This is a genomic window from Flavobacteriales bacterium (assembly GCA_030584065.1).
Lineage (GTDB): Bacteria > Bacteroidota > Bacteroidia > Flavobacteriales_F > PHOS-HE28 > PHOS-HE28.
Map to the genome: position 1 here is coordinate 1,488,054 of CP129489.1, position 57,671 is coordinate 1,545,724.

50 protein-coding genes (2 of these 50 cut by a window edge) are annotated in these 57,671 nt (G+C 66.0%); 22 read left to right on the forward strand and 28 right to left on the reverse strand.

The window, feature by feature from the left end; all coding sequences use genetic code 11:
* The 4 genes from QY325_06640 to QY325_06655 all read left to right on the forward strand — a co-directional run.
* Positions 1-2,473, forward strand: partial view of a carboxypeptidase-like regulatory domain-containing protein gene (locus QY325_06640; GenBank protein WKZ67597.1) — the 3' portion only. Its footprint begins 428 nt before the window's first position; the window shows 2,473 of its 2,901 coding nt (coding positions 429-2,901); its start codon lies off the left edge, out of view; the stop codon is at positions 2,471-2,473.
* Between the two features lie 90 nt (positions 2,474-2,563).
* Positions 2,564-4,234 (forward strand): T9SS type A sorting domain-containing protein, encoded by a 1,671-nt coding sequence (locus tag QY325_06645; GenBank protein WKZ67598.1) that lies wholly within the window; start codon positions 2,564-2,566, stop codon positions 4,232-4,234.
* Between the two features lie 69 nt (positions 4,235-4,303).
* Positions 4,304-5,113 (forward strand): N-acetylmuramic acid 6-phosphate etherase, encoded by an 810-nt coding sequence (murQ, locus tag QY325_06650; GenBank protein WKZ67599.1) that lies wholly within the window; start codon positions 4,304-4,306, stop codon positions 5,111-5,113.
* 106 nt (positions 5,114-5,219) lie between these two features.
* Entirely contained in the window at positions 5,220-5,795 is a 576-nt protein-coding gene (locus QY325_06655) for a hypothetical protein (GenBank protein WKZ67600.1), read from the forward strand.
* Positions 5,796-5,811: 16 nt separating this feature from the next.
* Here QY325_06655 and QY325_06660 read toward each other — a convergent pair whose 3' ends face one another.
* Both QY325_06660 and QY325_06665 read right to left on the reverse strand, forming a co-directional pair.
* Positions 5,812-6,255, reverse strand: coding sequence for an NUDIX domain-containing protein (locus tag QY325_06660; GenBank protein ID WKZ67601.1), 444 nt, complete (start codon positions 6,253-6,255; stop codon positions 5,812-5,814).
* Between the two features lie 3 nt (positions 6,256-6,258).
* Entirely contained in the window at positions 6,259-7,056 is a 798-nt protein-coding gene (locus QY325_06665; GenBank protein ID WKZ67602.1) for a DsbA family oxidoreductase, read from the reverse strand.
* A 224-nt stretch (positions 7,057-7,280) separates the two neighbouring features.
* Here QY325_06665 and QY325_06670 point away from each other — a divergent pair, with 224 nt between their 5' ends.
* From QY325_06670 to QY325_06690, 5 genes are read left to right on the forward strand one after another with little or no spacing between them, the layout of a single operon-like run.
* Positions 7,281-8,459: a kelch repeat-containing protein gene (locus tag QY325_06670; GenBank protein WKZ67603.1), complete on the forward strand. Its 1,179-nt coding sequence runs from the start codon at positions 7,281-7,283 to the stop codon at positions 8,457-8,459.
* Positions 8,460-8,506: 47 nt separating this feature from the next.
* Entirely contained in the window at positions 8,507-8,893 is a 387-nt protein-coding gene (locus QY325_06675; GenBank protein WKZ67604.1) for a hypothetical protein, read from the forward strand.
* A 39-nt stretch (positions 8,894-8,932) separates the two neighbouring features.
* A complete protein-coding gene (locus tag QY325_06680; GenBank protein ID WKZ67605.1) occupies positions 8,933-9,961 on the forward strand; it encodes a GntG family PLP-dependent aldolase in 1,029 nt (342 codons plus the stop codon).
* A 3-nt stretch (positions 9,962-9,964) separates the two neighbouring features.
* Positions 9,965-10,369 carry a hypothetical protein gene (locus QY325_06685; GenBank protein ID WKZ67606.1) on the forward strand — a complete coding sequence of 135 codons (405 nt, stop codon included), beginning with the start codon at positions 9,965-9,967 and terminating at the stop codon, positions 10,367-10,369.
* Positions 10,370-10,385: 16 nt separating this feature from the next.
* Complete coding sequence (locus QY325_06690; GenBank protein ID WKZ67607.1) at positions 10,386-12,107, forward strand: sensor histidine kinase; 1,722 nt, start codon at positions 10,386-10,388, stop codon at positions 12,105-12,107.
* Here the strand turns inward: QY325_06690 and QY325_06695 are convergent.
* Genes QY325_06695 through QY325_06715 form a run of 5 tightly spaced genes read right to left on the reverse strand, consistent with a single transcriptional unit; the run spans position 12,072 to position 19,665 of the window.
* Entirely contained in the window at positions 12,072-13,406 is a 1,335-nt protein-coding gene (locus QY325_06695) for a TolC family protein (protein WKZ67608.1), read from the reverse strand. The two genes, QY325_06690 and QY325_06695, sit on opposite strands and share 36 nt — an antisense overlap.
* Entirely contained in the window at positions 13,378-16,530 is a 3,153-nt protein-coding gene (locus QY325_06700; GenBank protein ID WKZ67609.1) for an efflux RND transporter permease subunit, read from the reverse strand. Before QY325_06700 ends, QY325_06695 begins: the two co-directional genes overlap by 29 nt.
* A complete protein-coding gene (locus tag QY325_06705) occupies positions 16,527-17,651 on the reverse strand; it encodes an HlyD family efflux transporter periplasmic adaptor subunit (GenBank protein ID WKZ67610.1) in 1,125 nt (374 codons plus the stop codon). The genes QY325_06700 and QY325_06705 overlap by 4 nt, the downstream gene beginning before the upstream one ends.
* Entirely contained in the window at positions 17,648-18,313 is a 666-nt protein-coding gene (locus tag QY325_06710) for a helix-turn-helix domain-containing protein (protein ID WKZ67611.1), read from the reverse strand. Before QY325_06710 ends, QY325_06705 begins: the two co-directional genes overlap by 4 nt.
* Positions 18,314-18,339: 26 nt before the next feature.
* Positions 18,340-19,665 (reverse strand): OmpA family protein, encoded by a 1,326-nt coding sequence (locus QY325_06715; protein WKZ67612.1) that lies wholly within the window; start codon positions 19,663-19,665, stop codon positions 18,340-18,342.
* Between the two features lie 566 nt (positions 19,666-20,231).
* On the opposite strand from QY325_06715, the gene QY325_06720 reads away from it, so the two are divergent.
* Positions 20,232-20,765 carry a DinB family protein gene (locus tag QY325_06720; GenBank protein WKZ67613.1) on the forward strand — a complete coding sequence of 178 codons (534 nt, stop codon included), beginning with the start codon at positions 20,232-20,234 and terminating at the stop codon, positions 20,763-20,765.
* Entirely contained in the window at positions 20,752-21,225 is a 474-nt protein-coding gene (locus QY325_06725; protein WKZ67614.1) for a DUF962 domain-containing protein, read from the forward strand. The genes QY325_06720 and QY325_06725 overlap by 14 nt, the downstream gene beginning before the upstream one ends.
* Here the strand turns inward: QY325_06725 and QY325_06730 are convergent.
* The 8 genes from QY325_06730 to QY325_06765 all read right to left on the reverse strand — a co-directional run bounded on the left by QY325_06730 (position 21,219) and on the right by QY325_06765 (position 30,502).
* Positions 21,219-22,307, reverse strand: a complete 1,089-nt coding sequence (locus QY325_06730) for an ABC transporter substrate-binding protein (protein WKZ67615.1) — start codon at positions 22,305-22,307, stop codon at positions 21,219-21,221. The genes QY325_06725 and QY325_06730 overlap by 7 nt on opposite strands.
* Positions 22,304-23,749, reverse strand: a complete 1,446-nt coding sequence (locus QY325_06735) for a S41 family peptidase (GenBank protein ID WKZ67616.1) — start codon at positions 23,747-23,749, stop codon at positions 22,304-22,306. Before QY325_06735 ends, QY325_06730 begins: the two co-directional genes overlap by 4 nt.
* Before the next feature lie 107 nt (positions 23,750-23,856).
* A complete protein-coding gene (pckA, locus tag QY325_06740; protein WKZ67617.1) occupies positions 23,857-25,470 on the reverse strand; it encodes a phosphoenolpyruvate carboxykinase (ATP) in 1,614 nt (537 codons plus the stop codon).
* Positions 25,471-25,524: 54 nt separating this feature from the next.
* Positions 25,525-25,926, reverse strand: coding sequence for a DUF423 domain-containing protein (locus QY325_06745; protein WKZ67618.1), 402 nt, complete (start codon positions 25,924-25,926; stop codon positions 25,525-25,527).
* Between the two features lie 73 nt (positions 25,927-25,999).
* Entirely contained in the window at positions 26,000-26,608 is a 609-nt protein-coding gene (locus tag QY325_06750; protein ID WKZ67619.1) for a hypothetical protein, read from the reverse strand.
* A 93-nt stretch (positions 26,609-26,701) separates the two neighbouring features.
* Complete coding sequence (locus tag QY325_06755; GenBank protein ID WKZ67620.1) at positions 26,702-28,093, reverse strand: LPP20 family lipoprotein; 1,392 nt, start codon at positions 28,091-28,093, stop codon at positions 26,702-26,704.
* Complete coding sequence (locus tag QY325_06760; GenBank protein WKZ67621.1) at positions 28,090-29,466, reverse strand: CsgG/HfaB family protein; 1,377 nt, start codon at positions 29,464-29,466, stop codon at positions 28,090-28,092. The genes QY325_06755 and QY325_06760 overlap by 4 nt, the downstream gene beginning before the upstream one ends.
* A gap of 25 nt (positions 29,467-29,491) precedes the next feature.
* The gene (locus QY325_06765; GenBank protein ID WKZ67622.1) at positions 29,492-30,502 is read right to left on the reverse strand and encodes a DUF4476 domain-containing protein; all 1,011 of its coding nucleotides are present in this window, start codon (positions 30,500-30,502) and stop codon (positions 29,492-29,494) included.
* A gap of 161 nt (positions 30,503-30,663) precedes the next feature.
* Between QY325_06765 and QY325_06770 the strand changes: the two genes are divergently transcribed.
* On the forward strand, positions 30,664-32,004 hold the full coding sequence (locus QY325_06770; GenBank protein WKZ67623.1) for a saccharopine dehydrogenase C-terminal domain-containing protein: 1,341 nt from the start codon (positions 30,664-30,666) through the stop codon (positions 32,002-32,004).
* Here the strand turns inward: QY325_06770 and QY325_06775 are convergent, their stop codons facing one another.
* Genes QY325_06775 through prmC form a run of 8 tightly spaced genes read right to left on the reverse strand, consistent with a single transcriptional unit; the run spans position 32,005 to position 38,859 of the window.
* Entirely contained in the window at positions 32,005-32,712 is a 708-nt protein-coding gene (locus QY325_06775; GenBank protein ID WKZ67624.1) for a methyltransferase, read from the reverse strand.
* Between the two features lie 7 nt (positions 32,713-32,719).
* Positions 32,720-33,247: a ribosome maturation factor RimM gene (gene rimM / locus QY325_06780; protein ID WKZ67625.1), complete on the reverse strand. Its 528-nt coding sequence runs from the start codon at positions 33,245-33,247 to the stop codon at positions 32,720-32,722.
* A 23-nt stretch (positions 33,248-33,270) separates the two neighbouring features.
* Entirely contained in the window at positions 33,271-33,876 is a 606-nt protein-coding gene (locus QY325_06785) for a 3'-5' exonuclease (GenBank protein ID WKZ67626.1), read from the reverse strand.
* A 4-nt stretch (positions 33,877-33,880) separates the two neighbouring features.
* A complete protein-coding gene (gene dapA / locus QY325_06790) occupies positions 33,881-34,774 on the reverse strand; it encodes a 4-hydroxy-tetrahydrodipicolinate synthase (protein ID WKZ67627.1) in 894 nt (297 codons plus the stop codon).
* 21 nt (positions 34,775-34,795) lie between these two features.
* On the reverse strand, positions 34,796-35,365 hold the full coding sequence (locus QY325_06795) for a hypothetical protein (GenBank protein WKZ67628.1): 570 nt from the start codon (positions 35,363-35,365) through the stop codon (positions 34,796-34,798).
* Complete coding sequence (gene ligA / locus QY325_06800; GenBank protein ID WKZ67629.1) at positions 35,362-37,380, reverse strand: NAD-dependent DNA ligase LigA; 2,019 nt, start codon at positions 37,378-37,380, stop codon at positions 35,362-35,364. The genes QY325_06795 and ligA overlap by 4 nt, the downstream gene beginning before the upstream one ends.
* Entirely contained in the window at positions 37,361-37,999 is a 639-nt protein-coding gene (locus QY325_06805) for a hypothetical protein (GenBank protein ID WKZ67630.1), read from the reverse strand. Before QY325_06805 ends, ligA begins: the two co-directional genes overlap by 20 nt.
* A complete protein-coding gene (prmC, locus tag QY325_06810) occupies positions 37,996-38,859 on the reverse strand; it encodes a peptide chain release factor N(5)-glutamine methyltransferase (GenBank protein ID WKZ67631.1) in 864 nt (287 codons plus the stop codon). The genes QY325_06805 and prmC overlap by 4 nt, the downstream gene beginning before the upstream one ends.
* A gap of 70 nt (positions 38,860-38,929) precedes the next feature.
* Between prmC and ribD the strand changes: the two genes are divergently transcribed.
* Both ribD and QY325_06820 read left to right on the forward strand, forming a co-directional pair.
* Positions 38,930-40,000, forward strand: a complete 1,071-nt coding sequence (ribD, locus tag QY325_06815) for a bifunctional diaminohydroxyphosphoribosylaminopyrimidine deaminase/5-amino-6-(5-phosphoribosylamino)uracil reductase RibD (GenBank protein WKZ67632.1) — start codon at positions 38,930-38,932, stop codon at positions 39,998-40,000.
* Positions 39,988-40,836 carry a hypothetical protein gene (locus tag QY325_06820; GenBank protein WKZ67633.1) on the forward strand — a complete coding sequence of 283 codons (849 nt, stop codon included), beginning with the start codon at positions 39,988-39,990 and terminating at the stop codon, positions 40,834-40,836. Before ribD ends, QY325_06820 begins: the two co-directional genes overlap by 13 nt.
* Positions 40,837-40,852: 16 nt before the next feature.
* On the opposite strand, the gene QY325_06825 is transcribed toward QY325_06820, so the two are convergent.
* Positions 40,853-41,260, reverse strand: a complete 408-nt coding sequence (locus QY325_06825) for a thioesterase family protein (protein ID WKZ67634.1) — start codon at positions 41,258-41,260, stop codon at positions 40,853-40,855.
* Positions 41,261-41,648: 388 nt separating this feature from the next.
* On the opposite strand from QY325_06825, the gene dnaA reads away from it, so the two are divergent.
* The 5 genes from dnaA to QY325_06850 all read left to right on the forward strand — a co-directional run bounded on the left by dnaA (position 41,649) and on the right by QY325_06850 (position 48,385).
* Positions 41,649-43,079 carry a chromosomal replication initiator protein DnaA gene (dnaA, locus tag QY325_06830; GenBank protein ID WKZ67635.1) on the forward strand — a complete coding sequence of 477 codons (1,431 nt, stop codon included), beginning with the start codon at positions 41,649-41,651 and terminating at the stop codon, positions 43,077-43,079.
* 187 nt (positions 43,080-43,266) lie between these two features.
* Positions 43,267-46,293 (forward strand): glycoside hydrolase family 3 N-terminal domain-containing protein, encoded by a 3,027-nt coding sequence (locus tag QY325_06835; protein ID WKZ67636.1) that lies wholly within the window; start codon positions 43,267-43,269, stop codon positions 46,291-46,293.
* A gap of 11 nt (positions 46,294-46,304) precedes the next feature.
* Complete coding sequence (locus QY325_06840; protein ID WKZ67637.1) at positions 46,305-46,718, forward strand: thioesterase family protein; 414 nt, start codon at positions 46,305-46,307, stop codon at positions 46,716-46,718.
* A 17-nt stretch (positions 46,719-46,735) separates the two neighbouring features.
* Entirely contained in the window at positions 46,736-47,434 is a 699-nt protein-coding gene (locus QY325_06845; GenBank protein ID WKZ67638.1) for a DUF4197 domain-containing protein, read from the forward strand.
* 84 nt (positions 47,435-47,518) lie between these two features.
* Positions 47,519-48,385 carry a nucleoside phosphorylase gene (locus QY325_06850; protein ID WKZ67961.1) on the forward strand — a complete coding sequence of 289 codons (867 nt, stop codon included), beginning with the start codon at positions 47,519-47,521 and terminating at the stop codon, positions 48,383-48,385.
* Positions 48,386-48,390: 5 nt separating this feature from the next.
* Here the strand turns inward: QY325_06850 and QY325_06855 are convergent, their stop codons facing one another.
* Complete coding sequence (locus QY325_06855; GenBank protein ID WKZ67639.1) at positions 48,391-48,783, reverse strand: hypothetical protein; 393 nt, start codon at positions 48,781-48,783, stop codon at positions 48,391-48,393.
* Between the two features lie 66 nt (positions 48,784-48,849).
* On the opposite strand from QY325_06855, the gene QY325_06860 reads away from it, so the two are divergent.
* Positions 48,850-49,581 (forward strand): DUF3667 domain-containing protein, encoded by a 732-nt coding sequence (locus QY325_06860; protein ID WKZ67640.1) that lies wholly within the window; start codon positions 48,850-48,852, stop codon positions 49,579-49,581.
* Between the two features lie 316 nt (positions 49,582-49,897).
* On the forward strand, positions 49,898-50,788 hold the full coding sequence (locus QY325_06865) for a transglutaminase-like domain-containing protein (protein WKZ67641.1): 891 nt from the start codon (positions 49,898-49,900) through the stop codon (positions 50,786-50,788).
* 5 nt (positions 50,789-50,793) lie between these two features.
* Here the strand turns inward: QY325_06865 and QY325_06870 are convergent, their stop codons facing one another.
* From QY325_06870 to QY325_06880, 3 genes are all read right to left on the reverse strand, one after another.
* Positions 50,794-52,488 carry a T9SS type A sorting domain-containing protein gene (locus QY325_06870; GenBank protein WKZ67642.1) on the reverse strand — a complete coding sequence of 565 codons (1,695 nt, stop codon included), beginning with the start codon at positions 52,486-52,488 and terminating at the stop codon, positions 50,794-50,796.
* A gap of 96 nt (positions 52,489-52,584) precedes the next feature.
* On the reverse strand, positions 52,585-53,181 hold the full coding sequence (locus tag QY325_06875; protein ID WKZ67643.1) for a sugar transferase: 597 nt from the start codon (positions 53,179-53,181) through the stop codon (positions 52,585-52,587).
* A gap of 102 nt (positions 53,182-53,283) precedes the next feature.
* Complete coding sequence (locus tag QY325_06880) at positions 53,284-54,531, reverse strand: cystathionine gamma-synthase family protein (protein ID WKZ67644.1); 1,248 nt, start codon at positions 54,529-54,531, stop codon at positions 53,284-53,286.
* 150 nt (positions 54,532-54,681) lie between these two features.
* Between QY325_06880 and QY325_06885 the strand changes: the two genes are divergently transcribed.
* Positions 54,682-57,671, forward strand: the 5' portion of a protein-coding gene (locus QY325_06885) for a S41 family peptidase (protein ID WKZ67645.1). 274 nt of this gene lie beyond the right edge of the window; only the first 2,990 of its 3,264 coding nucleotides appear in the window; the start codon lies at positions 54,682-54,684; its stop codon lies off the right edge, out of view.

The following is a 57,671-nucleotide window of genomic DNA, read 5'->3' on the forward strand; positions in this document are numbered from 1 at the left end:
CAGCGGCGATTTCTACGAGAGCCTGGGCACGCTGAAAGGCGTGGACATGACCGCGGCCAGCATGGGCTTCAAGGTGATCAACACGCGCGGTTTCAACAGCACCAGCCCCGTTCGCTCCCTGCAGCTCATCGATGGGGTGGACAACCAGAGCCCCGGCCTCAACTTCTCGCTGGGCAACTTCCTCGGCGCGAGCGACCTCGACGTGATGAAGGTGGATGTGATCGCGGGAGCCAGCACGGCCTATTACGGCCCGGGTGCCTTCAACGGCGTGGTGGCGATGACCACCAAGAGCCCCTGGGCCTTCCCCGGGCTCAGCGTGAGCGCAAAGGCCGGCGAGCGCGACCTGCTGGAGGGCGCCGTCCGCTGGGCGCAGGTGTTCAAGGACAAGGATGGGAAACAACGCTTCGCCTATAAGCTGAATGTCTTCGGCATGCGGGCTGAGGACTGGTTCGCCGAGGACTACGGCCCAACCAGCGATTCGCCCACGGGCGTGGACAACCCGGGGCGCTACGATGGGGTGAACAGCTACGGCGATGAGAATGTGACCGTGAACAACGATTTCAGCAACAACTTCTTCGACCGGCGCACCTACCCCGGACTCGGCCACTTCCTGCGGCCGGGCTACCGTGAGGTCGACCTAGTGGATTACGGCACCGACAACCTGAAGGCCGGGGTTTCGTTGCACTACAAAGTCACCGACAGCGTGGAGGTGATTGCCGCCGCCAACTACAGCACCGGCAGCACGGTGTACCAGGGCGAGAACCGCTACCGCCTGGACGGCGTGCAGTTCTGGCAACAGCGTCTCGAGCTGCGACGCGAGGGAAAGTGGTTCATCCGGGGCTACTTCACCGGGGAGGACGCGGGCAGCACCTACGACATCTTCACCACGGGCGTGCGCCTGCAGGAGGCCGCAGGTACCACGCAGGAATGGAATATCAAGTACTTCACGCTTTGGGAGACGTGGATCCGACCGCTCCTGAACGCCACGCAGCCCGGTTACCTAACGCCAAGCGAAGCAGTGGCGCAGGGCATCACCTCGCAGCAGGCGTATGATGCCTACCTCACCCAGTTCGTGAACGACAACAGCACGCTCTTCACGCAGTACCACCAGGCGGTGGCCGACTCCATCGCGCGCATCGACAATAACGAGCTGAACCCTGCCTACATCGTGGGGACCCAGCGCTTCACGGATAAACTGAACGAGATCCGCGGCAAGCGCTTCACCGAGGGCGGCTCGCTCTTCTTCGACCGCAGCCAGCTGGCGCATGCCATGGGCGAGTACCGCTTCAAGCCGGCCTTCGGGGAAGTGGCTGTGGGCGGCAGCTTCCGCCAGTACATGCCCAACAGCGCGGGCACCATCTTCCGTGACACCGGCGATGTGGTGATCCGCAACAGCGAGTTCGGCGTGTACTCGGGCCTGGAGAAGAAGCTGATGGCCGACAAGCTCAAGCTCACGGCCACCCTCCGCCTCGACAAGAACCAGAACTTCAGGGCGCTGCTCTCGCCGGCCCTCTCCTTCGTGTACACCCCCCGGCAGGACCGCACCTTCCGCATCGGCTTCAGCAGTGCGGTGCGCAATCCCACGCTGGCCGACCAGTACCTCTACTACAACGTGGGCCGGGCCATCCTGCTGGGCAATGTGGACGGGCAGTTCGAGGCCGGCCGCGACAGCCTCATCACAGTGGAGAGCTTCAACGCCTACCGCTCCTCGCCCACCCTGCTCGAGGGCCTCTCGAAGCTCGACTACTTCAACGTGGACCGCCTGCGCCCCGAGCAGGTGCGCACCATCGAGGCCGGCTACCGCGGCACGCACGCCGAGAAGTTCTACATCGATGCCAGCGCCTACCACAGCTGGTACACCGATTTCATCGGCTACCTGATCGGCCTCAGCGCGCGCTTCGACCAGACCAATGGCTTCCCCTTGGGCGGGCTGCAGGCTTACCGCCTGGCCGCCAACGCAAGCACCCTGGTGCGCACGCAGGGCGCCAACGTGGGCATCAGCTACTTCCGCAAGCGGATGACCTACGGGGTGAACTACAGCTACAACGAGCTCGTCACCGGCAGCGACGACCCGATCATCCCCGCCTTCAACACCCCCCGAAACAAGTTCAACCTGAGCTTCACCGGGCACGACATGAAGGTGCCCTTCAGCGGCAAGCCCAACCTGGGCTTCGGCATCAACTGGAAGTACGTGGAGGGCTTCACCTTCACCGGCTCGCCGCAGTTCACCGGTCCCATCCCGAGCTACGATATGGTGGACGCTCAGGTGAACGTGAAGTTCCCCGGCCAGCACCTCACCGTGAAGCTCGGCGCCAGCAACCTTTTCGGCCTAACGCCCTTGTTCGATGCAGACATCCCTTCGGGCGAACGGCTGGACCGGGTTTGGGACAATCGGGTGAGGATGGTCTATGGCGGGCCCTTCGTGGGGCGGCTGGCCTACTTGCAGCTCATCTACGAGCTGGATCGGCGCTGATACCGCCCAAGCGGGGACAAGTCGACCGGGCATGACGCGGAACCGAGGCCGCGCGCCCCTACCTTCGGCTCTCCAATCCAACCTGAACCCATGAAACGACCCTTACACTACGCTTGGGCGGCCGCAGCCCTGGCCCTGGCCGCCCCGGCGAGCGCACAGCGCTACCTGTCCGAGGTGTTCAGCGATGCCAACCTCACCATCACCAACGATGTGATCTACGGCACGAACATCGACTTCCTCTCCAGCAATTTCGCATCGCCCGATGTGAACGCCAACGTCACGGAGCTGCAGACGGCGGTGACGCTGGGCAACCCCATCCCCGCGGCCTATTTCGACCCCAACGATGGCAGCACGGCGGTGAAGGTGACCAACCTGCGCCTGGATGTGTACGAACCCAGCCAAGGCGTGGACACGGAGACGGAGCGCCCCTTGGTGATCTACGTGCACACCGGCAACGCCCTGCCCCCGCCCATCAACGGCAGCCCCAACGGCACCCGCAAGGACAGCAGCGCCGTGGAAAGCTGCAAGCGCTTTGCGCGCCGGGGCTACGTGGCTGTGAGCATGAGCTACCGCCTGGGCTGGAACCCGCTGGCCGCCACCGAGCTGGAGCGCCGCGGCAGCCTGCTGAACGCCATCTACCGTGCCCTGCATGACGTGCGCCAATGCGTGCGGAGCATGAAGGCCAATGCCGCCACCTACCGCATCGATCCCGAGAAGATCATCGTGGTGGGCGAGGGCACCGGCGGCTACATCACGCTGGCCCACGCCACCCTTGATGACGTGCAGGAGCTCTACATCGAGAAGTTCCGGCCCGACCCGTTCGACCCCTCGGTGAGCTTCGTGAACCCTGCCCAAGTGGGTGACATCGAGGGCTTCAACGGGCAGCTCACCCTATACCGCCCCAATGGCCAGAGCAGCGCTACGCAGTTCTGCGTGAACATGGGCGGCGCCCTCGCCGACACCAGCTGGCTTGCCCCTGGCGACCAGCCGATGGTGGCCTTCCACACCGTGTTCGACCCCTTTGCGCCCTTCACCGAAGGCATCGTGATCGTGCCCACCACGGGCGGCCCCGTGGTACCCGTGCAAGGCAGCAACCTCTTCATGGAGCTGGTGAACGAGTACGGCAACAACGACGCCTTCATCAACCTGCCCAACAGCAACCCCTTCACCGCCCGTGCCCGCGCGCTGTACGGCACCACCCAGACCCATGGCAGCAACAGCGTGCAGATCCGCACCGACGTGGAGGGGCTGTTCCCGGTGGTGCGCCCGCAGTGGCCCGCCCCCGCCCAGGAGGAAGCCAGCCCTTGGCAGTGGTGGGACCCGAACAGCGCCATCGCGCAGACCGTGGTGAGCGCCGGCCCGCCGCCCATCACCGCCCACGTCGCCAGCCTGGCCAGCAACCCGGATATGAGCCCCACGAAGGGCCGTGCCTACCTCGACACCGTGATGGGTTACGTGAACCCGCGCATCGTGTGCGCGCTGCAGCTGGGCCCCTGCTCGCTGGTGGGCATCGATGAAGCCGAAGGCCACGACAGCGTGGAGATCTGGCCCAATCCCGCCACCGACCGGATCAATGTGGCCAGCGCTGAGGGCCTCATCCGCCGCTGGCGCCTGCTGGACATCAACGGCCGCCAGGTGAGCACCGGCAACACCGCCGCCCAGCGCTTCACCATCGCCCGGGATGGGCTGGTGGCCGGCACCTACTTCATGGAGCTCGAAGTGGACGGCGCCCGCATCGTGCGCAAGCTGATGCTCGACTGACCTTCGCCTCACCTGCAAAGAAGAGGGCCGCCCGCGGGCGGCCCTTTTCTTTGCAGGCACAGCCCCCCCATGGACCGCATCACGGAAAGCGAGAGCCGCCACCAGCACCTGGAGCGCATGACCACGGATGAACTGCTGCGCGGCATCAATGCCGAGGACCGCTTGGTGGCCGACGCCGTGGCGCAGGCCATCCCTTCCATCGCCCCGCTGGTCGATGGCATCGCCGAGCGGATGCTTCGGGGCGGCAGGTTGTTCTACCTGGGCGCAGGCACCAGCGGCCGACTGGGCATCGTGGACGCCAGTGAATGCCCGCCCACCTTCGGGGTGCCGCACGGGCTGGTGGTGGGGCTCATCGCCGGCGGCGATGGAGCCATCCGCCGCGCCGTGGAATTCGCCGAGGACGACCCGCATCAGGGCTGGAAGGACCTGCAGGAGCACAGCGCGGGCGGTGACGATGCGGTAATCGGCATCGCGGCCAGCGGAACCACGCCCTATGTGATCGGTGCACTGGAGGACTGCCGGGCGCATGGCATCCTCACCGGTGCCATCACCTGCAACCCTGGCAGCCCCGTCACCCTCGCCGCGGACCACCCCATCGTGGCCGTCGTGGGGCCGGAATTCGTCACCGGCAGCACGCGCATGAAGAGCGGCACCGCCCAGAAGCTCATCCTCAACATGATCAGCACCAGCGTGATGGTGAAGCTGGGCCGGGTGAAGGGGAACCGCATGGTGGACATGCAACTGAGCAACAACAAGCTCATCGACCGCGGCACCCGCATGGTGATGGAGAGCCTGAGCGTAGGGTACGCCCAGGCGAACGAACTGCTGCGCCACTACGGCAGCGTGCGCCGCGCCATCGAGGCGGGCCACCGCCTTTAGCCAGGGCCACAGTGGGGTGAACGAGCCCGCGATCTGCGCACCGGTGGGGCACCCGGCTGCACATGCGCTGCGGGCCGCATCGCTGCTGAGCGATCTTTGCAGGGCCATGCACGACATCGAACCCTTCTGGAACTGGCGGCACAAGTACATGGCCGAGGAGGATGAGCGCTCGCCGTTCTTCGGGGAAGAGCACAGCGAGTTCGAGTTCACGCATGCCGTTTACGACCACCTGATCCATCCCCAATGGGACAGCTTCGGCAGCGCCACGCTCTACCTGAAGGTGCTCTTCGCGGACTATGAGGAGGGCTTCGCAATCCTCGAATTCATCGGCGAGTGGAACGACCTGCTCCACAACGATGTGATGACCCTGAAGCGCAACATCATCGAGCACCAGATGGCACAGGGCATCCGCAAGTTCATCCTCATCGGGGAGAATGTGCTCAACTTCCACCACAGCGATGAGGAGTACTACGCCGAGTGGTTCGATGAGGTGAGCGAGGCCGACGGCTGGATTGCGCTGCTCAACTTCCGACCGCATGTGCTGGAGGACCTGCAGCACGCCAACATCGACCAGTACTTCCTGCTCGGCGGCCACCTGAATGCGCTGCGTTGGCGCAGCTGCGGACCCGAGGAGCTTTTCGAGAAGGTGGATGCGCTGGTGGTTAAGCGGCTGGGCATGTAGCCCGTCCCGGAACCGCTCATCCCCCCATCCGGTCCTGCATCAGCCGCCACACCACGCGGTCGATGGGCAGCGATACCGCCTCCTCGGCCAGCGCATGCAGGGGCTGCCACCGGAACACCTCCTGATCCGTGGAACCGGAGATGCCCTCGAACGGACGCTGCACCACCGCGATCGCTCCCGGGTCGGGTACCTTGAATGTGAAGTAGATGCTCACCACCTGCATGGGCTCCGCATGGAAGGCGCTCTGCTGGAAGAAATCAGTGGTGTAGAAATGGTCCAGGCCCTGGGCCTCAAGCCCCATCTCCTCACGGATCTCCCGCAGGAGGCAGTCCCTGAGTCCCTCGCCGTACTCTAACCCGCCGCCGGGGAACTTGGTGATGCGATGCCCCTTGATGAGTTCATCGGAGACGAGCGCCCTGCCCTGCTGCACCAGCAGCCCATAGACCCTTATGGTGAACATGGCTCAATCCGTGCGGCCCGGGAGGCAATCGGCATTCCCGGGCGCGCATGCGGCCCCCGATGAAGGCGCGGTGGCGGGGCGCCCCGCCCATGCCTGCTGCAGCGCCGCCAGGAAATGATCGGCGCTCTGCGCGCCGCTCACGGCGAGCTTCCGGTCGATCACGAAGAAGGGAACGCCCCGGATGCCGAGCTGCTCCGCCTCGCGCTCATCAGCCCTCACGGCCACTCCGTAGTCACCGCTTTCCAGCATCGCAGAGGCCTCCGCAGTATCCAGTCCGATCTCTCCTGCCAGGCGGACCAGTGTGGCGGCATCGCCGATGTGGGCACCTTCGGTGAAGTAGGCCTTGAAGAGGCGCTCCTCCGCCGCATCACCCAGGCCATGGGCCTTGGCCAGCTGGATGAGCCGGTGGGCATGGAAGGAATTCGCCAGTACCGCCCGGTCGAAATCATAGTGCAGCCCCAGCGATGCTGCACGGGCCGCTACATCAGCCACCCGGCTGCGGGCGGCATCGCGGCTCATGCCGTACTTCTGCGCCAGCATGGTGTAGGTATCCTCTGCGCTGCGTGCGGGCGCGGAGGGGTCGAGCTCGAAGCTCTTCCACTCCACCCGCACCCGGTCGCGTTGCGGGAAGCGCTCCAGCGCAGCCTCGAACTCGCGCTTGCCGATATAGCAGAATGGGCAAACGACATCGCTCCAGATCTCTATGACGAGCGGAGCGGGGTGCTGCATGTTGGTCATGGAGTCCTGAGCGAAAAGCGAATGCGCGACGAGCATCGCGGAGAAGTGAACGCTGATGCGCATGATCGATGCCCGTCCAAAGGTACCCCCGGTGAACGCTTGTCCTGGCGAACCGGTTCACGGCGCACCGGTGCGCACCTTGATGAATCGCGCAGCCAGGCGGCAACCGCAGGGAGCCCCGGCAGGAGGAGCCGCTGGTGTGCCCGATCGGCGCTCATCACCGCACGCTCGGGACCTTCGCCTGGGAATCCGACTCAGCTGCGATGCGGCATGATTACCTTCACGGAATGCGCCTCTTGCTTCTATTTCTCGCGGCCAGCGGACATTGCGTCTGGGGTCAGGCCTGGGAGCAGCTCCCGGATTTCCCTGGAACGGCGAGGGACGATGCCGCTTCCTTCACCATTGACGGCGCCATCTACGTGGGCACGGGCATGGAGTTGGGCTGGGGACTGACGAACGATTGGTACGTCTACGACACCCAGGCCGGCGCTTGGTGGCCGATTGCGCCGCTGCCCGCCACGCCGCGGCAATACTGCTCCTCCTTCGTCCTGGAGGGCAAAGGCTACCTCTTCGGCGGCATTGATGCCGATGGTCCGCTCAACGAGCTGTGGTGCTTTGACCCGGCAACCAATACGTGGAGCGCGAAGGCTCCGTTGCCAGGCGAGGGCCGTTATGCCTGCGTATCGGCCGGATTGGGCAGCACCGGCCATGTGGCCACCGGCATGCTGGCAAGCGGATCGCCCACCAATGAGCATTGGCTCTACAACGCCAATGTGGATCAGTGGTTCCCATCTCAGCCCGTGCCGGGTCCGGCCCGCCACCGGGCGGCCGCCTTCCTGACCACCGCATTCACGGTGATCGGTGGAGCCGACGCTGCAGGCGAAGCGCTCTCCGATGCGTGGTCCTATGAGGCCCTCTTCCCCACGGGCGAGTGGGAGACCGCGCCTCCCCTGCCCGATGCACGGTTCGGGGCGCGCGGCATCACCGGCTGGAACGCGGTGGTGGGCGGAGCCAGCGACTGGGGCACCTTCCACGCCGATGCATGGACCCTGCAGGAGGGTGCATGGCTGCCCATGCCGGCCTTCAGCGGCGGCGCGCGGCGGGGCGCGGCTACAGCCGGAATCCCGGGGCCATCCGGGGGGGCCTACATGGGCACAGGCCTCAGCAGCGAACTGGTGCGGCAGCGCGATTGGTGGATGCTGCGGCCCTTGGTCGGCATCGCGGAGAACATCGAAGGCACATTATCGGCCTGGCCGAATCCATCGGCGGAATGGGCGCAGGTGGATTGGTCGCCCGCCGACGGGCCCGCAGCCTTTGCCGTGCATGATGCACTGGGCCGGCTCGTCGCCTCAGGCACCCTGCGGTCCGGCGATCGCATCGATCTGCGCGCGCTGCCCGAGGGACAGTACCTGCTCCATGTGGCGGCCGCACGCGCGATGCGGACCAAGTTGCTGCGCGCGCCCTGACCTGCGTCAGCCGACGGCGCCGGTTCCGTGCGCACCTTCAGCCCATCATGGAAGCGCAACTCTTCTACAAGGAATTGGGGCGGCTGCTCTACGCCATTGCGGCCGCCGATGGACGGGTCACCGCCAAGGAGGTCGCTGCACTCAAGCGCATCGTTTCCGAGCAGCTGGTGCCGCAGGAGGTGAGTACCGATCACTTCGGCACGGACCAGGCCTACATCACGGAATTCGAGTTCGATGTGCTGGCCGATCGCGGTGCCTCGGCGGAAGGCGCATTCGACTCCTTCATCGCCTACATGGCCGGCCATAAGAACGACCTCTCGCCCAGGCGCAAGCAGCTGATCTACCGCTGCGCCGATGCCGTAGGCCATGCCTTCCATGGGGTTGGCAAGGCGGAGCTGCCCCTGCTGATCGAGCTGCACCGGCACCTGCACTGAGCCGCGGACGGCATGCGCGGCCCAAGCTATCTTGGGCGCATGCGGCCGATCGACCTCCGGTCCGATACCGTCACTCGACCCACTCCGGCCATGCTGGAAGCTATGCTCCGTGCCGAAGTGGGGGATGACGTCTTCGGCGAGGACCCCACGGTGAATGCCCTTGAAGCGCGCATGGCCGGACTCTTCGGCCACGAGGCTGCGCTCCTCTGTCCCAGCGGTACGCAGACCAACCAGATCGCCATCAATGTGCACACCCGGCCCGGCGATGAGGTGCTGTGCGAGGAAGGCGCCCATGTCTACCGCTACGAGGGCGGTGGCATGATGGCCAATAGCGGCTGCAGCGTGCGCTTCCTGCCCGCCGAACGGGGACGCTTCACCGCCGATGCGGTGGCCGCTGCAGTGAACGACAGGCAGGCAGCGTACCTCGCCCATTCGCGGATGGTGGTGATCGAGAATACGGTGAACCGCGGAGGCGGGGCCTGCTGGAGCCTTGGGCAGGCGGCGGCGGTGCGTGAAGCCTGCGATGCGCTTGGGCTGAGCCTCCACCTCGATGGTGCGCGCATCTTCAATGCCATGGTTGAGGACGGCACCGCGCCCGCGCAATGGGGCGGGATCTTCCACTCCGTATCCGTCTGCCTCAGCAAAGGGCTCGGCGCACCGGTGGGCAGCGTGCTCATCGGCAGCGCCGCATTCATCCACCAGGCCCGGCGCGTGCGCAAGCGCCTGGGCGGGGGCATGCGGCAGGCCGGCCTGCTCGCCGCCGCCGGCCTGCATGCACTGGACCATCATGTGGAGCGGCTGCGGGACGACCATGCGCGCGCACGCAGGCTCGGAGCAGCCATCACCCAAGAGCCTTGGTGCGAGCGGGTGATGCCCACGGAAACGAACATCGTGATCTATGACCTCCAAGCGGGCCTGGATGCCAAGGCGCACACCGCAGCATTGGGCAGTCAGGGCATCCTTTGCTTGGCCATCGGACCGCGGCAGGTGCGGATGGTCACCCACCTCGATGTGGACGATGCCGGGATCGACCGTGCCATCGCCGCATTGCAGCGCATCAAGCACTGACCCATGATCATGATCCAGCCTCCATCGCCGATACGAGCAGCGCTCATCCTGGCAGCCATCGCACTAGGCGCGGCCGGCCATGGCCAATTCGTGGACAAAGGCACGATCGACAGCGTGCAGGTCGCCTATCGTTGGGCCTTCCCGAAGGGACAACCGGAACTGCTGCTCCGGCTCAGGAACACTGCCTCGATGGACCGGCAGGCAGCCTTGACCATCGACCTGTTCTACCAAGGGCGCACCATCGAGACTTTCGAGGCGGACACGTGCATCCGCGCTGGTCAAGCGCTCACGGGCAAGCTCAATGGCATCTACTTCCGGCCGAAGCGCATCACGGCCGCACAGGTGAAGGACGGCAGTGCCGAAGTGGACGTCACACGCACAGAGATCACGGCCTCACCATGCCCCTAGCATGAATCAACGGCTCGTGGACCGAATCCTCCCGGCCCTGCTGGCCGTCGTGCTGGCAGGCTGCGCTTGGCTCCTGGTCGCGCATAGCCGCATGGTGCGGCAGCGCGAAGAGGAGCTCGCCGGCCACGCCCTCAGCCATGCGCACCAACTCGTGGGCATGCGGCTCAGCGGCATGTTCAACGAATGGGAAGCGGACCTGCAGGAGGAGGCCGCCGCCGTGCGGCTGGGCACACCCAAGGAGCAGCTGCTGCCGCGCTGGCGCGCACTGATGGCCTCGCACTGGTCCATCAATGCCATTCGCCTGGCCGATGAGGGCGGAGGCGAACATGGCCTGTACCGGCTGGATACCGCACTCTGGCTGGTGGAGACGCGGGCAGGCAGCAAGGATTCCCTGCCCGTCGCCAGGCGGCTGCTGAACTCAGGGCTGGATAGCACAGGGATTCCCTGGTCCCGTTTCGGACGCTACGATCCGCGCGAACGGGTCTGGTTCAGCAAGGCGCTCGAGAACCACCAGGACGTACCCGTGTGGGGCGAGCGCCAGTTCGGCGACAGTGCGGAGAATGTGCTCCAGGTGGCCCTCCTCATCCGCAGCCAGAACGCGCGCAATGCCTATCAAGTGATGCTGTTCGATGTGTCGCTGGATCGCGCCGAACAGCTCGACACGCGATTCCTGCCGAGCCTCGGACCGGGGATGCTGCTCTTCGATTCCGAGGGCGCGACCTTGTTCTCGAGCACCGGAGCGGGGAAGGACGATTCCGCCAACATCCTGCGCAACGCCCTGACCCAATGGCTGACCAGCAAGACCTCGCGGGCATTCCCCATCGCGCATGAGCAGCACGCCTATGCTGCGCAGGTCGCTCCCGTGATGCTGAATGGCCTAACCCTGCACAGTCTGGTGGCGATCGATGCGGCCCGGCTTGTCCATTGGACTGAACCCGACCGCAGGTACACCATGATGGGGGCGGCGGCATTGGCGGCGGTTGTCATCCTGCTCGGGCTGCTCTGGATGAGAAGCCGCCAACGGGACAGGGCGGCCGGCCTGGTATCCCTGCAGCTGAAGCAGTCGGAGTTCAGGTTGGGGAAGGCCCAGGGTGAGCGCGATGCCCTGAGCCGCGAGGTTCACCACCGGGTGAAGAACAACCTACAGGTGGTGAGCAGCCTGCTGAACCTGCAGGCCTCTTCACTCACCGATGGGCCGGTGCGGAATGAATTCCTGCGCGGCAAGCGCCGCATCGATACCATCGCCCTGGTGCATCACCGCCTCTACGACCATCCCGATCTGCGGCGGATCGACCTGCGGGTCTTCCTCGGCCAGCTCACCGCCTCCATCGCGGAACTGTACACGGATCGGAAGGGCACCATCAGCGTTGGGGTGGAGACCAATGGCATCACCTGCGATCAGGACACGGCCATCGAACTGGGCATCATCGTGTGCGAGCTGGTGAACAATGCCTTCCAGCACGCCTTCCCGCATGCCACCGGCGGACATGTGGAAGTGACGGTCACGCGGGTCGAGGGCGACCTGCACCGGCTGATGGTGCACAACAATGGGGTTGCCCCCGACCATGGGCTGCTCACCGGTCCCGGCAAGCTCGGGCTGGAGATCGTGGAGGCGCTGGCGGAGCAGCTGGATGGAAGCCTGCATGTGCGCAGCGGCCCCGGTGTCGCGTTCGAGGTGCTCTTCAGGGTCCATAGCCCCGCCTCAGCGGAGGTCACGGATGCCGAGCCCGGTAAGTAGTCCGCCGCTCGCACGCAGCAGCTGCAGCTCGGCCACCTTGGCATCGAAGCCGGCCACCACGGCCTGCCGCTGCGCATTGGCCAGGTCGAGCTGCGCCTGACGGAACTGCAGCGCGGTGAGGAGCCCGCTCTGGTAGAGCTCGCGCGTGCGCTCGAAGTTGAGCTCGGCGGCGCGCATCGCCTCCTGCTGGATGCGCAGCACCTCGCGCTGGCTCCGCCAGGTGGTGAAGCCGTTGCGCACATCGCGCTCCACCTGGAGCCGTGCCTGCTGCTCGGCCAGGGCCGCGCTCTCGGCGCGCAGCCGCGCGGCCTCCACCTGCGTGCCCACGCGCCCGCCATCGAAGAGCGGCACGCTGAGCGTGAGGCCGCCGTTCAGGCCGCGGGTGTAGGTGCCCAGCACGATGCCCACCTCGTTGCGCTGATCGCTCACGCCGTAGGCGGCGCTCAGGTCGAGCCGGGGCCAGCGCATTGCCTTGGCCACCCGCTCATCGGCCTCGGCGGCACGCACCTGGGCCATGGCCGCCTGCAGCTGGGCATTGCCGCGCAGCGCCTCCTCCACCAGCAGCTCTTCCGATAGGCCATTGGCATAGGTCACCTGGCGGGAGGGAACCGCCGATGCCGCAGGCGATCGGCCGAGCAGCACATTGAGGTCGCGCAGCGTGCGCTCGCGGCGCTGCAGGGCCATGATCCATGCGCTGCTGTCGGCCTGCAGGTCCACCTGCGCGTTGAGCAGCTCCAAACGCCCCGTGCCGCCGAGGGCTGCGCGTCCCTCCTGCCGGCGGAAGCGCTCCACGCTGATGCCCAACAGGCGCTCGGTGATCGCCACATCCTGGTCGAGCGCGGCGAGCTGGTAATACAGCGCCACCACCTGCATCAGCGTGGCCTCCACCTGGGCGCGCGCGCGCAGGTCCGCCACGCGCGCCTGCAGCTGGGCGCGATCGTGCGCTGCGAAGGTCCCCAGGCCATTGAAGAGCGTGTACGACAGGCCCAGCTGACCGCTCAGCGCGGTGTTCACCACGCCATCGCGCTCCACATCGGGCAGGGGCTCCGCGAAGTCGAGGCGGGAGAACTGGTCGCTGTAGGTGCCGCGCCCGCTCGCCTCCACACGCGGCAGCAGGCCTGCGTTGCCCGCGGTGGCCTGCGCATCAGCGATGGCGGCTTCGTTGCGCGCGATGCGGATACCGTGCTCGTTGGCCAGGGCCATGCGGATCGCCGCGTCCAGGCTCAGGGTATCCTGCGCGATTAGGCCCACGCTCAGTGGGAGCGCAAGGCTAGTGGCGATGCTCCTCCAGGTCCTCATAGGGCAGTTCTTTCACAGCGGGTTCGACGGCTTCGGCTGTCGGGGTCTGCGCGCTCCACGCCCATCCCAGGAAGCGGCGTGCCTCATTGAGCGCGGCCAGCAGGATGGGCAGGATGATGAGCGTGACGAAGGTGGCGATGGCCAGGCCGTAGGCTACGGTGATGGCCATGGGGATCAGGAACTGGGCCTGGAAGCTCTTGTTCAGCGTGATGGGGAGCAGACCCGCCACGGTGGTGAGCGAGGTGAGCAGGATGGGACGCAGGCGCGAAAGGGCCGCGGTGCGCAGCGCGGCGTAGAACTCCATGCCTGTCTTCAGATTCGCATTGAAGGTGCTGATCAACACGAGCGAGTCGTTCACCATCACCCCGATGAGCGCGATCATTCCGAAGAAGCTGAAGAGGCTGATCTGCACGCCATGGATCCAGTGCCCCCATCCGATGCCCACGAAGCCGAGCGGCAGGCAGAGCAGCACGGCCACCATCTGCCAGAAGCTCCGCAGCGTGAGCACGATCATGGCGAACATGATGATGAGGGTGATGGGCAGCACACGCATGGCACTTCCACTGACCTTGCGGCTCTGTTCTCCCTGGCCCTCGAAGCTGTAGCCCAGGCCTGGATACTTGGCGAGCAGCGGTGCCATGATCTCCGCAGCCACCACGCCCTGCGCCTCCGTCGCGCTCTGAGCGCTGCTGGCCAGGTCGGCCTCCACCCGTACCTCGCGCCTACCATCCAGGTGGTTGATGGCGCGTATGCCGCGCTCGATGTGGTAGCTCACCAGTTCGGTCAGCGGGAACTGGCGGCCATCAGCGGTACGGATGCGCATGTCCTCCAGATCACGCAGAGAGGCACGGCCGTCCTCCGCATAGCGCACCCAGATCTTCACCTCGTCCTCGCCGCGCTGCACACGCTGCGTCTCCAAACCGAAGAACCCTTGGCGCACCTGGGCCGCGACTTCCTGCAACGTGAGGCCGAGCAGCTGGGCCTTGTCCTTGAGCTTCAGCACCACCTCGCGGTTGCCCGGGCGGTCGCTGTCCACCACATCGCGGAGCATGGGCAGCTTCACCAGCTCGGCCCGCAACTCGGCCTTGGCCGCGTTCAGTTCCGCGAGGTCGTTGCTGCGGAGCGATACGGACACCGGCTTCCCGAAAGGCGTGGCCAGCCCGAAGGTGAGGTTCTGCACGCCGGGCACCATGCCGGCCCGCTCGCGCAGGCGATTGGTGATCTCCTCGGCACGGAAGCCCCGCTTCTCGCCATCGAGCAGGATGATATTGAGCTTGCCCTGCTCCGCGCGCGGACCGAGGATGGTCTGCACCTTCAGGATCACATCGAGGCTATCCTCCCTTGCGGCGCTCAGTTCGTCATTGATGGCCCAGGCCAGCTGCTCGATCCGCTGCAGTTCGCTGAAGACGACGTTCTCGCGCGTGCCGGTCACCATCTCCAGGTCCACGGCCACGTCGTCGCGTTCGATCACCGGGAAGAAGGTGGTCTTGATGATGCCCGCGCCCACCGAGCCGATGGTGACGGCCAGCAGGAAGAACGCGATGCCGATGGTGAACACGCGGTGGCGCATGAACCGGTCATAGAACCGGGCGTACCGTACATCGCGCAACCTGCCCATCACCCCGTCCATATAGGCCTCCAGCTTGTTCTTGGCGCCGCGGCTCAGACCCTTGGAATGGGCCACGTGCGCCGGCAGGATGAAGGCGGCCTCGATGAGCGAGAACAGCAGGGTAGCAATCACCACGAAGGCCAGGGCCGGGGCGAAGTCGCCCAGGCGCCCTTCGATGAAGAAGAAGGTGCTGAACGCCGCCACGGTGGTGAGGACGGAGCTGATCACCGCCGGCAGCACCTTGTTGATGCCCTCGAACGCCGCCTTGATCGGCGGAAGCCCGCGCTCGTATTCCTGATAGATGCTCTCGGTGATCACGATGCCATCGTCCACCAGGATGCCCACTACGAGGATCATCCCGAAGAGGCTCATCACGTTGATGGTGATGAAGCCCGGGGCGAGGATGAACATGCCCGCGAAGGCCACCGGGATGCTGAGCGCCACCCAGAAGGCCAGGCGCCAGTTGAGGAAGAGCGCGAGCACGATCACCACCAGGAAGAAGCCCTGGATGCCGTTCTCCAGCAGCATGGCGATGCGCTGCTTGAGCACCGTGGTGGCATCGTTGATCAGCGTGGCCTTCACCGGGCCCCCGCGCTCATTGAAGGCCTCCATGTAGGTGAGCGCGCTCTCGGCGATGAACAGGATGTCCTCGCTCACGGTGCTGCTCACGTTCACCACAACGGCAGGCTTGCCGTTCACATAGTTGCGCGCCGGGTCCTCCGCCCAGGTGTCACGTACATCGGCAACATCCTTCAGGCGCAGCACCCGGCCATCATTGCCAGCTCGCAGCACCGCATTGCGGAGCCCCTCGGCGTCCTGGCGCTTGTCGCGCACGCGGATGAGCAGTTCCTCATCGGCGGTCTTGATCTTCCCTCCGGTGAGGTCGAGATTGGCCCCGCGCACGGCGGCGGCGGCCTGCGCGAAGCTCAGGTTGTTGGCACGCAGATCGGCCTCGCGGAAGGCCACCTCCACCTCCTCATCGGGGTAGCCGGTGATCTCCACCTTGCTGATCCCACCAATGGATCGCAGGTCCTGCTCCACGCGGCGCGCGATCAGCTTCAGGGCCTTCAGATCGACGCCTTCGCCGCTGAGCGCGAAGGTCACGGCGGGCCGGATGTTCTCCAGCTTGAAGGTGCGGATCGGCTCCATGCCGTCGGGCAGGGTCGGGATGCGCTCCACGGCGTTCTTCACGTCCTGCAGCACCACGTCGACATCATACCCCTTGATCACCTCCACGATGATCACCCCGCCGTTCTCCTGGCTCACGCTGCTGATGCGCTCCACGCCGGTGACGCCCTTGAGGTCGTCCTCGATCCGCAGCACCACCCCTTCCTCCACCTCCTCGGGCGCAGCACCGGGGTAGATGATCTGCACCTGGATGGTACGGCTCTCCACCTCGGGGAAGAGCGAACTGCGCGTGGCCTTCAGCCCGAAGAAGCCGAAGATGAAGATGAGCACCATGACGGTATCGACCGCCACGGCGTACTTGATGAAGTAGGCGGTGAGTCCCTTCATGGCTTCACCGGTGCTACGCGCATGCCCTCATAGGCGCCGCTGAGGCGGTCGGTCACTACCGCTTGGCCATCGCTCAAGCCCCGCACCACGGCCTGCTCCACGCCCTGGTGGAGGATGGTGACCTGCTGCTTCATCAGCGCGCTGTCCTTCACGGTGTAGAGCGAACCGTCCTCAAGCAACGCGCTGCGCGGCACGCTCACCGCATCGTTCAGCGATCCGGCCTGGATGGCTCCGGTGAGGTACTGGCCGTCGCGCAAGCCTTTCCCTTCCACCTGCACGAAGAGCTTCACGGTCTGGGTGGAAGCATCGATGCTCTCGCCCAGGCGAATGATGCGACCGGTCCAGCTGCCCGGGCCTTCGGTGCTGGTGAGCCGGAGCGTGTCACCCACCTTCACCAGGGAAAGCTCGCCAGCCCCGATCGCGGTCTCCAGCTCGAGCGAGGCCGGTGCGATGAACTCGCCCAGACGCGTGCCCGGTGTGACGATCGTGCCAGGTTCGATGCCCGCCGCGGTGACCACGCCATCGAACGCTGCGGTGATGACGTACTTATCGCGGCGCTCGTACAAGGCGCGTATGCCGTAGTACTGGTCCAGCACGCCGCGGCCCGCGAGGTAGTTGCGCTCCTGTTCGCTCGCGAGCTTCGGCAGCTCGGGCAGCTGGCCGTCCACCGGCACGCTCTTCAGGTAGGCGTCCCACTTGGCGGCCTGCTCGGGCATGTCGATGCGCATGTCGGGCACCAGCTGCACCAGGGTGCGCAGGAACGCGCTCTGCTGGGCGTTGATCTGGGCGCGCACCTCGCCGTCGTCGATGCGGAAGAGCACCTCACCCTGGCGGAAGGAGGCTCCCTCGCGGAAGGGCTTGCCGGTGCGCAGGAGCGTACCGGCCACCTCTGCGGTGAGCAGCATGCGGTCGGTGGCGCGCAGCCGTCCGGTGATGGGTATGCTCAGGCGCACGGGGCCGTTCTGCGCGGTGACGGTGCGCACAGCTCGTGCTTGCGCGGGCGCATTGCTGCGCGGGGCCGATGACCTGCCTCCCGCCAGCTTCCGGCACGTGCCGATGCCTCCCACGATGAGGAGGAGGCCTATGACGATGGTTAGCCTGCGTTGCAACAAAGCGTTCATGCGCGTATGGATCGGATGATGAAGTCGGGAACGGTTCTCTTGCGCTCAAGGATCATGCGGTGATAGGCCGCCTCATTCATGCCGTGGATATGGAGGATCATTGGACGGGCGATGAAGGGGTGTGCACTGAGCGCCATCATGTTCACCAGCAGATCACGCGCGTCGACGTCGATGATGGCGCCGCGCACCCTGGCCTCCTCCACCAGGCGGACGAAATGCTGCCGGCTCATGTGGCCGCGATCGATGAAGGCACGCAGCCCCTCGGGATCCCGGTTCATCTCCTGCGCGATGAACAGCGGAAGAAGGGGGTCCTCCACCATCCGATCGATGAAGGCGGATACAAAGGCCGTGATGGCATCGAACAGATCCGTCCGGTCCTTCAGCGCGCCCCATATGCAACCGAACTGCTGCTCGGCCCCGCCCTTGAAAACGCCCTCGAACAACCGCTGCTTGTCCCGGAAGTAGTAATGAAGCAGCGCCTTGTTGATGCCGGCCTCATCGGCCACCTCCTGCATCCGGGCACCCGCCATGCCCTTGCGGATGAAAACACGTCGCGCCGCATCCAGGATACGCTTCTCGGTGGATGCTTCCTTTACGCGTGCCATCGGGGGATGCAAGATTAACCATTTGGTCAATACCGGTCGGCGGAAGGCAGCGCACAACCTTCGGACTCAAGCGAACCGCGGCCTCACCGGATCCACTCCACTTCCACGCGGCGCTCGCCGGGGTCGCGCCCCATGCTGCGGCTGTCACCGTAATAGTTCACGAGGAGGCGATCCGGGCTAATGCCGCGTTGCAGCAGGTAGTTGCGCACCGCCTTCGCACGCGCCTCGCTGAGCCGGAGGTTCAGCGCCGGGTCGCCGCTGCGGTCGGTGTAGCCCGTAACGAGGACCTTCTCCATGGGCGACCGGGCCAACTGCTCGAATACCTCGTTGAGCAGTACCTGCTGCTCCGGCAGGAGCGTAGTGCTGTTCCGCTCGAAGCGAACGGTGATGTTCCGCCCGGTGAGTTCGGAGAGCGTGGCCGCCGGATTATCGATTGGCGTCTCCTTCCGGCTCTCCTGGACCTCCAGTTCGAGACCGGTGATCCGGTCCTCGAGGTCATCCATGCGGTCGCGCAGTTCCCAGAGCTCCTTGCGCTGATCCATCCGTTCGATGCGCTGGTGGATGGCATCCAGCTCGTCCTTCAGCCAGCGGTCCCGCTTGCGCACCTTCGGCTGCACGGCCGGTGCAGGTTCCAGGGCCAGGGCTCGGGCCGAAAGGGCACGCAGGTCCTCGGCAGCGAGCGTGGGTTCGATGGCGAAGCCAACGCTGCTATCCGCCAGGCGCAGATCCAGCGCGCAGAGGAAGTTCTCCTCGTCGAAGACCGTTCCGCACGTGGAATTGATGCGGACCATGGTGCCGGGCGATCCATGGATCCGGCCGATGACGGGCACCGTGCTCAGCGGCAGCAGATCCGCACGCACCTGGCGCTCCAGCTCCTCGCGTTGGCTCCTCACGTAGTAATAAATGGCCAGGTACTTGTCCTGTGATTCACCGCCGTCCACGCCGAACCGGGCCTGGCTCCAGTCGATGCGGGTCAGCCGGTCCAATTGCCGCTGAGTGGAAGCGCTGAGGCCCGCAAAGGGCACATCCGCTCCGGTGGCCTCCAGTGCGGCCGCCAGCAGGCCGTTGACCTCATGCCCCAACCGGTCGGCCGGAAGGTCGCTGCGCACACCCTGCTTCGTGAAATGCACCCGCGCATCGAGGTAGGCGCCGATGGCCGCCTCGGCGAGCCGATCGAGCATCAGCGATTGGTCCTCCTCCGGTTCCGCGGTCCGCTGCAGGTCAAGGGTGGCCGTTCCTCCGGGCACCTGGCGCCAGATCGCGCGCAGCAAGGGCAGATCGCTTCCACTGGCCCGCACCTCCACCATTACATCGTCCTGCCCCGACGAGCCGAGCAGCTCCAGCGATTGCCCCAAGGAGGGCAGCGCGGGTGCCGCTAGCGCCAGGCAAAGCAGTACGCCCGCTCTCATAGGCTGGGCGCTTCAGGCCTGTGCACGCCTTCCGGGCTGCCCAGGGCATCCCGTTGCCGCCGCTCACTGGCCCAGGCCCAAGCTTCCTCACGTGAGCCGCACACCTTGAACGGGAAGCTCGGCTTATGGACCTGCCTGAACAGTTCCAGCTGTCCTTGGCAGCGGATGCTCGCGGTATACACCACGACCGGATGGCCATGCGCTTTGCAGACCCGTGTGATCAGCCTTCGAGCTCCGTCCGCCACCGCCACATTCGGCGCATGGTCGATCATCAAAGGAGAGCGGCCATCCCGATCCAAGGCTGCCACAAGCCGAACCACCTCCTTCACCTCGCGGGCCGAAAGCTGAGCGCCGTCCGCCAGCACAAGGTGAAGGACCCCTTCGTCACGCCAGAGCTCGAAAGGCTGCTCGAATAAGGGCCCCTCCCATTGAAGCATGCCGAAAGCTAGAGCCCTGCCAGGCGAGCGCAGCCCCTGCCGCCGCTGCGATGTGAACAACGATTGTGGAAAACGCCGGGGCCGGCCCCTATGCGGCTGCCCGCGAGCGGTACGGCTTACCTTGGGGCCATGGACGCCCAATCCAAACCAACAAGCACCGAACACGCGCCCTACCAGGGGGCCTATATCGCTTTGTGCCCGGAGGGCGGTCTGCTGGCGGCGCTCCAAGCGGCGGATGCGCATGCGGCCGCAGTCCTCGGCGGCATCCCGGAACAGTCCGCGGGGTTCCGGTATGCCGCCGGCAAGTGGAGCATGCGGGATGTGGTGCAGCATCTGATTGATTGCGAGCGCGTATTCGCCTACCGCGCGCTGCGGTTCGCAAGGCGCGATGGCACCGGCCTGCCCGGGTTCGATGAGGACTCCTATGCCACTGAGGCCCATGCCGACGCGCGGCCATGGACCGACCTGCTCGCGGAAAGGGCCGTGGTAAGGCAAGGCACGCTCCACCTGTTCCGCAGCCTCTCCGATGAAGCCTTGGTGCGGTCAGGCCAAGCGAACGGGCAGGCGATTAGCGTCCGTGCATTGGGCTGGTGCATCGCCGGCCACGAACGCCACCACCTGCGCATCCTTCAGGAGCGATACCTGCCCCATGTCCAAGCGTAGCATACAGGATTGGTTCGACCTCTACGGGGAGAGTCACCAGAACAGGACGAACAAGCTCATCCACTGGGTCTGCGTGCCCGTGATCTACTTCTGCGTGGTCGGCCTGCTGGCCTCCATCCCTCCGGCCGACGCTCCCATCATCGGCGCGGCCCCTTGGGCGAAGGCGGCCGTGGGCGCCGTGCTGCTGGCATTCTACCTGCCGCGCTCAATCCCGCTCATGTTGGGAATGGCGGTGTGGAGCTGGCTCTGCATTTGGCTCTCAGGCTATCTGCTGACCCATGCCGCATGGCCGCTGTGGGGCATCTGCATCGCCCTCTTCGCCGTGGCATGGGTTGGCCAATTCATCGGACATGGCATTGAAGGACGGAAGCCCAGCTTCCTCACCGACCTTCAATTCCTGCTGGTGGGCCCGGCATGGCTCATGGGATTCATCTACCGAAGGCTGGGCATCCCCTACTGACCGGGCCGCAGCACGTAGGTGGGCCTTCCCTGCGTGCAAGGGCCTGTGCCCAGCACACAGGCCAGCTCAGCCACCAGCACATCCGGCTCCAGCAACGCCGCGCCGAAGATGTCCGAGCGCTCGCTATCGAGGTAGAATGAACCGGAAGCCACGGCGGGGAGCAGCGCCAGGCGCTCATCGGGGCAGAGCTCCTTGCTGCTCAGGGGACGGCCGTTCGCGATGATGGTGCCGAACCGGTCGGCCTTCAGCAACAGCCCGGCCACGGCTTCAGTGTCCATGGCGATATTGCCCTTCGCGTGCCGATCCGCCATCAGATATGCACCGCCGGCATCACCGATCAACTGCGCCATGTAGCTGTTGCCCGGCGGCAGATGCCACTGGCCCTGCCAAGCGCTGCCGAAGAGGACCTTCGGCGGATCCTTGCCCGGTTCGAGCCCGACGGCGGCATCTCCATACCGATTGACCACCGCGAGGAATAGGCTGTCTGCCGTCCGCTCCGCACCCAGGAGTGCGCCGAAGAACCGGATCCATTCCGCCCTGCCGAGCGGGTGCTTCTCGAGGTATTCCGTGACCGGCACCTGCACGATGCCAGGTAGCGACGATCGGACGCGCGACCGCCCGAAGGGATAATCGAGGATGACCTGGGCGCCGGAGCTGAGCAACCGTTCCCGGTCCAGTCCATCCGCCGATGCCAGTTCCACGATGCGCCCATCCGCTGCCGCGCGCAGGATCACGGAGTCCCGCTGGCGATCGATATGGGCGGCCCCGGCAAGCTGCCCCACTCTGCCCAGCGCGGTGATGAACGGAAGGTGGGTGGTGCTCATCACCGCCAGTGCAGCCTCATCGGGCACATGGACAGCACCGCCGCCGTCCGGTTCCCGACCCACGGAAAGGACAGCCAGCGTATCCGAGCGGTCCGGCGCACCGTAGATGATCAGCCGCCTTGATGCCCCGCGCTCGAGCACCTGAAAGCACCGCGCGTGCGTATTCGGCCGCTCCAGCCAGTCGCCGTGCGTGGCGGAATCACCACCGGATGGAGCACAGGCCTGCGCCGCCAGCAGCAAAGCGAACCAAGGCTTCATTGCAGCTCCCGGATCATCCGCATCAGTGCCAGGCGCACCGTGTCGCGCCCCTTGGCCACGCCCCATGGCTGCGGCGATACCAAGTGATGCGGGGCCTCTCCGCGGTCCGCTTCCCCGGCAGCAACGCCGCTCGGCACATAGCGCACGAGCGGGATGCGAAGACGTACGCCTGTGTTGGGCGCCGTAACCATGAGTTCCCTGCCGCCCGTGAAACTATGGGCATTGGTTCCCGTCTCCTCCCCCACCACACGGGCCCGGCCGCTGCGCTTGGCAAGCATCACCACCGCAGCCCCCGCATCGCGCGTGGCCCCGTCACAGACCACATACACCTTCCCCTGATAGGCGTGGCGGTGCGGCGCCACATCCTGGAGACGGGGATCATCCGGGTGAAGCATAGCCGTGCCGTGCCTCGCCGGCAGGTAGTTGTGCTGGACCGACGCCAAGTGCTCCACCGGGATCTCCGCGACCCCCGCTAGCGCCGTGAGCTGCGCCGCGCTCACATACATGCTCTCCACTACGCGGAACGGATCCGTGGCGATGGCCGAGAACACCAGCTCGGCCATGCCCAGCTCCCGCCCCCCGCAACCGCGGAGGTCGAGCACGAGGACCCTGGCCCGGTTGTCCTTCAACTCGCGCAGCATGGCATCGATGAATGCCCGGGGCTTCTGACCGCTACCTTCCAGCACCAGGGGATCAAGGGACCTTATGCTCACCCAGAGCGCTCCGGCCGCGGGATCCCAAGTGCTCTGCCAGGGATGCATCGCAAGCCCGTCCGGCTTCCGTGAGCGCTCGATGTCCTCCAAGCGCATGCCCACCACCACCTCCTCGAGCCTTCGGCCATCCGGTGCCTCCACCTCAACAGCATAGGAGCCCGAGTAGCCGAAGGCGAGCAGGAAAAGCCATGCGAACCGCTCCTCGATCACCCGAAGGCGCAACGTCTCATTCGCCCCATCCCTCACCACCCACGCCGACATGCCGGCGATCAACCGGTGCGTGGCCAAGCCATCCACGCTGATGAGCCGGCTTCCTTGGGGGAAGGTGCGGAAGCCCTTCAATTCCTCCGCGATGTAGACATCCCCCTCGATGAGCCGGACCCTGAATGGAAGCAGGGTGGCCTGCGCGAGCAGGCGCTGCTCGGTGGCGGCATCGAGCTGCACGTCGAGGTTGGCATCTCCGATGCGCTGGAGCACCGGCAGGAGGCGGGCGAGGAAGCCATCCGAGGACAGCGGCGTGTACAGGGAATCCGCCAGCGCATCGAACGCCGAATCGAGTTCCCCACGGGTGATGTATCGGTACGGGGCGGGATGGGCCTCCTGGATGGCCGCCTTCAGCACCTCCAGGTCGGCCCGCAGCCGCTCCGGATAATGCGGGGCGCCAAGGCCCTGGCACCAAAGGCGCGGCGCAACGAGCAGCACCAGGATGAAGAGGGCTCCGTACCGCATTCGGGATCGCAAAGCTAGAAAGGGCGCCACGCCGGGTCATGGCCCCGGAGGCAGGAAAAGCGGAGGCCCCTGCCGAGGGCAGGGGCCTCCATCGCCATGCGGCACGATCAGGCCTTCACCGAAAGGCGCGGGGCGGCAGCGAGCGTCTCGGCACTGCAACCATCCTTGTACTTGGCGAAGTTGTCATTGAACTGCTTCGCGAGCTTCTCGGCGGTCTGGTCATAGGCCGACTTGTCCTTCCATGTGCTGCGGGGATCGAGGATCTCCGCGGGCACGTGCGGACAGCTCACCGGATAGCTCACGCCGAAGACCGGGTGCTCCTTGTAGTCCACCTTGTCGAGTTCACCCCTCAGCGCGGCCGAAATCATCGCCCGGGTGAACTTGAGCTTCATGCGCTCTCCGGTGCCGTAAGCACCGCCGCTCCAGCCCGTGTTCACCAGCCAGACGCGCACATCGTGCTGCTTCATCTTATCGCCCAGCATGTCGGCGTACTTGGCGGGGTGCAGGGGCAGGAATGCCTTGCCGAAGCAGGCGCTGAACGTGCTCTGCGGCTCGGTGACGCCTGCCTCGGTGCCTGCCACCTTCGCCGTGTAGCCGCTGATGAAGTGGTACATGGCCTGGCCCGGCGTGAGGCGGCTGATCGGGGGCAGCACGCCGTAGGCATCGCAGGTCAGGAAGAAGATGTTCTTCGGATGACCGCCGATGCTGGGCTCAGCGATGTTGTCGATGTGGTGGATGGGATAGCTCACGCGGGTGTTCTCGGTGACGGACCCGTCCGCGAAGTCCACCTTGCTGGTGCCCTCGTGGAAGACGATGTTCTCGAGGATCGCGCCGAACTTGATCGCGTTCCAGATCTGCGGCTCCTTCTCGGCGCTGAGATCGATGCACTTGGCATAGCAGCCGCCCTCGAAGTTGAAGACGCCCATGTCGCTCCAGCCATGCTCGTCGTCGCCGATGAGCCGGCGCTCCGGATCGGCGCTGAGGGTGGTCTTCCCGGTGCCGCTCAGGCCGAAGAATACCGCCGTATCGCCGTCCTTGCCGATGTTGGCGCTGCAGTGCATGCTGAGCACGCCCCGATCCTGGGGAAGCACGTAGTTCAGTACGGTGAAGATGCCCTTCTTGATCTCACCGGTATACCCGGTGCCGCCGATGAGGATCATCCTGCGGGTGAAGTCGATGGCAGCGAAGTTGTGCTGCCTCACTCCGTCGACCGGACCATTGGCCCGGAATCCCGGGGCGACGATGATGTGCCACTCCGGGGTGAACTCCTCCAGCTGCGCATGCGTGGGGCGCAGGAACATGTTGCCGGCGAACATGGCGCTGGCGGGCTGCTCTGCCACCACCCGAAGGCTAAGGCGGTACGTGGGGTCGGCGCAGGCGTAGGCATCCTTCACATACACATCACGCCCTTGGAGGTAGGCGCTCATCTTCTCGTGGAGCTTGTCGAAGGCCTCGGTCGGGAGCGGGATGTTCACATCGCCCCACCACACGGTGCCCTCGGTCTTGGCGTCCTTCACGGTGAACTTGTCCTTGGGGCTGCGGCCGGTGAATTCCCCGGTCTCGATTGCGAGCGCACCGCTATCGGCCAGCACTCCCTGACCGTTCACGATCACATGCTCCACCAGTTCGGCGGGCTCCAGGTTCCAGTAGACATCGCCAACGCGCGCCAAGCCGATCGACGACAGGTCCGCGTTCTTCGGCTTAAGACCGAAATCGTTCATGTTCCTAAGGGTTGGAATTGGTCGGCAAAAGTAGGGGGATGCTCAGCGCGACGGCTAACGGGCATCATGTTGCCTTAACGCGGTTATGAACAGGACGCACCAGCCCGCCACGAAGAGCAGCCCCCCGATCGGTGTCAGCGGACCGACCACGGCACCGATGGCCGGCCATCCGGTCAAACCCCTGGTGCTCAACAGATAAAGAGAACCGCTGAACAAGGCGACGCCACCGGCGAAGAGCCAGGCCACCACTCGGCCTCGGGGCGCGGGAATCACACTGCCCAGCACCCCTACGAGCAGCAATCCAAGAGCATGGTAGAACTGGTAATCCACGCCCGTCTGCCATTGGCCCAACGCCTCCGGACCGAGCCGTGCCTTGAGGCCGTGGGCACCGAACGCACCAAGGAGGACCGCCAAGGCCATCAGCGCCGCCCCCGCCATGATCAGTCTGCGCGACATGGCGCAAAGGTCGTCATGACGAACGAAGAAGCCCCTCCGCAGGGGAGGGGCTTCCGGTGATCGGTGCAGGGAATCAGCGGTTCATCTTCTCCATCTCCTTCTCGAAGGTCTCCTTGAACTTCTCATAGTCGTAGTCCACGCGGAGGCGCTCGTCGCTGCTGAGGCGCTCATTGTAGGCTGAGAGCAGTTCCTGGGCGCTGAGCTCGATGGCCACGTAGCACTTGTAGTTGCCGGTGGCATTCACCTTCATCATCTTCTCGCAGATGGTCTTGGTGCCGGTCAGCTGCTGATCGACAACCTCGCGGGCCAGGGCCTCGTAGCGTTCGCCCACCTCCTCGCGGTTCTGCATCTCACGGCTGTTCACGTAGTTGTCGACCACGGCCTTCACGCGCGTGTTGATGGCCGCGGCCAGGTCGGCCCGGGCGTTGCTCATGGCCTTCTTCTTGGCCGTTGCCTGATCCATGCTCTCGCCCAGCGCGTTGGCCCGGAACACCTTGTTGTCGGTGAAGAATTCAGGGCCGGAGCACAGCACCTTCACTTCGGTCTCGCCCTCCGGCGGATTCTGCTTGGCCGCCTCAGCCTGCTTCTTCTTGCTCTTGCAGGCGGTCATCCCACCGACCAGCAGAAGGGCGGTGAGCGCGAACGTGGCGGTGCGTTGGAGGTTGGTCGTTTTCATGGTCATGCGCCGAGGCCCGGCGGTGGCGTTGGTGTTGTTGGAGGAGGGTCTTGGTTGTTTCGTGCTTTGCCGATCGCGTGCCAAACTATGCCATGGCGCTCACTGGAAGGCTCCCAGGATGCCCGGAACGATCTCCTTCCGCACCTCCTGCCCGGCCTTCTTGTAGGCGTCGAGCCCGGCTTTCTCCATGCTCAGCTGGATGCCCTTCACCCCTTGCCGGGCGCCCTCATGGACCACGTCCTGGGTGCGGCGATCGCGGAATGCATAGGTGGCGTCGAGGAAGGCGGTATGGAAGCCGTTGGCCTCGCCTCCGCTCCGGGTGGAGCATGTGAGCTGCAGCAGCAGCTCGGCATCGGCCTCGCGGTCGACGATGCGGAATCCGGCACGGGTGAGCTCCTCGCGCAGGACCACCGCAATGCCCGCATCACCGACGGGGGCGCCGAGGTTGGTCTCCGAGGCACGCATGAAGATCCGGGGCAGGCGCAGGTCGATGGTGGCGCGCGCCTCGGGTACCGTAAGGCTCCCCACAAGCGCCTTCACCAGAGCAGGCTCCAGCTCCTTGCTCACCAAGGCGTCCATATCCGGACGCACCACCAGGTCATTGCCATTGGCCGAAACGGCCACGCGCTGGACCGTGCTGCGGACCCGGCCGTCGGCATCCGTGTTCTTCAGCTCGGTGACCGGACCATCCTGGCCGGCATAGGTGATGCGGACGGGCAGCTGGGCCAGGTCACGGACCCGTCCGTTGCTGCCGTAGCTGGCCGAGATGAGCATCTCGCGCCGGAAGCCGTTGGCATAGTTCAGGTCGCAGCGTTCCGGCAGGAGGCTGAACCGGATGCCCGAGGTAAGCGCCTGCAGATGGCCGAAGACCTCGTTCACGAGCGCCACCTGGCGGCCATCCAGGTCCACCAGATCGTTCTCCCCCCAGTACGCCTTCATGGCGATCAGCGCTCGCAGGTCAAGGTCGATCGCCGTTCGCAGGTCCCCGGCATCCGCGCCGGCCCTGGCGCGCTTGAACAGGTCCACCGCATTGGCGATGGCCATGGCCTTGCGCTCAGCCTTGATGCGGGCGTGCTCCGCCTTCGCAAGGCGGTAGTACGACCAGTATTCGGTGGGGCTTTCCCACGTATCCACCAGCTCATAGCCCTCGATCTGCTCCTGGGTGGTGGTGCGGATGGTGCTGGTGAAGGACTCATCGAACCGGCTGCGACCATCGGCGGTGTACAGCAGGCTGTTGCCCTCCACCTTCACGCTGATCTCGCTCGCCAGTTCGTTCAGGGCGTTCTTGCGCGCCGTTTCCTGCGCATCCGGGCGAGCCTTGCTGCCAAGCCCGATGCCGATGTAGTAGGCGCCGTTCACGGGCCGCGACCGGACCCAGGCGGGCGGCTCCGCCTGGATCGGTGGTGGCGGCGTCACCGCAGACTGAGCGGCCTCGCGACCCTTGCATGCGCCCAGGAGGGCGAGTACCGCGACGAAGGCAGCCCGCATCATGGTAGACGGCTGTTGAGCTCGGCCTGGATGGTGGATGCCAGCTGGGAGGAGGCCGTCCGGACCAGTTCACTGCCCATGGTGGCGGTGGACTTGATGGTGCGCGGCGCATTGAGCAGGGTGCGCAGCTCCCTGCGGGCGCGATCGTTGGGATCGACGGCCCCATTGAGCGCGGGGAGCAGGGCCTCACGGTTGCCGTCGTAGTTGGCGTAGTACATGTGGTCGTCGGCCTGCTTGTCGAGCGTCTTGCTCACCAGCACCTCCCCGGTCTCCATGGATACGAGCCGGTAGTTGACGGAGAGGAAGACCTTGTTCTCCTGGTAGAACTCGGTGTAGCGCGCCGGGCGGTACCGGGTCTCCAGGTACTTCTCGCCGGTCTCCTTGTTCACCATCTCCACGCGGTAGGCCTCGAATCCATTCCGCGTGGATTGCCGCAGGTTGCCGGCCTCCTCACGGTAGTCGGTGACGGTGCCGATCAGCACGGCTTGGGCGCCCATGAGGTTGCCCACGCGAACGGCGGTCTGCTCATCCACCACGCCGCTGAGGCCGAGCCGCTGCTCCTCCAGGATGCGCTCGAGGTTCTCGCGATCCACCACCTTCAGGAAGGGATCGCGCGCCTCGGTGAGCGCCGTGATGGCATTCCCCTGCAGCCGGGCGCTGATGTCCGCCCGCTTGATGGCGCTCGAGAAGGGCAGCACCGCGATGGTATACTGCCCTTTGGTGACGCACTCCTGCCGCAATGCAGCTGCATCCTTGTAGCCCGCGTCGCGCTTCACCACCTGGTCGAGCGCAGCATAGGCCTTGCGGAAGGCGCCCGCGGCCAGGTCCGCCTTGCCCGATCGGTAGAGGGGCTCCAGGTATGCGATGGACTGCAGGCTGCTCGCATCCTTGTAGTTGGGCTCGAGCCGGGCGATGCGGGCGAACACCTGTTCCGCCGCCTTGTAGTCCTCCTTGGCCATGAGGGCCTGGCCCTCGTTGTAGAGTTCCACGAGGTACTCATCCTTCACGCGCTCGAAATCGACCTTGTAGTGGTCGGGGATCTCCAGCACCACCCCCAGCCGCCCGATGCGATCCTGATAGGCCTTCGCGTCCAGATAGGCGTTCACGGCATCGCCCTTGGCCGTGCCCATGGCCATGGACTTGAAGAAGGCCGAGAGCTTGTCGTTCAGCAGCAGCTGGCCGTTCTTCTTGAGGCCGATCTTGGCCTCCACGTTCTTCGTGCTGCGCCGCGCCGCTTCCTCGAACATGCCGGCTGCCTCTGCGTACAGGCCCGCCACGTCGAGCTTCTCGCCCTTCTTGGCGTAGGACTTGGAGCCCGTGCAGCCCGCCAGGACCGAGGCGGTGGCCAGGAGTGCGATGCTCAGGTGACGAACCATGGCGCGGTTGGGAAGGCCGGGACGGTCAGCGCGACTGGATGAATTCGTTCAGCTCCTCCATGGAGCTCTCGAAGGTGAAGGCATCGCTGACCTTGTAGTAGTTGCCCTTGTCGTGGGTGCGGTCGTAGGCGAACTTGGCGAAATCGAGCTTCGACTCCTCGAAGGAGAAGACGCTGAGGATGCTCTTCACCTGGTCGGCGCTGAAGCAGCGGTCGCGCGCCACCTGCTTGGCCAGGGTGAGCTTGGTCTCCTCGAAGCTCTTGCTCTCGATGCTCTTGCGGATGTCGGCCAGTTCCGTGCCGCTCATGGGCATGGCGCAGCCGATGGGACCGGTGTAGCCCGGCATGCGATAGGGCTCGGGCGCAGGCACCGGCTTGGGCGCCTCCACGCGCATGGCACTGGTGCCGGTGGTGCCCGTCGTCGTGGTCGTGGTGGTGGTGGTGGTGCGCGTGGTGGTGGTTCGCGCAGTGCCGGTACCGGTGCCGTCCGTCACCCCGATGCTCATATTGATGCCCACGCCGTTCACGCCCATGTTCATGTTCACGCCCTGCACATCGGCACCATCCTCCTCAACGACGGTCACCGTCGTGGTCTGCTTCACGCCATCCACGGCGACGTCGCCCTGGATCATCGCGGGCTCGGAAGCCGGCCGGTCCTCCACGAAATGCGCGGGCTTCGGCTTCTCCGGCTCGGCTTTGGCCGCCGTGCCCAGCTCCGCCTCACCGGTCGGCCGCAGCACGCGCTCGCCCTTCTTGTTGGTGGTGATCATGGTGGTGTACTCCTTCCCGAGCGGGAAATAGCCCGGCTTGCGGATCTGCGGAATGGAGGCATCCTCGAACCTGACCATGATGACCGGCGATTCGTTGCGGATGCCGGTGGCCACGACGCGCGATGCGGGTGCGGCGTTCTTCACATCGCCATCCACGACCAAGGTGAACCTCGCACCGTCATCGGTGAAGAAGACCAGGTCCGATGTCTGGGCTTCGGCTGTGGAGGAAAGCAGGGCCGCGAGGGCCAGAGCGGTGAGCTTGTTCATGGATGGGAAGCTTTGGAAGGTTCGCGAAAGTAGTTGGTGCCGGCGGCAGGGCAATGGGCATGCCAAAAGCGGAGTTCGCTCACCGGCCGCGGTGCTCCCGGCGGACCGCCGGGTTCGCGATCTTCGCAGCGCCTTGCCGGACAGGCGGCGGCAACGAATCCATGCGGAACATCCTCATCCTCGGCGCCGGGCGGAGCGCCTCGTCCCTCATCAAGTACCTCATCACCCACGCCGACCAGCAGGAGTGGCGCATCACCATCGCCGACAAGGACGCCGGCCATGCACGCGCCATGGCGCATGAGGGCCCCGAGGTGGCGCAGGGGGTGGAGCTGGATGCCGCGCACCGCGAAGCCCGCCGCGACCTGATCGGCCGGCACGACCTGGTCATCAGCATGCTGCCGGCCTTCATGCACATGGATGTCCTTACCGACTGCCTGGCATTGGGCAGGCACGTGATCACCCCGAGCTACGTGCCCGAGGCGCTCTGGCCATTGGATGCGGAATTCAAGGCCAAGGGACTGATCGTGCTCAATGAGATGGGGCTCGACCCCGGCATCGACCACATGAGCGCCATGCGCATCCTCGACCGCATCCGGGACCAGGGCGGATGGATGGAGGCCTTCGAGAGCTATTGCGGCGGCCTGGTGGCGCCCGAGAGCGACGACAACCCGTGGGGCTACAAGTTCAGCTGGAACCCACGAAACGTGGTCCTGGCCGGCCAGGGCGGAGCGGCGAAGTACATCCGCAACGGCGAAGTGAAGTACATCCCCTACCATCGTCTCTTCAAGGAGACCGTCAGGATAGAAGTGCCCGGGCTCGGGGCATTCGACGGCTACGCCAACCGCGATTCGTTGAAGTACCGGCAGGCCTACGGCCTCGACGGCATCCCCACCCTGCTGCGCGGAACCCTGCGCAAGGCCGGCTACTGCGCCGCATGGGATGCCTTCGTGCAGCTGGGCTGCACCGACGATGGCTTCGCCATGGAACTGGGGCCGGGCGCCACCTACACCGATTACATCGCCGCATTCCTCCCCTCCACGGCCGGCCATGATGCGCGCCACGCCACGGCGCACGCCCTGGGCCTGGCACCGGACAGCGAAACGATGGCACGGCTCTCGTGGCTCGGCCTCTTCGACCGGGTGCCCATCGGCGCCGAGGGCCTCAGCCCGGCCGCCACCCTTCAGCGGCTGCTCGAAGTGAAATGGAAGCTCGGGCCTGACGACAAGGACATGGTGGTGATGTGGCATCGGTTCAGGTACGAGGTGGAGGGAGCGGCGCAAGAGCTGCAGGCCTCGCTTGCCGTCATCGGGCAGGATCAGCGCCACACCGCAATGGCGCGCACCGTGGGCCTGCCCATCGCCATGGCCTGCAAGCTGGTGCTCAATGACAAGCTGGAGGAGCGCGGCGTGCTCCTGCCGCTGAAGCCCGCCATCTACGACCCCATCCTGGACGAGCTCGAGCGGCACGGCATCGCCTTCAACGAGGAGGAAGTGGAGGCGTGATCAGCGCACCACCAGGTCCTTCACCAAGGCGCTCGCCTCCGGCGTGAACGACTTCGGACCAGCGCCTTCCACCGTGAGCCGCTCCTCGTGGATGGCACCGGGCTGCCTGGCCAACTCGAGCATGACGCGCTTCGGCGGCCGATGCGCCACGTAGCTGAGCAGGCAGCGACGGCGCGGGAAGAGTGCATGACCGCGTGCCCGGGCCAGCAGTTCGGCCTCGCGGTCCGCGGGGATGATCACCGCGAAACGCCCCTCGGGGGCCAGCAGTCCCTCAACCGCTGAAAGGAGCTCCGGGAAGGTGAGCTCCGCTCCGTGCTTGGCCAGGCGTGCCCGTGACCCGATGGATGGCGAGGACCCGCTGTAGTAAGGCGGGTTGCAGAGGATGAGGTCGAACGGCGCATCGCTCCGCATGCGGCGGATATCCATGCGGTGCACGCGGATGCGACCGGCCCACGGCGACGCCGCTGCGTTCTCGGCCGCCTGCTGCGCGGCGGCATCATCGATCTCCACGGCGTGCACTTCGGCCTGTGGTGCGCGCTGCGCGGCGATCAGCGCGAGCACGCCGGTTCCCGTTCCAATATCCAGGATGCGCAGAGCATCGCCGATGCCCACCCACGCACCGAACACCAGCGAATCGGTGCCGACCTTCATGGCGCAGCGGTCCTGGCGCACCGTGAACCGCAGGAAGCGGAACTCCTCGCTGGGCATATTGCGGCTATCCCTCGCGGTACAGGGCGATGAGGCCGGGCGGCGTGCGGACAACCATGCTGCGCTCCTCTGGATCCACGCTGACGATCATCTCGGCGGTGAGTGGCACCATCACCTCCTGCTCGCCCCGGAGGATCACGAGCACCGGGTTGCGGTCGCTGCCCTCGATGGCTGTCACCTCGCCGAGCTCGCCATGCGCCTCATCGCGCACCAACAGGCCGATGAACTCCTCGGGATCCCAGCTCTCATCGCTGCCATCGGCGAGCAGCCCCGGCGGTGCATACAGGTCGCGGCCCACCAGGATGGACGCGCTCTGCGGATCATCGAAGTCATCGAACTTCACGAGCAGCTCGCGCCCCTTGTCGTGCAACCGCGAGAAGAAGAAGGGTACCTTCTGACCTTCGATGTCCACGAAGAGCGACCCGGCATGCACGAGGTCATCAAGGTCGACGCCCTCGAGGTGCACGGTGAGTTCGCCCTGATGCCCCCAGGGCTTCCCGATCCGGCCGATGCGGTGCAGGCTTTCGAGGTCCATGGCGTGAAGGTAGCTGGGCGCCTCTATTGCGCCACAGCCGTGACCTTGCCGCCGGGTGTGCGATGCCCGCCTGGATAGAACGCCCCGACCTTGACCTTGGTGCTCAGCAGGAAGCTGGAGATATCGCTGCCTGCCTGGTTGTCGGTGGCACGCAGCACCAGTTCGGCTGTGGCCTCGGCATCGTTGCCTGCGCGGTGGTGGCGCAGGGGGATGCCGTGGAAGGCGCACATGGGACCTAGGCCGTAGGAGCTGCGACCGGGCCACACCCGGCGCGCCATGCTCACGCTGCAGAAGTACTGGAAGGCGGGATGCGGCAGACCGTGGCTGGCGAGCGTGCTGCGGAGCACCGTCATGTCGAAGGCCGCATTGTGCGCCACCACCGTGCTGCCGTCCAGCAGGTCCGCAACCTCCTCCCAGATGTCGTCCCAGCGCGGCGCCGAGGCCACATCATCGGGCCGGATGCCATGCACGGCCACGTTCCATGGACTGAAGTAGGGCCATTGCCGCGGCTTGATGAGCCAATTGCGCACCTCGCGCACCACCCCGCCACGCACCACGGCAATGCCCAGCTCGCAGGGGCTGTCGGCGTGCGGTGTGGCGGTCTCGAAGTCGAGGGCGAGGAAGTCCATTTCCTCACAGCTTCACCACCTCCGCATCCGCCAGCGCCTGGTACAGCTTCTTCGCCGTGCCTTCGCCCACGTTCACCAGTGGCAGGCGCACCGGGTTCCCGCAGATCCCGAGGATCTTCAACGCCTCCTTGATGCCACCGGGATTGCCCTCCACGAAGAGCAGGTCGATCACCTCGATCAGGCGCAGGTGCTCGCGGCGGGCGGTGTCGAGATCGCCTTTCAGCGCGGCATGCACCAAGGTGCTGAACTCCTTGGGCAGCGCGTTTCCCACCACACTGATCACGCCCATGCCGCCCATGGCGATGATGGGCAGGGTAAGCGCATCGTCGCCGCTGATGAGCATGAAGCCCTTCGGCTTGTGCTTGAGGATGCGGCCCATCTGGTCGAGGTTGGCGCTGGCCTCCTTGATGGCGATGATGTTCTTGAAGTCCCTGGCTAGCCGCAGCGTGGTGTCGGCGGTCATGTTGCTGCCGGTGCGGCCGGGCACGTTGTAGAGGATGATGGGCCGCAGGGCCACCTGCGCAATGGCCTTGTAGTGCTGGTAGATGCCCTCCTGCGTGGGCTTGTTGTAGTAGGGGCTCACGCTGAGGATGGCGTCCACGCCGTCCATGTCGAACTCCCCGAGGGCCTCGATGACCTCGGCCGTGTTGTTGCCGCCCACGCCCAGCACCACGGGCACGCGGTTGCGCACGAAGCCGATGGTCTGCGCGAGCAGTTCCTTCTTCTCGGCCTTGGTGAGGGTGACGCTCTCACCGGTGGTGCCCATGCTCACCACGTAGTCCACTCCACCCGCGATCTGGTGGTCGATGAGCTTCTCCAGGCCGGCATAGTCGATCTGGCCGTTGGTGCGGAAGGGGGTGACTAGGGCGACGCCCAGGCCGCGGAATCGTTGGTCCATTCGGGATGCCGCCGAAGCGGCTCAGTTCAGTGAAGGTTCAGGCTTGCTATTGACCATGAGCAGGTAGTGGTGCACCTGCTGGATGAGCTGTGGAAGGCTGCGTGAGCCGGCCATGTCGATCATCATGTCGAGGATCCGCTTGTTGCTCTCGCTCCATCGGCCCACCTTGAAGCGGGCGCGGCTCTTGGCCACGATGTACTGGATGGGCAGGCGGTCCTCCAGGGTGAGGTCGATGATGATCTCGTACTCCTCCGCCACGAAGTTCTGCACCGTGTTGCCCTGCGGGATGCGGTACCAGTTGAGGTCCTTCTGGCAGATGGCCTCGAAGTTGAGCTTGGCGTGCAGGTAATGCGGCATCACCTTCTGGTCGGAATAGCCCAGGGCCATCACGTTGCTGATGCCGTGCTCCTCCTTGAGGCGCTTGACGTAGTTGCGGACATGGTTGTGGGCGGCCTCATCCTCCACCACATAGACGATGGCGACCTTGCGGGCAAGCCCGATGTTGCGGGCGATGGGCCGGCGGTCCTGGGGCAGATCGCGCAGCAGCCGGCGGATGCCGAGCCATTCCTTGATGCGGTCCAGCAGCTTCATCCTCCGATCATCCGCGTGAATTCATCCTCATCGATCACGGGCACCTTGAGCTCCTCGGCCTTCGCGCGCTTGGCCGGCCCCATGTCCGCACCGGCCAGCACGTAGCTGGTCTTCCCGCTGATGGAACCGGACACCTTGCCGCCGTTGCGCTCGATGGCTTCCTTGATGCCGTCGCGGCTGAAGTTGCGGAAAACCCCCGACACCACGAATGACAGGCCCTTGAGGCGATTGCCGACCACCTGGTCCGCCTCGTCAAGCTCCATGCGCAGGCCCTGCTTCCTGAGCCGCTCAATGATGCGCCGGTTGCCCTCCACGGACAGGAAGTCCGTGATGCTCTCGGCGATCACCTCTCCCACTTCCTCGATCGCCGTAAGGTCCTCCTTGCCCATGCCCATGAGCCGGTCCATGCTTCCCACCCGGCGCGCGATCTTCCGGGCGACGGTCTCGCCCACATGGCGGATGCCGAGCGCGAAGAGCACGCGCTCGAAGGGCACGCGCCTGCTTGCATCAAGGCCGGCCAGGATGCGCTGCGCGCTCCTCTCCTTCCAGCCCTTGCCCAAGGCGAGGATGCCCTCCTCGTTAAGGTCGTACAGGTCGGCCACGTCACGGATGAGGCCGGCGCGGTGGAACTCGTCGATGGTTTCGGCCCCCAGGCCATCGATATCCATGGCGCGGCGCGAGACGAAATGCTCGATGCGCCGGGTGATCTGCGGCGGGCACCCGTGCTCATTGGGGCAATAGTGCTGGGCCTCGCCCTCCAGGCGGATAAGCGGCGTGCCGCATTCGGGGCATTGGTGGGGGAACCCCACGCGCCGGGAGCCGGCAGCGCGCTCCTTCACCTCCACGCCCACCACTTGGGGAATGATCTCACCGGCCTTCTCCACGCGCACCATGTCGTGCTCGTGCAGGCCGAGTCGCTCGAGCTGGTCGGCATTGAACAGCGAGGCGCGCTTCACCGTGGTGCCCGCGAGCTGCACGGGATCGAGCTCGGCCACCGGCGTGACCGCGCCCGTGCGGCCCACCTGGAATGTGACGCCGAGCAGCTTGGTGACGGCCTGCTCCGGGGCGTACTTGTAAGCCACGGCCCAGCGCGGGCTCTTGGCGGTGAGGCCCAGCTCCTCCTGCGCGTCGAGGTCATCCACCTTGATCACCACGCCGTCGATGATCATCTCCAGCTCGTGGCGCCGCTTCTCCCAGTGATCGATGAAGGCCATGATGCCCTCCACGTCATCGGCGCGCTCAATGAAGCGGCGCTCGGGGTTGGGTGTCTTGAAGCCCCAGCTGTGCGCGCGCAGCAGGTTCTCGTAGTGGCTCCGCGCTGGCAGCCGCTCGCTCTGGATGTTGTAGATGAAGTTGTCCAGTCCGCGCTTGGCCACCTCCTTGGGGTCCTGCTGCTTGAGGGTGCCGGCCGCCGTGTTGCGCGGGTTCGCGTAGAGTTCCTCCCCATCCCGCTCGCGCTGTGCATTCAGCTGCTCGAACCGCTCCTTGGTGAAGATCACCTCTCCGCGCGCCTCGAGCTCCGCCGGCCATCCATCGCCCTGCAGGCGCAGCGGGATGCTGCGGATGGTGCGCACGTTGGCGGTGATGTCCTCGCCCTTCTCGCCGTCGCCGCGCGTGACGCCGCGCACGAGCTGGCCGTCGCTGTATGTCAGGCTGATGGCCACGCCGTCGTACTTCAGCTCCATGCTGAAGCGCGTGGGGCCGATGGCGCGCTCCACCCGCGCCACGAAATCGGCCACTTCCTCGCGGCTGTAGGTGTTGCCGAGGGACAGCATGGGATAGCGGTGCCGCACGGTGGGGAATCCCTTCGTGATGTCGCCCCCCACGCGCTGGGTGGGACTGTTCGGCGAAGCGAGGTCGGGGAAGGCGCGCTCGAGATCCTCCAGTTCGCGCAGCATGCCGTCGAACTCGCGATCGGTGATCACGGGTGCGGCGAGCACGTAGTACCGGTGATTGTGGTACTCGAGCTCGCGGCTCAGGTCCCTGATCCGCTGTTCAGCCGCCGTCCTGTCCATGTTGCCTGCGCTTGCCGAATATGCCTTTCAGAAGCTCGCCCAAACGTATGCCCACTTTCGCATAGGAGGTCCAATCGCTGAGCGTCACCGTGGCCGCGCGGTCGGCGGCCAGCACATGCCGGTAGCCGACACCCGCGCCCACGAAGAGCCAGCGGAAGATGTTGTGGTCCGCATGGACTGAGGCCTCCAGCGGCACCAGCTCATTCACGGTCCACGGCGTCAATCCCGGCCCATCGCTTCGGTAGCTGCGGCGGTAGTTGCCCAGGCCGATGGAGATGGGCACGCCGATCTGCCACTGCCTGTTGTTCACCAGGAGCCGCTCGTAGGACAGCGCAGTGTAGTCGAAGTCGGTGTGCAGCTCCCGTATGCCTACGCCGGGGATGTCGACTGCCGGCTGGATATAGGCATCGCCCAGGCCATAGAACCCCACCGTGATGAGGTCCTTGCCGCGCTGCGCGCCGAGCCGGAAACCGTAGAACCGCACGCGCTCGCCGTTGACGAAGGTGTTGCGGAAGTCGAAGTTGAAGGTGGGCCTGAATGCCGCGCGCGGCCTGTCCTGCGCCGTCACCTGCGGCGCCAGCGCCAGTGCGGCGAGCGATGCGATCATGAATCCCCTCATCGCACCGCACGGATGAATCGCTCATGGCCGCTGAGGTCGCGGATGAGCGTGACCTCAGCGTAGCCCATCTCCCTCAGGAGCGCCGCGGCCTCGCGTGCCGTGCGCCAATGCCCCTCAAGCCAGAGGCGCCCACCGGGCGGGAGCGCCCCATGGGCCTTGAGGCCGATCGCGCGGTAGAATGCAAGCGGATCGCCAGCAGGAGCGAACAGCGCCCGGCGAGGCTCATGGTCGCGCACCTGGGGGGCCAGGGTCCGCTCCTCCTCCACGGGGATGTAAGGCGGATTGCTCACCACAAGGTCTGTCCCGGCGGGAAGGCCGAAGCCCTCGCTGAGCGCATCGGCATGAAGCAGGGCGATGTCGATGCCCAGCGCACGGGCATTGTCGGCGGCCATGGCAAGTGCGGCGGCCGAATCGTCGATGGCCGTGACGCGCGCCTGGGGCCGCGCCTTCGCGATGGCCAGCGCGATGCACCCGCTGCCCGTGCCGACATCAACCACGCCACGCACATCGGCGGAATCCCTCAGCACATGCTCCACCAGCTCTTCGGTCTCGGGGCGCGGTATCAGCACATCGGGGCTCACCTTGATCCGCAGGCCGTGGAATTCGACCTCCCCCAGCACATACTGCAGGGGCTCTCCCGCGCGCAGCCGCTTGAGGGGCAGATATACCTTCAGCAGGTCGGACTCATGCAACGGCTCGGACGCCCGCAGGTCCAGCTGGGCGGCATCCCAGCCGAGCCGGTCGTGGAAGACGCTGCGCACGATGGCCTTGCACTCACCCGCGTCGTAGAGCGGTGCGAGCTGGCTGCGGTACTCGGCCAGCACGCTGGCCACTCGGTTGTCCGTTGCGCGGATGCCCATCGGGCGGGCAAAAGTAGGCCGGTCGCCGGGCGGCGCCTCCAGGGCCGATGCACGAACTTCGCGGCCCTCCATGAATGAGCACGAACAGTGGATGGCCCGTTGCCTGAGCCTGGCGCGGCTGGGTGCCGCCTCAGCGGCCCCCAACCCGCTGGTGGGCGCGGTGCTCGTGCAGCAGGGGCGGTTGCGCGCCGAGGGCTGGCACCGCGAACCGGGCATGCCGCATGCGGAAGCCGAATGCCTGCGGGCCTTCGGTGGCGGACCGGTGCCTCCGGATGCCACGCTCTATGTGAACCTCGAGCCCTGCGACCATCAGGGCCGCACCCCGCCGTGCAGCCTGCTCATCATCGCACGGCAGATTCGGCATGTGGTCATTGCCCATCGCGACCCCTTCCCAGCGGTGGATGGCGGCGGCATCGCGCGCCTGCGCGCCGCCGGAGTGGAGGTGACCGAAGGCGTGCGCGCCGCGGAGGCCGAATGGATGAACCGGCGCTTCCTCACTTCCATCCGGAAGGGCCGGCCCTACATCATCCTTAAATGGGCGCAGAGCACCGACGGCTTCCTCGACCGGCACCCCCGCAACGGACGCGGGGTGCAGCGCATCAGCGCCCCGGCGACCGATACGTTGGTGCATCGCTGGAGGAGCGAGGAGCAGGCGATCATGGCCGGGAGCCGCACGGTGCTGAACGATGACCCGCGGCTGGATGTGCGCCATGCGGAAGGCCGGTCGCCGCTGAGGGTCATCATCGACAGGGACGGGCTCACGCCGGCTTCCTCGCACGTATACGACGGCACACGGCCCACCTTGCTGTTCACCCTGGCCGCGCGACCCGGACTTGCGGCGGAGCAGTGCATCCTTGACCGTTCGGACGACCCACTGGAGCATGTGCTGAATGAAGTCCATCGCCGCGGCATACGATCCATCCTGGTGGAGGGCGGTGCCCGGCTCCATGGGGCCTTCTTGACGCAGGGCCTTTGGGACGAAGCACGGGTGGTCACCGGCGGAGCGGCCTTCGGCGTCGGCACCCCAGCGCCAACCCTGCCCGTTGCCCCCGTGCGCACGCAGCAGGCCACCGGCGACCGCATCGACCTCTTCGTCAACGCGGCGCAGCAACCCCTTCCGGACCCAGCATGGCCTTGGTGACGCTCGCGGCGCTCTGCATGGCGCTGCTCCTCTTCCTCTTCAAGGTCTTCGACAAGCGCGGCGTGCCGCTGCTGCCCGCCATCGTGGTGAACTACTTCGTCGCATGCGGCTGGGGCATCGCCATCACGCGTCCCTGGACGATCGCCGCGCCGCCATCGCTCCTCCCGCCGGGCATCTTCCTCGGCGTGCTCTTCATCACGCTGTTCTACCTCACCGCAGTGAGCACGCAACGGGCGGGTGTGGCAGCCACATCGGTGGCGAGCAAGATGAGCCTGGTGCTGACCGTGCTGTTCGCCGTAGCCGCCTTCGGGGAGCGGCCCTCGGCCTTGGGCTGGGCGGGCATCGCCCTGGCATTGGTGGCGGTGCCGGCAGCTTCGTCCGCGCCAGGTGCCCCCGGTGCACGGGGGGTGTGGCTGCTGCCGCTCCTCCTCTTCCTCGGCAACGCTGCTATCGACATCACCTTGAATGCGGTGCAGCGGTCGCTGCTCACGCCGGCCACCGAGCCGCTCTTCCCCACGCTGGTCTTCGGCGTGGCCGGCACCCTCGGACTCGCATCGCTGGCCGTGCGCCGCACGGTCGGGTCCCTGCTCGACCACAGGGCCGTGATCGGCGGCGCCGTGCTCGGCACCGTCAACTATGCGAGCCTCTACTTCATCGTGGCTGCGCTGGCGCGCAGCGGCTATCCATCGAGCAGCGTGTTCCCGCTCATGAACATCGGCGTCATCCTGTTCAGCACGGCGCTCTCGCTGGCGCTCTTCCGCGACCGGCTCCGCCCGCTGCAATGGGCGGGCATCGCCTGCGCGGTGGCGGCCATGGCCCTCATCATCGGCGCATAGGCGCGGGCCGCAGCCTTCACGGGAAGTGCGGCGCGAGCGCGGCGACGAGATCGCCGGGCGCACGGCAGGGACGGCGGGTGGCGCGGTCGACGAACACCAGCGTGGTCTCGCCTTCCGTGAGGAGCGCGCCGGCAGCGTCGATCAGCGCGTAGCGGAATGTGATGCGCGCCTCGGGCAGCGCAACGATCGCGGTGCGGACGATCACCTCATCGTCATAGCGCACCGGGCGGTGATAGCGCACGTGCAGGTCGCGCACCGGCAGCAGCACGCCGTCATCCTCGATCCGACGGTACGGAAAGCCCAGGCTGCGCAAGGCCTCCACGCGCCCCACTTCGAACAGTTCGGCGTAGCGGCCATAGTACATCTGCCCCATCTGATCGGTCTCAGCATACCGGACGCGCACGCGGGTCTCGTGGATGAACATGCCGTGCAAGTTAGCGGCAACGGCTTCAGGTCATTGCCGCGCACCCCCTCCTTCACCTACCTTCACAGCATGCACGCAAGCCCTGCCGCGCCGCGATGCGCCCCGCATCCGGAGGGCGCCATGATACGCCACGGAAAGCGTATTCCTGCAATGCACCGTACGGAGGACCCGATGCCCGATAACCCGCGCCGATCAAGGGATTTCACGTTCCGCCCCACGCAATCGCTCAAGCAAAATTTTCTATCCGGGCAAGTGGATGGCGCCGTTTTTTTTTCACTTTCTTCGGTCCATATTTGCGCCCCTTCCCACGGTCGCTGACGATCACCGGCCAGTGACGCGGGAAAGCCCTCCGACGACCCCTTAACCCAAACCACCCGTCAACGCATCCATGAAGAAGGATCCCGAGAAGACCTGGGAACGTTGCCTGGCGGTGATCAGGGACAACGTGAACCCGCAGAGCTTCAAGACATGGTTCGAGCCGATCAAGGCACTGAAGCTGGCGGACAATGTCCTCACCATCCAGGTGCCCTCGCAGTTCTTCTATGAATGGCTGGAGGAGCATTACATCGGCCTGCTGAAGAAGATCATCCGCAAGGAGCTGGGCGCCGATGGCCGGCTGGAGTACTCCATCATCATGGAGAACAGCTTCCAGAGCGCCCATCCCTACACCGTGAAGGTGCCCACGAGCAATGCGCGGGAGACCAAGAACCCGCCCGTGTCCCTGCCGATCGATGTGGCGAACAGCCCGATCAAGAACCCGTTCGTCATCCCCGGCCTGCGCAAGATCAAGGTCGAGAGCCACCTGAACCCGAACTACTCCTTCGAGAACTTCATCGAAGGGGACTGCAACCGGTTGGCCCGCAGTGCCGGATACGCCGTGGCCCAGAAGCCCGGAGGCACCGCCTTCAACCCGTTGCTGATCTACGGCGGGGTCGGCCTCGGCAAGACGCACCTGGCGCATGCGATCGGCATCGAGATCAAGAAGCACCATCCGGAGAAGACGATCCTCTACGTCCCCGCCGAGAAGTTCACCCAGCAGTTCATCGAGGCGGTGAAGAACAACACCACCGGCGACTTCACGCAGTTCTACCAGATGATGGACGTGCTCATCATCGATGACGTGCAGTTCCTCGCCGGCAAGGAGAAGACGCAGGATGTGTTCTTCCATGTCTTCAACCACCTCCATCAGAGCGGCAAGCAGCTGGTGATCACCAGCGACAAGGCCCCCGTGGAGATGGCCGGCATGGAGCAGCGACTGCTCTCGCGCTTCAAGTGGGGCCTGAGCGCCGACCTGCAGACGCCCGGCCTCGAGACGCGCATCGCCATCCTGGAGAAGAAGATGTACGCCGAGGGCATCGACCTGCCGAAGGAGGTGGTCGAATACCTCGCCTACAGCATCACCACGAACATCCGCGAACTGGAGGGCGCGATGATCAGCCTCATCGCCCAGAGCTCCCTGAACAAGAAGGCGGTGAACCTGGAGCTCGCCAAGCAGATGATCGACAAGTTCGTGAAGAACACCGCGCGCGAGGTGTCGATCGACTACATCCAGAAGGTGGTGTGCGATTACTTCGACCTGCCGATCGAACTGCTCAAGAGCAAGACGCGCAAGCGCGAGGTGGTGCAGGCGCGCCAGATCGCGATGTACTTCGCGAAGAAGATGACCAAGAGCTCGCTGGCCAACATCGGCGCCCACTGCGGCGGGAAGGACCACGCCACCGTGCTGCACGCCTGCCGGACGGTTAACAACCTGCAGGAGACCGACAAGCAGTTCCGCGGCTACCTCGAGGACCTGGAGAAGAAGCTGAGCCTGCATTGAGGCACGCCTCAACGAACGCTGCGAAAGGCCCCGCTACCGGGGCCTTTCCTCTTTTTCCGAGGCCGCCGCATACCGATCGCCAGCTCGGCGGAGTTGATCCCATGGGCCACCCACCGCGCGCGTGTTCAAAACTGGCCCGGATCCTGCCGGGCGCCCCGATAGCGTGCGGGTAGCTTCGCGCCGAGCCATGAGACGACCGATCATACCGCTCCTCTTCGCCGCAGCAGGGCTGCTGACGGCGGGTGGCGCCCCGCCGGCCACTTCATCAGCGGAGAAACCGCCCCGCCACCAGGGCGTGCCGCCGTTCCTCCATGCCGCCACGCCCTGGGCCGACTCGGTGCTGAGCACGCTGTCGCTGGAGGAGCGCATCGCGCAGCTGCTGATGGTGGCGGCATACAGCAACAAGGACGCGAAGCATGAGGCGGAGATCGAGCAGCTCGTGCGCGAGCGCAACATCGGCGGGCTGATCTTCTTCCAAGGGGGGCCGGTCCGACAGGCACGGCTCACCAACAGATACCAAGCGGCGGCAAAGACCCCCCTCCTGCTGGGCATGGACCTGGAGTGGGGCCTCGCCATGCGCCTCGACAGCACTGTGCGCTTCCCCCGCCAGATGGCACTGGGCGCGCTGCAGGACGATGCCATGGTAGAGCGGATGGGCGCTGAGATCGCACGCCAGATGAGGCGGCTCGGGGTGCACGTGAGCTTCAGCCCGGTGGTGGATGTGAACAACAACCCCGCGAACCCGGTGATCAACGACCGGAGCTTCGGGGAGGACCGCGAGAACGTGGCGCGCAAAGGCATCGCGTACATGCGCGGGCTGCAGCGCGGCGGCGTCATCGCCACGGCGAAGCACTTCCCGGGCCATGGCGATGCGGACGCCGACTCCCACTACACCCTTCCGCTCATCGCGCACAGCCGCACCCGGCTCGACTCGCTGGAGCTCTATCCCTTCCAGCGGCTCGTGGAGGAGGGCCTGAGCGCCATGATGGTGGCCCATCTGGAGGTGCCCGCGCTCGACAGCGCCAAGGGCCTGCCGAGCACGCTGAGCCGGCCCATCGTGAGCGACCTGCTCGCGCGCGAGCTCGGCTTCCAGGGCCTGGTGTTCACCGATGCGCTCAACATGAAGGGCGTGGCGAACGCCGACAAGCCGGGCGAGATCGAGCTGCGCGCGCTCATGGCAGGCAACGACGTGCTGCTCTTCCCGCAGGATCCCGTGAAAGCCATCGCCCGCATCCGCCAAGCCATCGACGCCAACGAGCTGGACCGTGCGGTGATCGACCACAAATGCCTGAAGGTGCTCCGCGCCAAGGAGTGGGCGGGACTGAATCGGCGGCCGACGGTTGCGCTGGAAGGGCTCCATGCCGACCTCAATACTTCGCAGGCGGCGCAGCTCCGCCGCGACCTGTATGCCGGCGCCATCACCGTGCTCAACGACCATCGCGGACTGCTGCCGCTGAGCGACCTCGCCAAGGCGCGCATCGCCAGCGTGGTGATCGGCGACAGCCTGAACAACGCCTTCCAGCAGGCCCTGCGGCGCTATGCCGACGTGCGCGCCCTCCGGTGCGACAAATCCATGAGGCGCGACAGCCTGATGGCGCTCTGCCGGGCATTGGAGCCCTACGACCAGGTGATCCTGAGCGTGCATCGCACATCGTGGCGGGTGAAGGGCGACTTCGGAATCCCCGAGGGCGCGATGGACATCGTTCGCGAGATCGCCGCCCGCAAGCCGACCATCCTGGTGCATTTCGCCAATCCCTACCGGCTGGCCCGGGCTTACGGCGCCCAGCTGCTCTCCAGCACCGTGGTGGCCTATGAGGAGAACGAGGATACCCAGGACCTCGTGGCACAGGCCCTGTTCGGCGCCATCGGCACCAGCGGCCGGCTTCCGGTCACCGCCTCCTCCTTCTACCGTGCGGGCGACGGGCGGCTCATGGAGCCCCTCGGCCGCATGGGCTACGCGATGCCCGAGGCGCTCGGCCTGCAAAGCCTTGCCCTCAGCGGCATCGACGACATCGTGCTGGGCGGCATCAAGGCGCAGGCCTACCCCGGCGCGCAGGTGCTGGTGGCGGTGGATGGCCAGGTGGTGTGGAACAAAGCCTATGGGTACAGCACCTACAGCAAGGAGCGCAGCGTGAGGACCGATGACCTCTACGACCTGGCGAGCATCACCAAGGTGGCGGGCACGACACTGGCGCTCATGAAGCTGGTGGATGAGGGGCGGATCGACCTCGACAAGCCGCTCGGCCATTACCTCACCGAGATCGAGGACGAGCACCCCGCGTATGCACGGATGGGCCTACGCGACATCCTCACGCACCAGGCCGGGCTCAAGCCCTTCATCCCCTTCCAGAACCGGTTGATGAAGGATGGACGGTTCAAGCCGGGCGTGGCCAGCGACAGTTCCACGGCCACGCATGGCCTGCGCGTGGCCGAAGGCCTCTACATCCGTGAAGCGTATCGCGACAGCCTGCTGCAGTGGGTGCTGGACACGCCGCTGGATGCGAAGGGCAGCTACGTGTACAGCGACATGGGCTACTACCTCCTGCAGGAGGTGATCGAACGCACCACGGGCCAACCCCTGGACCGGTATCTGAGCGCCGCGTTCTATGGCCCGCTTGGCGCATCCACGCTCACCTACAGGCCCTACGAGCGCTTCGCCAAGGAGCGCATCGCTCCTACGGAGGACGATCGCCTCTTCCGCCAACGGCTGATCCAGGGCGATGTGCATGATCCCGGTGCGGCCATCAAGGGCGGCGTGGCCGGCCATGCAGGGCTCTTCGGCAGTGCCAACGACCTGGCCAAGGTGATGCAGATGCTGGTGAATGACGGCACCTACGGCGGTGTGCGCTACCTGAGCGAATCCGTGGTGAAGGAGTTCACCAAATGCCAGTTCTGCAAGCCCGATGGCGCCGGCAATCGCCGCGGGCTGGGGTGGGACAAGCCCGCGCGCAATGGCAAAGGCGGCCCCACCTGCGAGTGCGTGAGCTATGCGAGCTTCGGCCATACCGGTTTCACGGGCACCATGGCCTGGGCCGACCCCGAACAGCGGGTGGTCTACATCTTCCTCAGCAACCGCGTGCATCCCAGCGCTGCCACCAACAAGCTGCTCGAGCTCGGCATCCGCACCCGGGTGCAGGAGGCGGTGCATGCCGCCGTGGCTTCCCGCATACAGCCCGAGAAGGTGGCGCCCCGCATGGTGAGCACCCGCCCCTGACGCCCCGTTCCATGCAGCCTGCCATCATCCCCATCCAGATCCGCTTCGCCGATGCGGACATGGCCCACCACGTCCACAACGGGGTGTACCTGCACTGGTTCGAGCTGGCCCGCATGGAGCTGCTGCGCGGATTCATCCCGCAAGGGCATGATTGGCGCACCCAGGGGCTCATCCTTGCGCGCAATGAGATCGACTATCGGGCACCGGTCCACCTGCATGACCGCATCGAGGCGGAGTGCCGGCCGGGCCGCATCGGCGGGAAGAGCTTCGACCTCCACTACCGCATCGTGCGGCTCGATGACGGGGCACGCACGCTGTGCGCCGAGGGCCGGAGCGTGATGGTCTGCTTCGACTACACGCGGAACTGCGCCTTGGAGATCCCGGAGGATTGGCGCAAGGCGCTGTCACAATCCGATCGACGATGAACATAAGGCATGCGATCATGGGCGCATCCCTGAGCATGCTCATGAGCTGCTCGCCTCAGGACTTCCAAAGCGTCCTGGGAACCGCCGGCGCCCCTCCCGCCCTCACCAACGATGAGGTGATCGCCGGCCTCAAGGAAGCCTTGCGCCTGGGCACGGAGCGGACCGTGGGCAGGGTGGGCGCGACGGACGGCTTCTGGAGCAACGCCCTCATCCGCATCCCCTTCCCGCAGGAGGCGATCAACGTGAAGAACACGCTCACGGACCTGGGCATCACCAAGCCCGTGGAGGACTTCGAGCGCACGCTGAACACCGCCGCCGAGCGCGCGAGCAAGGAGGCCGTGCCCGTTTTCGTGGACGCCATCACCTCCATGAGCATCGCCGACGGCTTCGCGATCCTGCGCGGGGGGGAGCGCGCCGCCACGGACTACCTGCGCGAGAAGACGAGCGGCGCGCTGCGCGCCAGGTTCACACCGGTGGTGCAGCGCGCGACGCAAGAGGTGGCCCTGACCAGCCATTGGCAGCCGGTGGCAACGGCCTACAATGCGGCCACGCTCCTCACCGGCGGCAAGGCCGTGAACCCGGACCTGAACGCCTATGTGACCGACAAGGCGCTCGATGGCCTCTTCGCCGTGCTCGCACAGGAGGAGAAGCGCATCCGCCAGGATCCCGTGGCCCGCACCACGGCGCTGCTGCAGAAGGTCTTCGGCACGCCTTGAAGCGGTACCCGCGAAACGGATCATCAGACCACCCATCAACCCGCCAGACGAATGCACGCCATCACCCTCACCGAACCCGGAACCGTGCTAGAGCCCAGCGAGCTGGTCCTGAACCCCGACGGCTCCATCTACCACCTGGCCCTGCGCCCTGAGCAGCTGGGCGACCTGGTGCTCGTGGTGGGCGACCAGGGCCGCGTGGAGCGCATCAGCCGGCATTTCGAGCGCGTCGAGCACCGCGTGCAGAACAGGGAGTTCATCGCGCATACGGGGGTGTACCGCGGCGCGCACGTCACTGCGCTCTCCACGGGCATCGGAACGGACAACATCGACATCGTGGTGAACGAGCTGGACGCGCTGGTGAACATCGACCTCGCCGCCCGCACGGCGAAGCGCGAGCACCGCTCCCTGCGCATCATCCGCCTCGGCACCTGCGGCGCGCTGCAGGAGGACATCCCCGTGGACAGCCTCATCGTGAGCGCCTTCGGCGTGGGGATGGACAACGTGCTGCACTACTACGCCTATGAGTGCACCGATGCGGAGATCCGCCTGCTGAACAACCTGCTGGCGCATACGGATTGGCCGGAGAACCTCCCCCTGCCCTACGTTGCCGCCGGCGATAAGGCGCTGGTGGAACTGCTGGGGCACGGCAACACCACGGGCATCACGTTCACGGCGGGCGGCTTCTACGGCCCGCAAGGGAGGCAGCTGCGGCTGGTGCCGAGCGTCGATGGCCTCAACGAGCGCATCACCGCCTTTGCGCATGAAGGGCTGCGCGCCACCAACTTCGAGATGGAGACCAGCGCCCTCTATGGGCTCGGCGGCATGCTCGGGCACCGGGTGTGCACGGTGTGCGCCGTGGTGGCCAACCGCCTGCGCAAGGAGTACAGCAAGGACCATCACGCCGCCATCGACCGCATGATCGCGGAGGTGCTGGATCGCGCCACGGCATAAGCCGTTCAGGGTCCACCGGTGCCCGTACCCGGGCCGGAGGCCCTGCGTGGCTGCGGGGCCCCTTGGTCCCTCGCCGGCGGCTGCGTCTGCAACCGGATGCTGCCCACCTGCACCCGCACCTGCCGCGCATCGGCCTTCTGCCGCGCCTCCTCCTCGGCCGTGGTGAGGTTCAGCCGGCGCCTGACCTCGAACCAGAGCTTGCGTCCCATGTAGCTCAGGCCTGCAGGTTCCACCGCACCGGCCTGCGCATCATCCTTGCCGATGACCGCCGTGCCCCTGGCGGTCGCCAAGGGCCGCTGGTCCGGAACGGCCTGTGCCCGCAAACCGCTCCCCAGCAGGAACAGCGCGATGCCCAGGAATCCTCCAAGGCCATGGCGGCGCTGACACGATGGAACCATCGGGAAGGCAATGTAGAATGCCCTGCCCTTGGACGCGAAGGCCCACCCCTATGTAACATTGGCCCCATGAGCGCGGGGTGCCCCAATTGCGGTTCCGTGATGGCTCCGGACGCGGGCTATTGCAGCACCTGCGGGCAGGCAGCGGTGGGCGACAACACCTTCGGCCACTTCCTGCACCAATTCCTGGGCGACTACTTCACATTCGACAGCAAGATCACCCGCAGCCTGAGGCCCTTGCTCTTCAAGCCGGGCGAGCTCACGCTGGAATACATCCGCGGACGGCGCCAGCGCTACGTGCCGCCACTCCGCCTGTTCATCTTCCTCAGCGTGCTCTTCTTCCTGGTGATGGGCAGCGCTGGCGCTTCGCGCCTCGACGGCGAGGATGAGCTCCTGCGCGAGCAGCTGTTCTGGGACAACTTCTTCGCCTCGGTACTGCCGAAGCTCTTCTTCCTCTTCCTGCCCCTGTTCGCCGGCCTGGTGCACCTGCTGCACCGCGAGAAGGGTGGCACCTTCGTGAAGCCGTTCATCTTCTCGGCACACTACCACTCCTTCGTCTTCCTGGTCTTCGGCGCATACGGGCTGATCTCCCGGCTGCTGGTGCGCTGGGACCTCGTGGCAGTGAACCAGGTGCTCATCCTTGTACTGCTCCTGTGGGCGCTGGCGCACCTGTACCTGGCGCTCCGCCGCGCTTTCAGGCAGCACAGCGGCCGGCAGGTGCTCTCCTATCTCGCCTTGCTGCTCCTGTATGCGTCCATGCTCGCAGGCGGAGCGCTGGGGGCGGCATGGGTGCTGGCGTGAACCATGGCCGCTAGGGACTGCTCGCAGGAAGCGCTATTGCAATGGCTCCTTGCGCTGCGGCCGTTCACTAGTTAACCCACCTTCCGTGCGGTCATGGCCGGCAGGGCGGCGGATCCCGCTGGAACCCGGCATCCTCACCGATGGTAGCCAACGGTACGCGGAACCTCCCATGGCGCTTTCCACACCCTGCTGTTCACCCTTGGTGCCACGCCGTATCCATCAACACCGCGCCGCTGAAACTTGCCGGGTACGGCAAGGTCCGCTCCGCACATGGCCAGGGTAGTTTCGTCATCGCCGCTCCAGCCCGCGGCCACCGATGAGCCACAACGAGATCCGTGCGCTGATCACCTTGATCGACGATCCCGACGAGACCATCTACACCCAGGTGCGCGAGCGCATCGTGCAGATGGGCGACGACATCGTGCCCGAGCTGGAGCGCGCCTGGGAGACCGACGACCTGGGCGACCTCTTCCGCAACCGCATCGAGGACCTGCTGCACACCATCCACCTGAGCCGTGTGACGGACCGCCTGGTGGCGTGGAAGGCCGGCGGCTGCGAGGACCTGCTGGAAGGGGCGCTCATCATCAGCCGGTACCGCTACCCCGACATGGACGAGCAGAAGGTGAAGGCGCGGCTGGCCGCTATCAGGCAGGACATCTGGCTGGAGCTGAACGACCACCTCACCGCCTTCGAGAAGGTGCGCGTGTTCAATCACATCTTCTTCCAGGTGCACGGCTTCAAGGGGAACAAGCGCAACTACCACGCCCCGCAGAACAGCTACATCAACGAGGTGCTCGACAGCCGCAAGGGCAATCCGCTCTCGCTGGCCATCATCTACCAGGTGCTCGCCGAGGACCTGGGCCTGCCCCTGCGCGGGGTGAACCTGCCCAACCACTTCGTGCTCGCCTACCTCGATGAGGAGAGCATCGGCGGCGCCGATGCCGGCCAGCAGGGCGAGGAGAGCGTGCTCTTCTACGTCAACGCCTTCAGCCAGGGCGACATCCTGGGACGCAACGAGATCATCGAGTTCCTCGCCAAGCTGAAGATCGAGCCGCGACCGGGCTTCTTCACGCCCTGCACCAACCTCGACATCATCCGCAGGCAGCTGAACAACCTGGCGAACAGCTTCCAGAAGATGGGCGACAGCGAGCGCGCCGCCGACCTGGAGAAGCTGCGGGACCTGCTCGGCCGATCGGAGGAGGCCTGAGCGCCTCACTGCACCACCAGCCGGGCCACGGCCCTGCCGCGCGCGCCGCTCAGGCTCACCGTGTATACGCCCGCCGGTTCACCGGCGAGGTCCAGCACAATACGGCTCACCGCCGTCGCCATGCGGCGCACCAGCCGGCCAGCGGCATCCCTCACCTCGATGTCGACGGCATCCGTTCCGGGCCGTACCAGGTGGAAGAGTCCGTTGCCCGGATTGGGGTGCACCGAGAGTGCCGCGAAGGGCGGCTCATCCATGCCGATGGTTGCGGCATCGGCCATGCGCACGCCGAGCGCCTCGGTAGGGCGGCCCGTGAAGCCCACGAACCAGGTGGCACCGTTCCGCATGGCGCCGGTGGGCTGATCATAGACGCTCTCATTGGCCAGGTGATGCACGGTCTCGTTGTAGCCGAAGAAGACCTCCGGATTCCCGGTTGCTGTGCAGACGAGGTACCGCACCCCATCGGTGAGCAGCAGGGGCTCGTCGAAATCGAGCTGCACCTGCGCCTGGCCCTGGTCCGCTTCAAGGAGATGGAATTGCTCATGCACCAAGGTGAGCGCGGCGAAGCCGAAGCCGGGGTCGCTAAGCCCGGAGAAGCCATCCTGCCACTCATACACCCGGGTCGCCACCATATCGCCCGCGAGTACCAGCGGCTCGGTTACGGAGATGTAGCGGTCAACGCCCGTGATGGCGACGCGCGAGGCATTCGCATCGCGGAAAGGCACGCAGCTCTCGTACTCACCGTTCGGCGTGGCGGGCTGCAGGCCGATTGTGGAGAGGGGATGGCCGGTCACGGACTCCACCGGCGCCATGGTGTAAAGGTCGCCGAACTCGAAGGGTACGATGAAGAAGTTGTCGAGGTCATGCGCATCCGCCGCGGCCGCCGCCACCGCATAAGCCAGCTGATAGCGCCCTTGGAAGACATCCTGAACGAAGGGTTCCAGTTCCACGAAGAGGCTGTCGCCCGGCTGCAGCGCGAAGGGCGATGATGATTCGTCGTAGAGGTACGCGCCCGCCTGGAGCACGGTGGCGCGGAGCACGATGGCCTCCAGCGGCTCCGATCCATAGTTGTGCACCGTGGCGCCCACCCGCACCTCGTACTCGCCCGGATTGGCTGCCAATGCCTGCGGGTGCCCCAGGCTCGGCGGCATGACCACGCCCTTCTTGCGGATGCCGGCATCGTGCGCATAGTAGCCGTCCTTGTTCCCGAGCAGCACGCTGAGGGCCGTCCCTTGGCCCAGCGCCTCCATCCACGCAGTACCATCCACCAGGCTGATCTGGAATACAGGGATGTGCACCTGCGGGCCGATGGGACCCGCCCCCATCTCCTGCGGTGCGCCTTCCTCGTTGTTGATGATGACCACGCCAACAGCGCCGGCGTCCTGACAGTACTTGGCCTTCAGCGCGTAATCGCAGGTGCCCCGGTACAGGACGGCCACCTTCCCGGCCACCTCGGCTGCATTGGCCAGCGGCCCGCAACCGAGGCTGTCGGCTTCGCCCAGCGAGAAGGCACGCACCAACGGCGCCTCCACCCGCATGCCCGGAATGAGCAGGTTGGGCGTATCCCAGGACCCCGGGCCCGGTTCCGCCCAGGTGTGGGCATAGCTGCCTTGCAGCACCCCCGGGGTGACGACATCACAGGCCACTTGCGCATGCGCCGCGAGCAGCGCTGCGGAGGAGAACAAGGCGATCGCGTACCTCATCGTCGTGCGGTTTTGGTGCGCACGAAGTGAGCGCCTCAGCCCCTCGAAAGCCGCAGGAAAGGTGACGGGGCGTGGCTTTGGGGGCGTAACGATCCATCATCGCATCCCCACCAACCGTCCCACCGTGCGCAGGATGATGCGCAGGTCGAGCAGCAGGGAGCGCTCACGGATGTAGCGCAGGTCAAGCGCCAGCTTGGCCGGCATCACCTCCTCCACATAGGTGCGCTCCGGATCGGAACTGCGGCCGAGCACCTCGCTCTCCTGGATGTAGGCGAGGCTCGCAAGGCTGGAGAGCCCTGGCCGCACGCTGAGCACCGCGCGCTGCTCAGGGGTGTACAGGGCCACATAGCGCGGCACCTCGGGCCGCGGCCCCACGATGCTCATGTCGCCCACCAGCACGTTCCAGAGCTGCGGCAGCTCATCCACCTTCGTCCTGCGGAGCACGTGGCCGATGCCGGTGACACGGGGGTCGCGGGCGCCCACCGTGATCTGGCCCTTGGCCTCGCTGCCGGGCCGCATGGTGCGGAACTTCAGCAAGCGGAATTCGCGTCCGCCCATCCCCACGCGCACCTGGCGGAAGAACGGCCCGCCGGGCGACCCCAGCGCAACGAGCAGCGCGATGGCCAACAGGATCGGGAGCAGCAGGAGCAGCGCGAAGGACGACGCCAGGATGTCGAAGCCGCGCTTGATCATGACGGCGAAGGAAAGCATCCGGCCCTTGTCCGCCTACCAATTCCGAGCGCTGCGCCACGGGCTGCGCTGCCCGCAGCGGTGCGCTCCGCGGTCAACCGGCCGTCATGCCTTCGCCAGCGCCTGCTCCAGGTCGGCGATCAGGTCGTCAGGATGCTCCACGCCCACGGACAGCCGGAGCAGCCCGCTGCTGATGCCCAGCTTCTCGCGTTCGTCGGGATCCACGCCGGCATGGGTCATCGTGGCCGGGTGCTCGGCCAGGCTCTCCGTGCTCCCCAGGCTCACGGCCAGCTTCACCAGCTGCAATGCATTGAGGAAGCGGAAGGCCGCAGCCTCGCCGCCCACCACCTCGAAGCTGAGCATCGCCCCGGCGCTCAGGCATTGGGCATGGAAGACGGCTTGCTGCTCGGGGTCCTCGATCATGCCGAGGTAGTGCACGCGCACCACCTTGGCGTGGCGCTTCAGGAAAGCGGCCACCAAAGCCGCATTGTGGGCCTGCGTCTCCATCCGCGGCTTCAGGGTCTCCAGGCTGCGCATGAGCAGCCAGCCGGTCCACGGGCCGGCCATGCTGCCGAGGAAGGTGCGCAGCCCCTTCACGCGCGCGATGCGCTCCCTGCTTCCCAGGCACGCCCCGGCGATCACATCGCTGTGGCCGCCGATGTACTTGGTGGCGCTGTAAAGCACGAGGTGCGCCCCTTGCTTGAGCGGATGCTGCCAGAGCGGGCCCATGTACGTGTTGTCCACCGCCACGAGCACCTCGCGCTCCGGTGTGGAGAGCTGCCGGGCCAGGCGTGCGCACGCACTGATGTCGATGAGCGTATTGGTGGGATTGGCCGGAGTCTCCACGAAGATCATGCGCACCCGATCGGCCTTCCCGCTGCGCTGCACCAAGGCCTGCAGCTCATGCTGCTCCCACGGATAGAAGCCCAGCACCTCCACGCCGAAGCGCGTGAGCACATGCTTGATGAAGTGGTCGGTGCCGCCATAGAGCGGATTGCTGAAGAGCAGCACGTCGCCGGGCGAGAGGAACTCCAGCAGGCAGGTGCTGATGGCGCTCATGCCGCTCTCGAACACGGCGCAGGCCTCGGCATCGTCCCACAGGGTGAGGCGATCCTCCAGCACCTCCAGGTCGGGGTTGTTGATCCTGCTGTAGATGAGGCCCTGCTCCTCCCCTTTGCGCCGCTCGCGCAGGCCATAGGCGACCTCGAAGAAGGCCTTGCCCTCCTCGGCCGTCTCGAACACGAAGGTGCTGGTCTGGAAGATGGGCGGCTTGATGGCCCCTTCGCTGAGCTCAGGCTTGTAGCCATAGCTCATCATGAGGCTCTCGGGGCGGTACTTGCGGCGCTTGTCCATGGGTTCTGCTGATGCACGGCGAAGCTACCCGGCCGTGCGGGGCCGCAAGGCAACGATCATCAGGCCGGAGCGCCAACCATCCGTCACGGGACGGCCCTGTGCCGGGAGCCGGTACTTTCGGCCACGGCGCTCCCACTTGCGCCCCCGACCATGAGACACGTGCCCCTCGCCTTTCTCTCCGCCATCCTGAGCACGGGACCGGCCGTCGCGCAATCCGGACCCGACGAAGCCCTGTGGCTTCGCTATCCGGCCATCTCGCCTGACGGCGGCACCATCGTATTCTGCTACCAGGGCGACCTGTGGCGCGTGGCCGCCAGCGGCGGCACCGCCAGCCTGCTCACCACGCACGAGGCCTACGACTGCAATCCGGTGTGGTCGCGCGACGGGAAGACGATCGCCTTCAGCAGCGACCGCTTCGGCAACAACGATGTGTTCGTGATGCCTGCGGAGGGCGGGCCCGCCACGCGCCTCACCTTCCATTCGGCCAGCGACATCCCCACGGACTTCAGCCCCGATGGCCGGCAAGTCCTCTTCAGCTCCAGCCGGCTGGACGACCGCCGCAACCAGGAATTCCCCAGCCCGGGCCTGGGCGAGCTCTACAGCGTGCCCGTGGCCGGCGGCCGGGTGACCCGCGTGATGACCACGGTGGCCGAGGATGCCCGCTACAGCCCCGATGGCAGCCTGATCGCCTACCACGACTGGAAGGGCTACGAGGATGAATTCCGCAAGCACCATGTGAGCAGCGTGACGCGGGACATCTGGACCTTCAGCCCCGCCACCGGCCAGTACCAGCGGATCAGCGGCTTCGCCGGCGAGGACCGCGAACCCGTCTTCGGCCCCGACGGGCGCAGCGTGTACTACCTCAGCGAGGAGAAGGGGGACTTCAACGTGCACCGGATGCCCGCCACGGGCGGAGCCTCCACGCAGCTCACCTTCCTGAAGCACCATCCCGTGCGCCACCTGAGCATCAGCGCCGACGGCACCCTCTGCTTCAACCACCACGGCACGCTCTACACCTTCAAGGAAGGCGGCCAGCCCCGGAAGGTGGCTGTGCGCATCGCCGTGGACCAGCGCTACAATCCGGAGCGCACCGTGAAGGTGACCGGTGAGGTCCGCGACTTCCACGTGGCGCCCAGCGGCAAGGAGGTGGCCTTCGTCCACCGCGGAGAGGTCTTCGTCACCAGCGTGAAGGAAGGCACCACCCGCCGCATCACGAATACGCCCGAACAGGAGCGCGATGTGCGCTTCAGCCCCGACGGCCGCACGCTGCTCTACGCCACCGAGCGCAACGGCAGCTGGGACCTCTACACCACCGCCATCGCGCGGAAGGAAGAGCCCTACTTCTTCACCGCCACCGTGCTGAAGGAGGAGGCGCTGCTGGCCACGCCCGCCGAGGAGTTCCAGCCGCGTTGGAGCCCGGATGGCAAGGAGGTGGCCTACCTCGAGGAGCGCACCACCGTCAGGGTGTTCGACATCGCCGGCAAGAAGAGCCGCACGGTGCTTCCTGGCGACCGCAACTACAGCTATGCCGATGGCGACCAGCACTTCGACTGGAGCCCCGACAGCAAGTGGCTCCTGGTGAACTTCCTGAATCCCGACCAGTGGATCGACCAGTCCGGGCTGGTGAAGGCCGATGGCAGCGGCACGGTGACCGATCTGAGCAAGAGCGGCTATGGCCACTGGGGCCCCACCTGGACCATGGGCGGGAAGGCCATGCTCACCTACAGCAGCCGCGATGGCATGAAGAACCATGCGAGCTGGGGCGGCCAGATGGACGCCTATGCCACCTTCTTCACGCAGGAAGCGCTGGACCGCTTCAAACTGAGCAAGGAGGAGTTCGAGCTGCTCAAGGAAGTGGAGGACGAGAAGAAGAAGGACGAGGAGAAGAAAGAAGCCGACAAGGCGAAAGCCGGCAAGGGCGGCAAGGGCGGGGATGAAGCGGAGCAGCCGGAGCCGGTGAAGATCGATCTGGAGCACATCGAGGACCGGCGCGTGCGGCTCACCATCCACAGCAGCAATCTGGCCGGTGCCGTGCTGAGCAAGGACGGCGAGAAGCTCTACTACCTCGCCCGCTTCGAGAAGGGATACGACCTGTGGGAGACCGCGCTGCGCACCAAGGAGACCAAGGTGGCGGCCAAGATGGGCGCCGGGAACGCCGGCGGGCTCCTGCTGGACAAGGAGGGGAAGAACCTCTTCTTCATGAAGGACGGCGGCATCGCGCGCTTCGATATCGAGAAGGGCACCGTGGAGAGCGTGGGCATCAACGGCGAGATGACCCTGAACGAAGCGAAGGAGCGCGAGTACCTCTTCGAGCACGCCTGGAGGCAGGTGGTGAAGAAGTTCTACGACCCCAAGCTGCACGGCGTGGACTGGGGTTTCTACAAGCAGGAGTACGCCCGCGTGCTGCCCCACGTGAACAACAATTGGGACTTCGCCGAGCTGCTGAGCGAGATGCTCGGCGAGCTCAACGCCTCGCACACCGGATCGGGCTACCGCCGCCGCGACCCCAACGGCGATGCCACCGCCTCGCTGGGCCTGTTCTACGACGATGCGCACGCCGGAAGCGGCCTGAAGGTGGCCGAAGTGATGCAGAAAGGCCCCTGCGTAAAGGAGGGCTCACGCATCAAGGCCGGCGTGGTGATCGAGCGGATCGACGGCCAGCCGATCGGCCAGAACGAGGACGCGGCACGGCTGCTGAACCGGAAGGCCGACAAGCCCACGCTGCTCGGCCTCCTCGATCCCAAGAGCGGCCAACGCTGGGAGGAGACCGTGAAGCCCATCAGCCGCGGCGAGGAGATGGACCTGCTCTACCACCGCTGGACGGACCGCTGCGCCTTCCTGGTGGACAGCCTGAGCGGGGGGCGCATCGGCTACGTGCATGTGGAGGGCATGAACGACCCCAGCTACAGGAAGGTCTATGAGGACGCCTTGGGCAAGCATCACGGCAAGGAGGCCCTGGTGGTCGACACCCGCTTCAACGGCGGCGGATGGCTGCACGACGACCTGGCCACCTTCCTTGGCGGCAAGGTGTACATGCGCATCGAGCCGCGCGGGCAGAAGCTGGGCAAGGAGCCCCAGTTCAAATGGCACAAGCCCAGTGCGGTGGTCATGAGCGAGAGCAACTACAGCGATGCCCACCT

What these genes read in the sequence shown, in the direction of transcription:
- dapA (WKZ67627.1), bottom strand. Translation starts at nt 34,774, where the DNA reads ATGGACCAACGATTCCGCGGCCTGGGCGTCGCCCTAGTCACCCCCTTC.
- QY325_06725 (WKZ67614.1), top strand. Translation starts at nt 20,752, where the DNA reads ATGTCCAAGCGTAGCATACAGGATTGGTTCGACCTCTACGGGGAGAGT.
- QY325_06870 (WKZ67642.1), bottom strand. Translation starts at nt 52,488, where the DNA reads ATGAGGTACGCGATCGCCTTGTTCTCCTCCGCAGCGCTGCTCGCGGCG.
- QY325_06735 (WKZ67616.1), bottom strand. Translation starts at nt 23,749, where the DNA reads ATGCGGTACGGAGCCCTCTTCATCCTGGTGCTGCTCGTTGCGCCGCGC.
- pckA (WKZ67617.1), bottom strand. Translation starts at nt 25,470, where the DNA reads ATGAACGATTTCGGTCTTAAGCCGAAGAACGCGGACCTGTCGTCGATC.
- QY325_06865 (WKZ67641.1), top strand. Translation starts at nt 49,898, where the DNA reads ATGAGCCACAACGAGATCCGTGCGCTGATCACCTTGATCGACGATCCC.
- QY325_06820 (WKZ67633.1), top strand. Translation starts at nt 39,988, where the DNA reads ATGGCCTTGGTGACGCTCGCGGCGCTCTGCATGGCGCTGCTCCTCTTC.
- QY325_06765 (WKZ67622.1), bottom strand. Translation starts at nt 30,502, where the DNA reads ATGAACAAGCTCACCGCTCTGGCCCTCGCGGCCCTGCTTTCCTCCACA.
- QY325_06785 (WKZ67626.1), bottom strand. Translation starts at nt 33,876, where the DNA reads ATGGACTTCCTCGCCCTCGACTTCGAGACCGCCACACCGCACGCCGAC.
- QY325_06880 (WKZ67644.1), bottom strand. Translation starts at nt 54,531, where the DNA reads ATGGACAAGCGCCGCAAGTACCGCCCCGAGAGCCTCATGATGAGCTAT.
- QY325_06665 (WKZ67602.1), bottom strand. Translation starts at nt 7,056, where the DNA reads ATGCGCATCAGCGTTCACTTCTCCGCGATGCTCGTCGCGCATTCGCTT.
- QY325_06675 (WKZ67604.1), top strand. Translation starts at nt 8,507, where the DNA reads ATGGAAGCGCAACTCTTCTACAAGGAATTGGGGCGGCTGCTCTACGCC.
- QY325_06685 (WKZ67606.1), top strand. Translation starts at nt 9,965, where the DNA reads ATGATCATGATCCAGCCTCCATCGCCGATACGAGCAGCGCTCATCCTG.
- QY325_06645 (WKZ67598.1), top strand. Translation starts at nt 2,564, where the DNA reads ATGAAACGACCCTTACACTACGCTTGGGCGGCCGCAGCCCTGGCCCTG.
- QY325_06775 (WKZ67624.1), bottom strand. Translation starts at nt 32,712, where the DNA reads ATGCCCAGCGAGGAGTTCCGCTTCCTGCGGTTCACGGTGCGCCAGGAC.
- QY325_06840 (WKZ67637.1), top strand. Translation starts at nt 46,305, where the DNA reads ATGCAGCCTGCCATCATCCCCATCCAGATCCGCTTCGCCGATGCGGAC.
- QY325_06875 (WKZ67643.1), bottom strand. Translation starts at nt 53,181, where the DNA reads ATGATCAAGCGCGGCTTCGACATCCTGGCGTCGTCCTTCGCGCTGCTC.
- QY325_06730 (WKZ67615.1), bottom strand. Translation starts at nt 22,307, where the DNA reads ATGAAGCCTTGGTTCGCTTTGCTGCTGGCGGCGCAGGCCTGTGCTCCA.
- QY325_06660 (WKZ67601.1), bottom strand. Translation starts at nt 6,255, where the DNA reads ATGTTCACCATAAGGGTCTATGGGCTGCTGGTGCAGCAGGGCAGGGCG.
- ribD (WKZ67632.1), top strand. Translation starts at nt 38,930, where the DNA reads ATGAATGAGCACGAACAGTGGATGGCCCGTTGCCTGAGCCTGGCGCGG.
- QY325_06825 (WKZ67634.1), bottom strand. Translation starts at nt 41,260, where the DNA reads ATGTTCATCCACGAGACCCGCGTGCGCGTCCGGTATGCTGAGACCGAT.
- QY325_06770 (WKZ67623.1), top strand. Translation starts at nt 30,664, where the DNA reads ATGCGGAACATCCTCATCCTCGGCGCCGGGCGGAGCGCCTCGTCCCTC.
- QY325_06715 (WKZ67612.1), bottom strand. Translation starts at nt 19,665, where the DNA reads ATGAGAGCGGGCGTACTGCTTTGCCTGGCGCTAGCGGCACCCGCGCTG.
- prmC (WKZ67631.1), bottom strand. Translation starts at nt 38,859, where the DNA reads ATGGGCATCCGCGCAACGGACAACCGAGTGGCCAGCGTGCTGGCCGAG.
- QY325_06835 (WKZ67636.1), top strand. Translation starts at nt 43,267, where the DNA reads ATGAGACGACCGATCATACCGCTCCTCTTCGCCGCAGCAGGGCTGCTG.
- ligA (WKZ67629.1), bottom strand. Translation starts at nt 37,380, where the DNA reads ATGGACAGGACGGCGGCTGAACAGCGGATCAGGGACCTGAGCCGCGAG.
- QY325_06745 (WKZ67618.1), bottom strand. Translation starts at nt 25,926, where the DNA reads ATGTCGCGCAGACTGATCATGGCGGGGGCGGCGCTGATGGCCTTGGCG.
- QY325_06695 (WKZ67608.1), bottom strand. Translation starts at nt 13,406, where the DNA reads ATGAGGACCTGGAGGAGCATCGCCACTAGCCTTGCGCTCCCACTGAGC.
- QY325_06670 (WKZ67603.1), top strand. Translation starts at nt 7,281, where the DNA reads ATGCGCCTCTTGCTTCTATTTCTCGCGGCCAGCGGACATTGCGTCTGG.
- QY325_06845 (WKZ67638.1), top strand. Translation starts at nt 46,736, where the DNA reads ATGGGCGCATCCCTGAGCATGCTCATGAGCTGCTCGCCTCAGGACTTC.
- dnaA (WKZ67635.1), top strand. Translation starts at nt 41,649, where the DNA reads ATGAAGAAGGATCCCGAGAAGACCTGGGAACGTTGCCTGGCGGTGATC.
- murQ (WKZ67599.1), top strand. Translation starts at nt 4,304, where the DNA reads ATGGACCGCATCACGGAAAGCGAGAGCCGCCACCAGCACCTGGAGCGC.
- QY325_06860 (WKZ67640.1), top strand. Translation starts at nt 48,850, where the DNA reads ATGAGCGCGGGGTGCCCCAATTGCGGTTCCGTGATGGCTCCGGACGCG.
- rimM (WKZ67625.1), bottom strand. Translation starts at nt 33,247, where the DNA reads ATGGACCTCGAAAGCCTGCACCGCATCGGCCGGATCGGGAAGCCCTGG.
- QY325_06655 (WKZ67600.1), top strand. Translation starts at nt 5,220, where the DNA reads ATGCACGACATCGAACCCTTCTGGAACTGGCGGCACAAGTACATGGCC.
- QY325_06795 (WKZ67628.1), bottom strand. Translation starts at nt 35,365, where the DNA reads ATGAAGCTGCTGGACCGCATCAAGGAATGGCTCGGCATCCGCCGGCTG.
- QY325_06680 (WKZ67605.1), top strand. Translation starts at nt 8,933, where the DNA reads ATGCGGCCGATCGACCTCCGGTCCGATACCGTCACTCGACCCACTCCG.
- QY325_06720 (WKZ67613.1), top strand. Translation starts at nt 20,232, where the DNA reads ATGGACGCCCAATCCAAACCAACAAGCACCGAACACGCGCCCTACCAG.
- QY325_06805 (WKZ67630.1), bottom strand. Translation starts at nt 37,999, where the DNA reads ATGAGGGGATTCATGATCGCATCGCTCGCCGCACTGGCGCTGGCGCCG.
- QY325_06760 (WKZ67621.1), bottom strand. Translation starts at nt 29,466, where the DNA reads ATGGTTCGTCACCTGAGCATCGCACTCCTGGCCACCGCCTCGGTCCTG.
- QY325_06705 (WKZ67610.1), bottom strand. Translation starts at nt 17,651, where the DNA reads ATGAACGCTTTGTTGCAACGCAGGCTAACCATCGTCATAGGCCTCCTC.
- QY325_06700 (WKZ67609.1), bottom strand. Translation starts at nt 16,530, where the DNA reads ATGAAGGGACTCACCGCCTACTTCATCAAGTACGCCGTGGCGGTCGAT.
- QY325_06855 (WKZ67639.1), bottom strand. Translation starts at nt 48,783, where the DNA reads ATGGTTCCATCGTGTCAGCGCCGCCATGGCCTTGGAGGATTCCTGGGC.
- QY325_06755 (WKZ67620.1), bottom strand. Translation starts at nt 28,093, where the DNA reads ATGATGCGGGCTGCCTTCGTCGCGGTACTCGCCCTCCTGGGCGCATGC.
- QY325_06750 (WKZ67619.1), bottom strand. Translation starts at nt 26,608, where the DNA reads ATGACCATGAAAACGACCAACCTCCAACGCACCGCCACGTTCGCGCTC.